This is a genomic window from Streptomyces endocoffeicus (assembly GCF_016741935.1).
Taxonomy (GTDB): Bacteria; Actinomycetota; Actinomycetes; order Streptomycetales; family Streptomycetaceae; genus Streptomyces; species Streptomyces endocoffeicus.
Genome location: NZ_JAERRG010000033.1, coordinates 1 through 56,133 on the forward strand (window position 1 = coordinate 1; position 56,133 = coordinate 56,133).

Genomic DNA, 56,133 nt, shown 5'->3' on the forward strand with positions numbered 1-56,133 from the left:
GGCCATGGCCACGGTGACGGAGGGATCGTGACCACGTACCGCACCGTCCTCCGGTTCACCGCGAACTTACGCGACTGTCCCAGACCGACTAGACCCTCATGGACGGTTCCGCCTACCTGTGCCAGGTGGTGCCCAGCGACGGTCCGAGGACGAGCACGGGCCCGTCCTCGGGGCCGTCGGTCCGGTACTGAAGTGTCTTCGTCTCGCTCACCCGAAAACGGTATCCGACACGGGTGGCGGGGCTTTCGGGCGCGATGCACCCAGGATGTGAAGGCCTTACGGCGTAACCGTGGAGACCACGTAAACCTTCGGATGCGTCGGGTTGTCGAACTTGACCGTGATCCTCAGTTTGGGTTCCGGATCTTTCTGCTTGATGACCATCCCCGACCAGTCGTGACCGGGCGCTCCGACCTGCCAACCGACCTTCCTGGCCTGCTCCTTGGTGATGGTCACCTCGCCCTTGTCCAGGGCGGAGCGGCGGGTGCCGAGCTTGGTCAGGAAGGAGTCGAGGCCATCGCGGGACGTGACGAACTGCACGTACAGCGAGCTGACCTTCCAGGAGTTGGTCTCATAGAAGGCGACCTTCTTGGAGTACGGCGGCACCGGCACGTCGTATATGCGCCGCTGCACCCGGGTGGGGTAGCCCGCGCTGAGGCCCTTGGCCGACGCCGCCTCCGCCTTGTCCTCACCGCCGTTACGGCTCTGGAGGGCGGAGATCACCAGATAGCCCGCCGGGATCGCGATCAGCAGGAAGACGACCACGGCCTTGAGCCAGCGGCGGGGCGGACGGCCGCCACCGGGCACGGGCCCGCCGGACGTGGGGCCGCCAGGTGTGGGACCGCCGGACGTGGGGCCGCCCGGCGTGGGCCCGCCGGACGTAGGACCGCCGGACGTGGGGCCGCCCGGCGTGGGACCGCCGGGGCGCATACCGTCGGCCGGGGGCATCGCGGCGCCGGGCCGCTGGTCGGCGGCGGTCATTCGCGGCCTGCCTGGCTGCTGCGCGGTGCCAGCCGCAGCGGGGAGGAGGACCCGGCGCGCTCGTACCGCTCGACGCGGCGGCGGTTGGCGCGGCGGAAGCGGCGGGCGACCAGCCGGGCGAGGTCGGCGGCGCCGACCATCCCGGCCTCGGGGCCCAGCTGCGCCTTGACGATCCGGGCCTCCGGCCGGTAGCCGCGGCCGGTGAGGGTGCGCCGGAAGGCGTTCCGGGCGGGGTCGATCAGCAGATCGTCGGCGGCGCTGACGCCTCCGCCGATGACGAAGCAGGAGGGGTCGAGGGCGGCGGCGAGATTGGCGATGCCGACGCCGAGCCACTGGCCGATGTCCTGGAGCAGTTCGACGCACATGGCGTCGCCCTGCCGGGCCAGCTCGGTGATCAGCGGCCCGGTGATCTCCTGGATGTTGCCGCCGACCCGGTCGTTGATCCCGTACGCCACCGGCGATTCGGCGGCGGCCAGTTCACGGGCCTCGCGGACCAGGGCGTTGCCGGAGCTGTACTGCTCCCAGCAGCCGCGGTTGCCGCAGGGGCAGCGGTGGCCGGCCGGGACGACCTGCATATGGCCGAACTCCCCGGCGACCCCGTACTTGCCGCGCTTGACCTGGCCGTCCTCCAGGATCGCGCCGCCGATCCCGGTGCCGAGAGTGATCATGACGAGATGGTCCTCGTCGCGTCCGGCGCCGAACCGCCACTCCGCCCACGCGGCGGCGTTGGCGTCGTTGTCGACCAGGACCGGGACGGCGAGCCGCTCGGCGAGCCGGTCGCGCAGCGGTTCATTGCGCCAGGACAGGTGCGGGGCGAACAGCACGCGGTTGCGGTCGGCGTCCACCCAGCCCGCGGCGCCGATGCCCACGGCGTGCACATCGTGCCGGTCGGAGAGGTCCAGCACCAGCTCGGTGATGGTGTCCTCGACGACCTTGGGGCTCTTGGACTTGTCCGGCGTCTCGGTGCGCAGCTTCTCGAGGATGTTGCCGTCGGCGTCGACGACCCCGGCCATCACCTTGGTGCCGCCGATGTCGATGCCGACCGTGGGCACCCGGGGCGCGCTGAGGTGCGAGCGGCGCTCACGGGTGCCGACGGTCCGCAGCACGGTGGCCCGGGCCGAGCCCCGGTGCACTCGTTCGCGGTAGATGCTCATCGGCCGGCCCCCTCGCCGGTGTGGGGGGTGCGGTCGCTGCGGGTACGTGCTCGCAAGAGTTCGTCGTCCCTGCGGGGGTCTCAGGAGGCCGCGGGGGCCTCGGCTGCGTCGGTCGTGGCGGGTGTGGCCCGCCGTGCGATTGTGCCTCACCCGCGCCTCATGCCGCATGGCGAGCCTACGGCGCGTGGCCCCCAGGAAGCACCGGAACACGGCCGACGGCCCGGCCGCTCAGCCCTCGGCGAACCCGCTCAACCTTTGGCGAACCCTCTCAGCCCTTGGCGACCCCGCTCAGCCCTTGGCGACCCCTCCCGACAGATCGGGGGCGGGGGTGCGGGCCAGCTCATGGCTGAGCTGCTCCAGCTCGCTGCCGCCCGCCATCTGCCGGGTGAGCTCCTCCAGGGCGATCTCGTCCTTGGCGTGGCTGCCCGCCATGGCGCCGCGCTTGAGCAGCACGAAGCGGTCGCCGACGAGATACGCGTGGTGCGGGTTGTGGGTGATGAGGACCACGCCGAGGCCCGCGTCCCGGGCGGCCGCGACGTACTTGAGCACGACGCCGGACTGCTTGACGCCCAGCGCCGCCGTGGGCTCGTCCAGGATGAGCACCTTCGCGCCGAAGTGGACGGCGCGGGCGATGGCCACGCACTGGCGCTGGCCGCCGGAGAGGGTGCCGATGGGCTGGTCGACATCGCGCAGGTCGATGCCCATGCGCAGCAGTTCACGGTGGGTCGTGGTGCGCATCGCCTCGACGTCGAGGCGGCGGAGCGGGCCGCGGCCCTTGTGGATCTCCGAGCCCAGGAAGAAGTTCCGCCACACCGGCATCAGCGGGACCACGGCCAGGTCCTGGTAGACCGTGGCGATCCCGCGGTCGAGGGCCTCGCGCGGGGAGCCGAGCCGGGTCTCCTCCCCCTCGATGACGAGGGTGCCGCCGTCGTGCTGGTGCAGCCCGGCGACGATCTTGATGAGGGTGGACTTGCCCGCGCCGTTGTCCCCGAGGACGCAGGTGATCTCCCCGGCGTGCACCTCGAGGGAGACGCCCTCCAGTGCCTTGACGTTGCCGTAGTACTTGCTGATGTCACTGAGCGCGACCAGGGCCGCCCGCGACGCCGGAGATGTCGGGGATTCATCGGATGTCGGGGACGAAATCATTTGCTCTCCTCCGCCCGCTTGCGGACCCACCAGTTGAGCAGCGTGGCGAGCAGCAGCATCGCCCCGAGGAAGAACTTGAACCAGTCGGCGCCCCACTGGGCGTAGACGATGCCCTTGTTGGTCATGCCGAAGATGAACGCGCCGACGGCCGCGCCGGCCGCCGAGCCGTAGCCACCGGTCAGCAGACAGCCGCCGATGACGGCCGCGATGATGTAGAGCAGCTCATTGCCCACGCCCTCGCCGGACTGGACGACGTCGTAGTTGAACAGCAGATGCTGGCCGGAGATCCAGGCGGCCAGCGCGACGCCCAGATAGAGGCCGATCTTGGTGCGCTCCACGGGCACGCCGACCGCGCGGGCCGCCTCCTTGGCGCCGCCCACCGCGAAGATCCAGTTCCCGGCGCGGGTGCGCAGCAGGATCCAGGTGGCGAGCGCGATCAGGGCGAACCACCACAGGACGGTGATCTGCACTTCGACGTCCCCGATGGTCAGATGCGAGGCGAAGACCTTACGGGCGGAGGGGAAGCCCTCCATGTCGGAGATGCTCTTGGTGGAGACGGTGTCGCTGATCAGCTTGGTGAAGCCGAGGTTGCAGCCCTGGAGGATCAGGAAGGTGCCGAGGGTGATGATGAAGCTCGGCAGATTGGTGCGGACCAGCAGATAGCCGTTGAAGAACCCGATCGCGAGGGTGGCCAGCAGGGACACCCCGACCCCGACCCACACGTTCGCCGTCATCTGGTACGAGAACATCGAGGAGATCAGCGCCGAGCTGGTCACCAGGACCCCGGTCGACAGATCGAACTCCCCGCCGATCATCAGCAGCGCCACCGGCACCGCCATGATCCCGATGGTCGAGGAGGCGTACAGCACGGTGCTGAAGCTGGACCACTGGAGGAAGGCGTCGGCGACGGCCGAGAAGAAGACGAAGACGGCGACGGCGCCGACGACCGCGCCCAGCTCCGGCCGGCCCACCAGCCGGCGCGGCAGCGAGCCGCGCACCGGCCGCGGGGACGAGAGCGTCTCCTCGGCGGGCGGGGCCTCCGCGCTCATCGGGTCCCCCGCTTCGTGTACGACGCGAGCTCGGCGGCGTCGTCCTTGGTGATGATCTGCGGACCGGTGAGCACCGGCTTGCCGCCACCGAGCACATCGGCGTTGTAGCGGTTGAGCCACAGCAGATCCACGGCCTCATAGCCCTGGAGATACGGCTGCTGGTCCACGGAGAAGCCGAGCGTGCCGTCCTGGAGCGCGGCGGCGACCTTGGCGTTGAGGTCGAAGGTGTCGATCTCGGCCTTGCTGCCCGCCTGGTCGGCGGCCTTGGCGGCGGTGTCCGCGAAGGGCGCGCCCAGGGTCAGCACGGTGTCGATGCCCTTGTCCGACTGGAGCTTGGCCTCGATCGAGGACTGCACATCGGGCATGTTGGTGCCCTCGACGTAGATCTTCTCCATCTTGCCGTCGAAGGTCTTGGCCGCGCCGTCGCAGCGCTGCTCCAGGCCCACGTTGCCCTGCTCATGGATCACGCACAGCGCCTTCTTACGGCTCCGCTTGTCGAGCTCGTCGCCGACGGCCTCGCCCGCGATGGTCTCGTCCTGGCCGACGTGGGTGAGCGCGCCGAACGCCTTGGACACCTCGGAGCCGGAGTTGACGGTGATCACCGGTATCCCGGCCTTCTGGGCCTTCTTCATCACGGACTTCATGGCGTCGGGCTTGGCGAGGGTGACGATCAGGCCGTCGACCTTCTGATCGAGGTAGGACTGGACCAGCTGGGCCTGCTCCTTGCCCTCCTCGTTGTGGGCGTAGAGGAACTTGATGTTGTCCTTGACCGCGGCCTGCTTGGCGCCGCTCTGCACGATGTCCCAGAAGGTGTCCCCGTCTCCGGAGTGGGTGACCATCGCGAACGTCCACTTCGGGGTGTTGACCGCCGCCCGTCCCCCGGCGGCCGCCTCCCGGGCGGCCCGCTCCTCGGCCCGCTTGCCGCCCGTATCGCTGCAGCCCGCCAACGCCGTACCCAGCACCGCCGCGAGCACGGCGGCGGTCATAGCGCGTGCCCCTCTCCGCACCGTCGCCACGAAGACCCGCCCTTCTCACTGTGTGTTCGTCCCGCTGTCACCTTCGCGGCCGGGCACCGCATGATCGGTCCCGGCCGCCGCCCAAGTATCCGTCACCGTTCATCGCCGGGGCTGCCGGGGTGGGCGGGGGCCCGGCGCCCGTACGGCTTGAGGACTTGTAGCCGGGGACGCGGGACACGTCAAGGACAAATGGCGCGGCACAAGGGGTGCGGCAGCGCTCAGGGGCGTACGAGCAGCTGGAATTCGAAGGCGTAGCGCGAGGCCCGGTAGGTGTGCGAGCCGAACTCCACGGCCCGGCCGGTGTCGTCGAAGGTCGTGCGCTCCATGGTCAGCAGCGGCGCACCAGCCGGCTCCCCGAGCTGCTCCCCCTCCTCGGCGGTGGCCGCGCGGGCGCCGACCGCCTGGCGGGCGCTGTGCAGGGTGATCCCGGCCGAGCGCATCAGCCGGTAGAGCCCGGTGTCCTCCAGCTCGGCGCTGTCCAGCTTGAGCAGGCCCACCGGGAGGTGGTTGCGCAGATGGGCCATGGGCTCGCCGTGCGCCAGCCGCAGCCGCTCGATCAGCACCACCTCTTCGCCCTCGGCGACGCCGAGCGCGGCGGCGACCTGGGCGGTCGCGGGCTCGGTGGTGTTCCGCAGCACCTGGGTGGCGGGGCGCTGACCGGCCGCCTCCAGGTCGTCGTAGAGACTGCTCAGCTCCAGCGGGCGCTTGACCTGGCTGTGCACGACCTGGGTGCCCACGCCCCGGCGGCGCACCAGCAGCCCCTTGTCGACCAGCGACGAGATGGCCTGCCGGACGGTGGGGCGGGACAGCCCGAGCCGCCCGGCCAGCTCGATCTCATTGCCCAGCAGGCTCCCGGGCGCCAGCCGCCCCTGCTCGATCGCCGCCTCGAGCTGCTGGGACAGCTGGAAATACAGCGGGACCGGACTGCTGCGGTCGACGCTGAGCTGGAGCGCCTCCGCCCCGCCCGAAGCGTCTTCTTCCTCCATAGCCACGGGCCGAGGGTATCCGGATGAGCACATGACGGGAAGTCGTGAAGTTCTGTTGTCAGGACAAACTACGCACAGGTGATCAGTCGGAACCGATAACGCTGTCAGCCGTCATGGCCACGGCCGCCCACCGCCGTCAGGACCCAGCCAGCACCGGGAGCCGTGCCCCGGCCCGACCTGGACCTCGGGCGGACGCCGCGTACAGGCGTCCATCGCGAACGGACAGCGCGGCCGGAAGCGGCAGCCGTCCCCGGCCGCCACCTCGCGCCGCTCCGCGTCCCGCCGCGCCCGCGCCGCCAGCCGGGCCGCCCGCGCGGCCCGCGCGGCCCGCGCCCGCTCCCGGCCCGCCCCGGAGCTGGGCGCGGCGGCGGCCAGGAGCTGGGTGTAGGGGTGGCGCGGGGCCAGGATCACCTCGTCGCTGGGGCCGCGCTCGACGATCTCGCCGCGGTACATCACCATCACCTCGGACGAGAAGTGCCGGGCGGTGGCCAGATCGTGGGTGACGTAGAGCAGCGCCAGCCCCCGCTCCTCCTTGAGCCGGTCCAGCAGCCCCAGGATCTCCAGCCGGATCGACACATCCAGCATCGACACCGGCTCGTCGGCCAGCAGCACCTCCGGGCCCGGAGCGAGCGCGCGGGCGATCGCGACCCGCTGCCGCTGGCCGGACGGCGCCGAGATCCTCGCCGTGGACGGGCGCGGCCGCCCGGCGCTGCTGCTGCGCCGGACCGGGGCGGGGTCGGTGGTCTTCTGCGCCTATCCGGTCGAGCACATGGCGGCGGTCACCCCGCGCGTCAACCCCGAGGCCACCAGCGCCCTCTACGACGCGCTCGCCGCCCACGCGGGCGTCCGCCGCCCGGTCACCGTGGAGGACCCCCGGGTCGCGGTGGACCGGCTGGTGCACGAGGACGGCCGGGTCTTCGTCTGGCTGGTCAGCCAGGCGCGGGCGGAACTGACGGTCAAACCGGTGGTCACGGACGGCGCCCGGCTGCTCTCGCTGGACGGCGCGGCGGCGGACACGGTGGTGCTGCCGCCGTACGGGGTGCGGGTGCTGCGGCTCGCGGAGGCTGTCCGCTGAGCGCTCCGCTGAAAGTGTCGCGAGGTGCAGTCGTTCATCTGCGGCTACGTCGTGGCTGGTCGCGCCCACGCGGCGGAGCCGCATATCGACACAGCCCCGCGCCCCTTCGGGGCGCACCCGAACCGCACCGGGCTTCAGCGAGGCCGCTTAGCCGCCGCCCGCCGGCGTCACGCGCCCGCCTGCTCGCGCAGCCGGGCGGCGGACCGGGCCAGCCGTATGGCGCCGACCACGGGCAGGGTGAGCGCTATCAGCAGGGAGGCCACGAACGCGGGGGCGCTGATCCCGTCGAACGCCAGGGAGAGCGCCACCGCCAGCATCGGCACCGTCACCATAGGCGACAGGACGAACAGCGTGGCCTGCCGCTTCTCGCGCCGCGCCCATGGCGCGGACCGCCACAGCCGGACGAGCGCGCCGAGGGCGGCGACCAGCCCCAGGGGTATGCCCACGCCCGGGACCAGGCACAACGGCACGGGCAGCACGGCGATGCCGAGCGTCACCCAGGTGGCACCGGCGTCCTCCGGCTCCGGCGGAATGCTGCCGGACTCCTCGGCCAGCGCGTCCGCCGCGATCTCCTCCGGGGTTCCGATCCAGTCGAGCACCTGCCGCACCCGCTCATCTCCGATCGCGGAATCACCGTCCCCGGGGGCATCCCCGGCGGCATCCTCGGCGCGGTCGTCCGCGAGCGCCGCCGCGATCTCCTCCCTCAGGTCCTCGAGCAGCTCCTCCCGCCACGCGGCGGGAAGCGCCGCGGTCCGCCGCTCGACCGAGGACAGAAAGGTCCGTACGAGGGGGTGGTTGAGGGGGCTGCTCATGTCGTCTCTCCGGGGGCGAGGAAACGGTCACCGGTCCAGGGCATTACAACCGGCATCCGTCAGCGTGTAGCACCCGCACGAGGGCCGCGCCCGGATTCGCGCAAATGCGCATCCTGCTGTGTTCGACAGGTTAGTGGGCCAGGCTAATAGGCCGCCGCTTCCCCCGCGCCACGGGTCATGACCCGGTCCAGTTCGGTCCCGGTGAGCCCGTCGGGCAGCGGGGCGGTGCCGGGGCGGGCGCGCAGGCCGTCCAGGACGAGCACGGCGATACGGCGGGCGGCGCGCCCCCAGGCGTCGAGCGGGAGTTGGGCGTGGGCGAGCATCGCGCCGGTGACGACGAGGTCGGCGGCGGTGGCGTCGGGGCGGATCGAGCCGTCGCCGACACCCCGCTTCAGGACCGCGGCCAGCGACCGGGAGATCCGCGAACCGATGGGGTCGGCCTCGTCCGCCAGGAGCGGGCCGGGCGCGCCGAGCAGCGGCAGGGCCAGATGGTGCCGTTCGGCGAGCAGCCCGCGCAGGAAACCGGCCAGCGCTTCCAGCGGCGGTGCCGCGCTGTCCTCGGCCTCCTGGGCGAGGGCGGCCACGAGTTCGTAGGAGCGGTGCACGACGGCCGCGTACAGCTCCTCGCGGTCGGCGAAGTTCCGGTACAGCGTGGCGATGCCGACCCCGGCCTCGCGCGCCACCACGTCCAGCGGCACGGCGGGCCCGTCGCGGAGCAGGACCCGCTCGGCCGCGTCGAGGAGGGCGGCGCGGTTGGCGACGGCGTCCGAGCGGCGGCGCGCGGGCTGGGCGGGACTCATGAGGCCATCTTCCCGCTCCGGGCCCGGCAGAAGGGTGACGGACGCGAGAGTCGTACGGCGATGCCCAGATTTTCAGCCGCTCTGTCGCTCTCGTGTCCGGCGCCGCGTCACCGCTTCATCTGATCTCCTCCGAGGAAACCCCGCCCTTCAGAGTGGGGAGGAATCGGGCTCCTGCGGAGCAGGGCAAGGAAAGCCGGTTCACCGCCAGGGCGGACCGGCGCCCATCCCCAACTACCCTCAGCAGTTCACAAGCTGATGCACTAGCATGTGAGACATGGGGACCACGCACGTGAAGCGGGCGTTCAAGTACCGCTTCTATCCGACCGATGCGCAGGCGGCCGAGCTGTCGCGCACGTTCGGGTGCGTGCGGAAGGTCTACAACTTGGCCCTGGCAGCCCGCACCCAGGCGTGGGTGCTGCGGCAGGAGCGGGTGAACTACAACGCCACCTCGGCCATGCTCACCGCGTGGAAGAGGACCGAGGAACTCGCTTACCTGAACGACGTTTCCTCGGTCCCGCTGCAGCAGGCTCTGCGCCACCTTCAGACAGCGTTCACCCACTTCTTCGCCAAGCGGGCCCGGTACCCGCGGTTGAAGTCGCGGAAGAAGTCCCGCAAGTCGGCGGAGTACACCACCAGCGCGTTCCGGTTCCGTGATGGGAAGCTGACTCTGGCGAAGATGACGGAGCCGCTGGAGATCGTGTGGTCTCGTCCCCTGCCGGAGGGGGCCACACTGTCCACGGTGACCGTTTCGCAGGACGCGGCCGGACGCTGGTTCGTGTCTCTGCTGTGCGAGGACCCCGGTGTGGAGCCACTCCCCACCACGGACGCGGCGGTCGGCGTGGACGCCGGGCTGGACCACCTGCTGACCCTATCGACCGGGGAAAAGATCACCAACCCCCGGCACGAGCGGCACGACCGCGACCGTCTGGCCAAGGCCCAGCGGAAACTGGCCCGCAAGGCCAAGGGCGGCGGAGCCAACCGGGCCAAGGCCCGCCAGAGGGTCGCTCGCGTTCACGCCCGCATCGCCGACCGGCGGCGCGACACATTGCACAAGATCACTACTCGGCTCGTTCGTGAAAACCAAACGATCGTGATCGAGGATCTCACCGTTCGGAATCTGTTGAAGAACGGCAGGCTGGCCCGCGCCATCTCGGACGCGGCCTGGGCGGAATTCCGCACGATGCTGGAGTACAAGGCCTGGTGGTACGGCCGCGAGGTGATCGCGGTCGACCGCTGGTTCCCCTCCTCCAAGCTGTGCTCGCACTGCGGAACCCTGCAGGACAAGTTGCCGCTCAGCGTCCGCACCTGGACCTGTGGCTGCGGGGTCACCCATGACCGTGACGTGAACGCGGCGCGGAACATTTTGGCCGCCGGGCTGGCGGTGTCGGCCTGTGGAGCCGGTGTAAGACCTCAACGGAGTTCTCCGGGCGGGCGGTCGGCGATGAAGCAGGAACCTCTACGGCGCGAGCCGTAGGAATCCCCCTCCTTCAGGAGGGGGAGGAAGTCAACCACTCGTCCTCGTACTTCTTGTACGTACCGTCGTGGGTGGCCAGATGGACCCACTGGTCGACGTACTCCTTGAACTGGGCGTCGCCGCGCGGCAGTACGTACGCCTTCTCGGAGAAGGAGAACGGCTCGTCCGGGTGGACCGCGCACAGCTCCGGGTGGATCGCGGACTGATAGCGGGTCTCGCTGGCGTCCGTCATCATCACATCGGCGCGGCCCGCGATGATCTCGTCGAAGATCGTGGTGTTGTCCGGATGGACGGTGAGGGTGGCCTGTTTGATATGGGCTCGGGCGAACTGCTCGTTGGTGCCGCCCGGGTTGACCACGACCCGTACGCCGGAGCGGTCGATCTCCTCCAGCGTCCGGTACTTGTCCTTGTCCGCACAGCGCACGATCGGCGTCTTGCCGTCGGTGAGGTACGGCTCGCTGAAGGACGCCTTACGGGCGCGGGCCAGGGTCACCGACACCCCGCCCATGCCCACGTCGCAGCGGTCGGCGACGAGGTCGTCCACCAGGGTGGCCCAGGTGGTGGGCACGTACTTCGGTTTGGCGTCCAGGCTCTTGGCGAGGTCCCCGGCCATCTTGATGTCGATGCCGGTGTAGGCATCGGACTTGGGGTCGCGATGGCTGAAGGGCCGGTAGTCGCCGGTGGTGCACACCCGCAGTACCCCGCGCTCAGGCACCCGGTCCAGCAGGGTGCCGCGCTGCTGCCGGGCGCGCTCGGCGGCGTTCGCCCGCGCCAACTCGGTCTTCTGCTCGGGCTTTGAGGCCGTACCGACGGCCAGCGCCGAACCGGCGGCGGTGGCGGCGAGCACGGCGGCGAGGGCGGACAGCGTGACGGTACGTCTCACGGGGACCTCCTGGGCGCGGGCGGGCGGCCGCTAGGTGTGTTTGGCGGATCTTGACGCCTGCGGCGGGGAGGGGAAAGAACCGCCGGACACCCGGTAGGAGCCGCGTGATCACAGCGCTCAGGGTGGCAGAAGTCCCGGCCCACGGGAAGCCGTTGACCGCCGGGTGGACGGGTCGCGTGCTGCTCTCAGGACGTCAGTACGGCTCGTGCGGCGAGTCCAGCGGGGGCGCCACATCCGCGAGGCGGGCCAGCAGTTCGGCGGCGCGCTTGCCCACGGTGTCCCGGTCGCCCTCGGACAGCGCCGAGCCCATTCCGCACGCGACGGCCCCGGCCGCGATCCAGTCCGGGGCCTCGGCCAGGGTCACCCCGCCGGTGGGGACCACGGCGGCCTGCGGCAGCGCGGCCCGTACATCGCTGACCCATCTGGGCCCGTAGGCGGAGGCGGGGAAGAGCTTCAGGGCGTCCGCGCCCAGCTCCATCGCGCGCACCGCCTCGGTGGGCGTGGCCACGCCGGGGAAGACCGGCAGACCGTAGCGGTGGCCGGTGCGGATGACCTCGGGGTCCAGGCTCGGCGAGACGAGGAAGCGGGCGCCCGCGTCCACCGCCATCCGGGCCGAGGCGCCATCGAGCACCGTGCCCGCGCCGATCACCGCGTCATCGCCGACCTCCCGGATCAGGGTGGTGACCGCCTCCAGGGCGAAGGGCGTGGTCAGCGAGATCTCCAGGCTGGTGATACCGGCGGAGAGCAGGCTGTCCGCCGTGGCGTGGGCGTGGTCGTAGCTGTCGCTACGGACGATGGCGAGGACGCGCTGCGCGAGCGCGGCCCGGGTGATCTCCCAGCGGTACACGGCGGTCGCCGCCTTCCTCTCCCAGGTGCTGCTGGCGATGCCGCCCCGGATTGCCTCCGGGATATGCGGCGGTTTCGGTGTGCGGTGGACGATACGCGGTGCTGTGCTGCGCTTGGTGGATCGGTATCTGATTGTCCGTCTTACCGGTGCTGCTCTGTGTTGTTGTGATGTGCGCGGCCCCGCGCTCTCCGGGCGGGCCGTGGGTGCCGTGGATGCCGTGGTCGGCTCAGCGATATACCGCGTCCCCGCCCTTGGACAGCTCGGCGAGCGCCCGGTCCCGCGCGGCGGCGGTGGGCAGCCCGTCCGTATCGGTGGCGGCCTGGACGACCAGGGCGGCCACACACGCCGCCTCGGCGAGCGCCTGGTCCTCGTGCAGCCCGCGCAGCCGCGCCGACAGATAGCCGGCCGCGAAGCCGTCACCGGCGCCGATCGGGTCGACCACCGGCACCGCGTGGGGCGACTGGTCCCAGCCGCCGTCCGCGGTGAGGACGGTCGAGGAGTGGTCGGCGCGCTTGATCACGACCTCGTCGGCCCCGCCGCGCAGCAGCTCCCGCGCGGCCTCGTCGGCGGGTTGGGCGGTGAGCAGCTCCAACTCCTCCTCCCCCGCGAGGACGATGTCGGCGTCGCGCAGCAACGGGCCCGCCGTCTGGGCCCACTGCGCCGCGCCGCCCAGCTTGTGCCGCACGTTCGGATCGAAGGACACCTTGGCCCCGGCCTCACGGGCCAGCTCCACCAGGCGGCGGCTCGCGGCCGCCGCGGTCGGCGAGAGCATGGGCGTGATCCCGGACAGATGCAGCAGTTGGGTGCCTTCGAGTGCCTCGGGGCGTATCTGCTCGGGCGTCAGGCGGGAGGCGGCCGAGCCCATGCGGTAGTACTGCACATCGATGGCGCGGTACGCGTGACTGTCCCTCATCAGGAGCCCGGTGGGGGCGTGGTCGTCCACGATCGCATGGGCGACGTCCACGCAGTCGGCGCGCAGCTCGCGCAGCACCGCCTCCCCCGCCGGGTCGGCGCCGACCCGGCCGAGCCAGCGCACACCGTGGCCGAGCCGGGCGAGGCCCACGGCCACATTGGATTCGGCTCCCGCCACCGACCTGCGGAAATGCACGGCCCGGTCCAGCGGAACCCCGGGCTCGGCGAGCAGGAGGAGCATTGCCTCCCCGCACGTGACCACTTCCGGACCCTTCGCCACCATGCCTCCCCGCACATCCGCTGCTACCGAGACGGTATCGGGAAGCAACGACAATGGCCCGCGCGGGGTTCCCGGGGCCCGGGACGGGGCGGGGGCAGGCGGGGCGGCCGGACACAGCAACGCGGCCGCTGCCCCACAGCGAGCACAGCACCGCGGCCGCTGCCCCACGGTGGGGGCAGCGGCCGCGGTTGCGGGGGGTGGCGGTCTTCGGTGGGCCGCAATCAGCAGCCGCGGTCCACCAGGTCGAACGAGGCGTAGTGGTCCGCGGTGTAGTAGTCCTCGTCCGTCTGCTTACCGGTGACGATGCGTCGGGCGCCACGGTCGTCGGAGCCCGGGGTGATCACGGTGTACTCGTGGTAGTAACCGGAGGACTGGGACGGAAGGACGCCTTCACGGTTCTGGAAGACGGTGCCGTCCTGCGGGAACGGGTAGGGGCCGCCCTTCTCGATCAGGTCCAGGGTGTCATGGGCCTGGGAGGGCAGATCCGAGTAGCAGATATCGCCAACGGCGGCGATGACCTGCGACGACGCAACGGTCTGCGATACCGCGACGGTCTGCGACGCCGTCGGGGTGACGGCGGTGGCCGCGGTGGCCGCGGTGGCCGCGCCGCCGATGAGCAGCGTCGAGACGAGGGCGCCGAGGGCACCGATGCGGGCGATCCGTGGGGGGATTGTCATAGACATAGCATGACGCGCGTAGACGCTGTCGTGTCAATGCCAAGTGACGGCCGTTCTCCGGGAGTTCACAGGAACTGCGCGAAGCGCCAGAAGAGGTAACGAAAGCGTAACCTCTTGGGCTTTCTTGCCTCTGAGGCAAACTTTTTGCCTCAGAGGTCAAGGCTGGCTATACCGGAGATATGAACCCGCTCCCCCACGGGCCCGCCGACTGGCCCACGGGCGGACCGGCCGACGGTGACCCCGGCGGACCGTCCGCCGAGCTGCCCACCGTCGCTCCCCGCCTGCGTGACCTGCGGCGACGCAGCGGTCTGACGCTCGAGGCCGCCGCCCATCGCGTCGGGCTCTCCCCCGCGCACCTGTCCCGGCTGGAGACGGGCCGCCGCCAGCCCTCGCTGCCGATGCTGCTGGCCCTGGCCCGTACCTACGGAACAACGGTATCCGACCTGCTGGGCGAGGTGCCCGCGGAACGGGACCCGGTCGTACGGGCCGACCGCATGGAGGCGCAGCAGGCGGGCGGCTGGACCTACTGGCAGGCCGGCGGCTCCGGCCGGGCCATGCAGGCGCTGCGGCTGCACGTACCCGAGCGCTCCGCCGCCCAGGAGGACCTGGTGCGGGTCCACCCCGGCGAGGAGTGGCTCTACGTCCTGGGGGGCCGGCTGCGGCTGACGCTCGGCGAGACCGTGCACGCCCTCTCCGCGGGCGACGCGGCCCACTTCGACTCGCTCACCCCGCACCGCATCGCCGCCGCCTCGCCGGGCGGCGTGGATCTGCTCTTCGTCCACACGCTGCTGCAGAGCGGCGCGGCCGAGCTGTGCCTCGGCGACGCCGCTCGCCGAGGAAGGCCCGGTACGCCATGAAGGACGCGAACGACATGAGTGCGACCGCTGCAACCGATGCGACCGATGCGACCGATGCGACCGATGCGACCGATGCCCCGATGAACCCCGCGACGCCGGCCCGGACCGGCCCGAACGAGGAGGACCGGGCACCGATGAGCTTCACGGTCCGGGTCTTCATCTACCTCGTGGGCGTCCACTTCATCGCCGCTTTCCTCTTCTTCCTCTTCTACGTCGCGGGCGGGTAAGAGGCGGTGTCCCGGGGGCGCGGGCCCCTCGTCACCCCGCGTGGGTGGAGAACATCCCGCCCGTCGGCCCCTGCTTGTCGCCGCCCTGCGCCTTCTTCAGGGCGTTCGCCAGGCCCTCGATGGTGAGCGACTGGAGGATCACCCGGCCATTGCCCTCCAGCGTGGCCAGCGACAGCCCCTCACCGCCGAAGACCGCGTTCATCAGCCCCTGGCGGTTGAGCCCGCCGATGCGCTCCACGCCGTACTGGATGCCTTCCTCGAAGGCCACGATGCAGCCCGTGTCGACCTCGATCCGGCCGCCGAAATCGGCCGGGTTGAGATCGATGAAGTTGCCCGCGCCACAGATGATCACGGTGCCGTGCCCGGTGAACTTCTCCAGGATGAACCCCTCACCGCCGCTGCGCCCGGTCTTCCCGCCCTGGAAGGCGATCCCGAACTCCACGGTGGACTCGGCCGCCACGAAGGCGTCCTTCTCCGCGAACCAGGCCCGCGTCCCGTCCAGCTCCAGCGCCCGCATCTCACCGGGCAGCACCCCCGCGAAGCCGACGGTGCCCTCGCCACCGGTGGCGGAGAAGTACTGGAACGCCAGCGACTCCCCCGCCAGCGCCCGCTGCCCCACCTGCATGGCGGTGCCCATGGCCTGGCGCAGCATCCCGCCCATGCCACCGCCGCCCGCGGCGCTCCCGCCATTGCCCCCGGCGGCCTGAGCGCCGCCCCCGCCGGGCCCGGACAGCCGGGTCTCCATCGTCACGTTCGACGTCTTGAACAGGAACTTTCCGGCCTCGCAGTAGACGGTCTGCCCGGGGTGGAGGGTGCAGACCGCCATCTGCATGGCGTTGCCGACGATCTCTTGCCGCAGGGTCACAGCCGCTCTCCTCGAGGGTCACATCAGGTGGTGTCAGGTGGTGTCATAACCAGACATCCGGGTCAACGTTCGACCTGGACCACCAGGTTCCGTGAGCTTGACACAATGCCGGTCGTGATCCGGCCCCGGGTCGTCCCGAAGGTCGGCCCTGAAGGGAGCATGGCGATGAACACAAGCGCCGCGACGACCGCCCGCACGATGTGGGCCCTCTACGAGCCGATACACGCGGTCGCGTACTTCGCCCCGGAGGCCCGTGCCGCGTACGAGAACGCCGGGCTCCGCGGCTTCTGGCGCGGCTACTTCGCGGGCCGTGCCGCGCCTCTCGGGCCGGTCGGGCCGGAGCCCGTCGTGGCGTCCTTCTTCACCTTCGCCCCCGCGATGGTGGCCCGCGCCCTGCCCGGCGTCTGGTCCCTGACCGCCCCCGAGCGGGCCCTGGAGCTCCGCCGCGCGGGCGCCGCGGCCGCCCTCACCCGGCTGCTCGCCGGGCACGAGCGCGAGGTCGAGCGCGCCGCCGAGGCCCTGGTCCCCCGCGCGGCGGGCCTGGACGGCTCCGGCCGGGTGCTGGCCGCCGCGAACGGCGCACTGGACTTTCCCGACAAACCGGTCGAGCGGCTGTGGCACGCGGCGACCCTGCTGCGCGAGCACCGCGGCGACGGCCATGTCGCGGCCCTCGTCACCGCCGGTCTCGACGGCTGCGAAGCCCTCGTCCTCCGTTCCGCCCTGGACGTCCCCCGCACCGAGCTCCAGCCCCACCGCGGCTGGACCGACCAGGAGTGGGACGCCGCCGCCCAACGCCTGACCGACCGCGGCCTCCTCACCCCGGACGGCGCCGTGACGGAGCCCGGACGCGAACTGCTCCGCACGGCCGAGACCGCGACGGACCAAGCGGCGGAACGCCCCTGGCGCCCGCTGACCCCCGAGCAGACGGCAACCCTGGTCCGCCTCCTCACCCCCCTCACCACGGCCTGCGCCACCGCCCTCCCCTTCCCCAACCCGATCGGGCTCCCGAAGCCGACGGGATGAGCGGTCGTACGGAGGCGGCCATACGGACCGGCGGTCGTCCATGAACGGATCAGGGACGTGCTGACGTGGTCAACCCGCGCGCCGGATCGGCGGCGGGGCGCCGATGTCGCCACCCGCCTCGGTGCCATCCCGCAGCAGGTGGCTCTCGCGTGGCTGCCGCAGCGCTCGCCCCCGATGGTGCTGATTCCCGGCACCTCAGCCATCGCCCACTTGCGCGAGAACCGGCAAAGCCGCTGAACCGCGCCTCCGTCACCGCCCCGGCGCCGCGCGCGGGGTGGACGGAACGCCCGTGGTCAGTCCGCGACGCTCTGCATCGGGGCCCAGAACTCCTCGAACGACATCGTGCCGTCGCCGTCCGTGTCGAGTACGTCGATGAACTGCTGCGCCTGTTCGTCGGTGAGGTGCTCGCCGCGCAGCTCGGCGACGACCTGCTGGTATTCCTTGGCGGTTATCTGCCCGTCGGCATCGAGGTCGTATGCGTCAAAGACCTTGCGCGCGGCCGCTTTCATGTCCACCACGTGGGTTCGCCCTTCCTCGTTGGATGTTGTGCGATGCTACTGCGCACTGATCGCCTGCAGCACGCCGCGGCGGGAACAGCGCTTCTCCCGCTGCCGCACAGATGATCCCGCCTGAGCCAAGTGGCGCGCGGCACCCGGGCACACCACTACGAGGCCGCTTGACCCACACCCCTGCGTTCAGCGATTCGCCCCTCGCACGCCCTGGGGCGCGTCTAGCGTAGGGAGACTTGGCCACTCAGGGTTGGGGGTCCCGAATGCCAGTAGGTCCTGAGGCAACAGCCGTCGCCAAGGCAGCCAGCAGCATGCTGCACAAAGTCTCGGACAATGCCAACGGGACGCCCGTATGGCCGAACATGCACGAAGCCCTGATGGAGCTGCACGAGATCCTGTATGAGTGGTGCCAGGCCGCGACCAACACCAGCGAAGCACTCGAGCGCCTCAGATCCCAACACCTGACCAGGCGATCCACGGTTAGCGTCTGTGGCTTCAACAACGCGGGCACGCCAATCCGTGTACCGTTCCTCAAAATTCCCCTTAAGGCCGGGTACGTCGAGGCGGCGCAGCGGGATATCGAAGAAATCATGCGCCCGTCGGCACCTTTGGCTCAGCGCTGGAGCTCCGCGAAGCGACGCCAGGCGGCCCGCCGCACGCTACTTGGCCTTATGCGTCTCTACTGCGCCGATCTACTCGAAGAGTTCGAGGGGGCTGTGGACGCCCGGGCCTCCTGGATGCTGGCCAATCGAGAAGAAGTCAACAAAGCTCTCCAGGAGGGACTTCGTTCCGAACGACTGGAGTACCTGATTCAGGAGGCAGCCGATACGGCGGCCCAACTCGGCAGCGCTCGGGAACACTTGAGCCTGCTGATCCGGGAGAACTACCCCATGGGTCTCACAGGCGGACAGGACGCCTGACGGAACCATCGGCCGCGGTTGGCCCTGGAGCCGGAGTGAGGCGCCCAGAAGGGGGTGTGCGGAGTGAGCGCTGAGGCAGCTGCCATCAATCTCGGGCGGACGGTCGCGACCCGCGTCGTGCGGTTATGGCTCGAACCGCGCCGGCGCGAGCAGGAGAGCCGGATGGAGATGTCCGCCCTGGTCCGGCGGCGGGTGCCGGGGCTGCGGGCGCAGCGGGGCGTGGAGCGGCAGTTCGAGCAGATCGCGGACGCGGTGGCGGCGCGGCTGGAGCCCATGTGCGGGCATGAGTTCCGCGGTCTGGAGGAGGGTGGGCGGCGGGCGGCGCTCGACGCCGTGACGGCGGCCTTCGGCCGCGCGGACCTGTCCGACGAGGCGATCCTCGGGTCCGACGCCAACCCCGCCGAGCTGGCCCGCCGGGTGCGGGCCTCCGCTCCCCCGCCCGCCGGGCTGGGCGAGGCGGCCACCCACTTCTACGAGTTGGTGCTGGCCGAGTGCTGCGACTGCTACGTGCGGATCCTGCAGCGGCTCCCGGTCTTCACCGAGCGCGGGATCGCCGAACTGCTGGGGCGGGTCGGCGAGCTCGGCCCCGAGCTGAGCCGGGTGCTGGAGCGGCTTCCCGTCAGATCGCTGTACGCGCCGCAGGGGGCGGATCAGGACGCCGCCTTCCGCAGGGAGTACCTGGAGTTCCTCAGCCGCACCCTGGACGAGGTGGAGCTGTTCAGCTTCACGGCCGGTCAGGCCCCGCGCACCAAGTTGTCGGTCGCCTACATCAGTCTGCGGGTCAGCACGGACGGGGACGGCCGGGCGGCCCGGCGGTCAGTCGGTGGGCCCGGCCAATTGCTGCGGACGGGCATCAGCTCATGGGACGGTCCCGAGCAGGAGTCGTCGGCGAGCGTACGGGTCGAGGCCGCGCTGAAGGAATCGGCTCGCATTCTGTTGCGCGGGGAGGCAGGTTCCGGCAAGACGACACTGCTCAACTGGCTGGCCGTCACCGCGGCGCGCGGCGCCTTCAGCGGGGATCTGGCCGAGTGGAACGGTCTGGTCCCCGCCCTGGTCAAACTGCGGCGTTACGCCTCCCGCGAGCTGCCACGCCCGGAGGAACTGCTGGACGCCACGGCCGGGCCGCTGACCGGTCACATGCCCCGCGCCTGGGTGGATCGCGCTTTCCAGGCAGGGCGGGTGCTGCTGCTCGTCGACGGGGTGGACGAACTTGTAGCAGGCGAACGGCGCAAGGTCCGGGAGTGGCTGCGGCTGCTGCTCAACGCCTACCCGCAGACCCGTACGGTGGTGACGTCCCGGCCGACCGCCGCGCGCGGCGACTGGCTGCGCGCGGAGGGCTTCGCCCCGGTGGGGCTGGAGCGGATGACGCCCGCGGATCTGCGGGCGTTCGTACGGCAGTGGCATCAGGCGGTGGGTGCACAGGGCGGCGATCTGCCGTGCGCCCTGGAGGAGCTGCCGCACTACGAACGGGCATTGCTGGCGGCGCTCCAAGACCGCGCTCATCTGCGGACGCTCGCAGCGAGCCCCCTGCTGGCCGCGCTGCTGTGCGCGTTACACCTGGGACGGCGTCGGCGGCTGCCGCGCAACCGCATGGAGCTGTACCGCATAGCCCTGGAACTGCTGGTGCAGCGCCGCGCCGCCGAGCGCGGGGTGCCCAGCGCGCTGGACGTACAGCTCAGCCTGACCGACAAGCTGTGCGTGCTGCGAGATCTGGCGTGGCGGCTTTCGGATAACAACCGCAGTGAGATTTCGACGGAGAAGGCACTGGCCCATGTCACCGCCAAGGTGGCGTCGATGCGCCATCTGGACGCCGAGGGCGAGGCGGTGCTGGATCATCTGGTGTCGCGTTCGGGGGTGCTGCGCGTCCCCGCCGAGGACCGCATCGACTTCCTGCACCGCAGCTTCCAGGAGTACCTGGCGGCAGAAGAGACGGCGGCAGAGGACCGCATCGGCAATCTGGTCGAGCGGGCCCATCTGGACACCTGGCGGGAGACCATCATCATGGCCGCAGGACATGCCAATCGCAGTCAGCGGCAGGAACTCGTCACCGGCATCCTCGACCGCGCGGAGGCCGAACGCCGCCATGCACGGGGCCTGCGGCTGCTGGCGGCATCCTGCCTGGAGACGATGGAGTCCGTGCAGGAGGGGCTCGCGGCACGGCTGGACGAGAACCTCCGGGTGCTGGTGCCGCCGAAGCGTCGGAAGGACGCCGTGTCACTCGCGGCGGTGGGGGATCCGGTGCTCCGTCGGCTGCCGCGCTCGCTGGACGGTCTCACGGACGCGGCCGTCAGGGCGGCCGTGCGGACCGCCGCGCTCATCGGTGGCGAGCGTGCGCTCGATGTACTGGGTGCTTACGCGGAGGCAGAACGAGTCGGTGCGCACCAAGAACTCGCCGATGCCTGGGACTATTTCGATCCGGATGAGTACGCCCAGCGCGTGCTCGCCAAGTTTCCCTTGGAACGCGTCACGCTAAGGCTCTCCCACCCCAGCCAGTGGGCCGCGGCCAGGAAGCTGCGGTCGGCGCGGAAGATATTGATCAGCCATCCGCTCACTTCCGGCCTCGCGACGCTCACAGATCTCCCCGGACTCTCCTCGCTGTGGATCTCACGGCTGGTGGGCGACAACGACCTGAGCCCGCTCACCGCCCACCCCCAGCTCAGCACGCTTTGGATCATGGGAGACGCTGCCCTGGAGGACGCCTCACCGTTGAGCGCCCTCACACAGCTTCAGGAATTGAGCCTCACCGGCTGGTCTTCCCTCCCTCCCGTGAGCGAGATCCCCATGCCGGGGACCTTGACGACACTGAACCTGGGAGACCTGCCTCGCGATCCTGACCTGGTGTTTCTTCACGATCTGCCGTCGCTCGACAAGCTCTACCTGGCCGGCTCGGGGACTCCGCGCAACCTCGCCAGCCTTCCAGCGGCGACCATCTTCAAACGACTTTGGCTGGGCGGCTTCGACTTCACCGCATCCCTCCCCGTCTTGTCAGCCTCCCTGCGCATCCCGGACCTGAGCTTCTACGGCTGCGCCCTTCCGGCGGACCTCAGCCCGCTCAACGCTGTCCCCTCCCTCGAAGTCGTGTTCTTCGGCGCATGCCAGGGCCCGGACCCCGGCCCCTTGGACCTCTCGTCCCTGGCCAGGCGTACGGCCCCGACACAGCTCACCGTCGAGGTGGGCAGCACACAGGCCGTCACCGGGACCCAACATCTCGGCCCCGGCCTCCGAGTCCGCTACCGGTGAGGGGAGACAGCGCTCAGGCGCCGCCCAGCTCCGCATGGCGTGCGGCCAGCCGCCGCGCGCCGTGCTCGGTCAGCGAGCCGTGCAGCCGCAGCCGGGCCACGCCGCCGTCCGGGTAGATGTCGATCCGGACGTGGGTCACCGGCGGGGCCGCGTCCAGGAGGAAGCGATGGACCGTGTCGGGCTGGAGGCGGGTGCGGGGCAGGAGTTCGGTCCAGGCCGGGGCCGTGTGGTCGGTCGGGTCCGCGCCGGTTGTCGCGTCGAGGCCGTACAGCGCCGCCCAGCCCGGTGCGTTGCCCTTGTAGCAGCCGGTGTCGATCTCCACGGCGCGGATGGTCCCCTGGGCGGCGAGGCGGTAGCGGACCCAGTCGTGGCCGGTGTCCCGGCGGCGGCGGGTCTCCCAGCCCTCGTCCATCTTCTGGGAGCGGCCCGGCCCGATGGAGTTGGCGGGCGGGGAGTAGAAGCGGTCGGAGGCGTCCTCGGCCGCCCCTCCGTGCTCCAGCGCCACCAGGTCGAAGGTGCCGAGGGCGGTGAGCCACGCCGGGTCGGGGGCGGCCTCGCCGTGGACGCGGAGGCGGGCGATGCCGCCGTCGGGGTGCTGCTTGAGGCGGAGGTGGGTGAAGCGGCGGGAGGCGGGGACGGGGAAGCCGTTGGCCGCGTGGCCGCCGATCTGCGTACGGGGGACGAGCTCGGTCCATACGACGTCGTCGGCGAGGAGTTCCTCGGGGGACGGGGTGCCGTCCACGGCCGTCGCCTCGACGCTCACCGCCCGCGGGTAGTTGCCGCGGAAGTGAGCGGTGTCGACGACGATGCCGTGGATGGCCCCGGGCGCGCCGAGGCGGATCAGGGCCCAGTCGTGGTCGTCCTCGGCCGGATGCGGGGTGTCGGCCGAGGCCCCGCGCCGCCGCCGGGTCTCCCAGCCGTCCATGACCTTGCCCTTGTGGCCGAAGGACTCGGGGTCGAAGCGCGGCGCTTCGGGCTTCAGCAGGTTCTCGCGCTCGGCGAAGAACTCGTCGTTGGCCGCGATCACGCTTCCGCCGAGCCGTCGGTCGGCCAGGTCCACGAGGTGGGTGAAGGAGAGGTCGGCGGTCCGGTAGTCGGCGTACGGGTCGCCACCGCCGTACGGGGCGGCGTCGCCGGTGAAGCGGGGGATCGGCGCGGTCATGTGCGGGCCTGCCTTTCCATCGGCGTGGTCAATGTGCGGGGCTGCCTCTCCGTCGGCGCGGTCATGGGCGGGGCTGCCTTCCATCGGCGTGATCACGGGCGAGGCTGCCTCTCCGTCGGCGGGGTCAATGTGCGGGGCTGCCTTTCCAGGAGTCGGCCGGTGGGTTCCGTCGGCGTGCCATGGTCGGCGATCTTCCGGCCGCGCAGCCAGGTGGACCGTACGACGCCGTACAGCGTTCTGCCCGCGTAGGCGGTGACCTGGTTGCGGTGGTGGAGGGCGGCGGGGTCGACGGTGAAGGTCTCGTCGGGAGCGAGGACCGCGAAGTCGGCGTCGTGCCCGGCCTCGATGGCGCCCTTACGGTCGAGACCGACGAGCGCGGCGGGGCCGGTGGACATCCAGCGGGCCACGTCGTGGAGGGTGTGGCCGCGCCGCCGGGCGGCGGTCCAGACCGCGGGGAGCCCGAGCTGGAGCGAGGAGATGCCGCCCCAGGCCCGCCCGAAGTCGCCGACCTTGAGGTCGGCCGTACAGGGCGAGTGGTCGGAGACGACGCAGTCGATCTCCCCGGCCGCCAACCCCGCCCACAGTGCGTCCTGGTTGGCGGCCTCCCTGATGGGCGGACAGCATTTGAACTCCGTGGCGCCGTCGGGGACCTCCTCGGCGGTGAGGGTCAGGAAGTGCGGGCAGGTCTCCGCGGTGATCCGGACGCCCTTACGGCGGGCGTCGGCGATCAGCGGCAGGGCGTCGGCGGACGAGAGGTGCAGGACGTGGACGCGGGCGTCGAGCTCGTGGGCGAGGGCGATGAGGCCCGCGATGGCCTCGTTCTCGGCGGCGCGCGGGCGGGAGGCGAGGAAGTCGGCGTAGCGCGGGCCGGTGGGCGGCGGGGCGCCGTCGATGAGGCGGGCGTCCTCGGCGTGGACGATCAGCAGTCCGCCGAAGCCCGCGATCTCGCGGAGTGCGGTCCGGAGCTGGTCGGGGGCGAGCGGCGGGAATTCGTCCACGCCGGAGGGGAGCAGAAACGCCTTGAAGCCGAGGACGCCCGCGTCGTGCAGCGGCCGCAGTTCCGGGGCGTTCCCGGGCACGGCGCCGCCCCAGAACCCGATGTCGACATGGGCCGACCGCCGGGCGACGGCCCGTTTGATCTCCAGGGCCGGGACGGTGGTGGTCGGCGGGACGCTGTTGAGCGGCATGTCGACGAGGGTGGTGACACCGCCGGCCGCGGCGGCGCGGGTGGCGGAGCCGAACCCCTCCCATGCGGTGCGGCCGGGGTCGTTGACATGGACGTGGGTGTCGACGAGGCCGGGGAGCAGGACGTCGTCCCCGAGGTCTTCGAGGCGCGCCCCGGGCGGTACGGCGGTGTCGTACGGCAGGACGGCGGTGATCCTCCCCTCGGCGACGGACACGGCGACGGATGCCGCGCGCGGGCCGTCCGGGGTCATGACGCGGCGTGAGCGCAGCACCAGCTCGGGCCGTGAGCGCGGCACCAGCTCCGGTTCCCGCTCCGAACGCGCTTCCGGATCCAGGTCGAACACCGTCACCAACCTTTCGCTATGACGAATGCGTATTCCATTGAGTGCGGTAAGTCTTCCGAGTGCGGTAAGTCTTCACTTCGTCGCCGGGCGGGCCAAGACCCCACCCGTCGTGACCTGCGATGTGATCAGCGTCTGGGCCATCGCGCCGCCGACCCTGGCCTTCGCGGACCTCAGACCGTAGATACCCCCGGCGATGGCCAGTCCGAAGCACCAGGAGAACGGGGCGACGTCCGCGAAGAACTTGACCAGCGCGAGCACCGCGGAGACCGCGGCCGCGGGCACGAAGGCGATGACGGCCTCGGGGTTGAAGCCCCGGCGGTAGTAGTACGCCCCCGCCTCGTCCGCGCTGAACAGGGCGTCGACATCGATCCGGCCGCGCCGCACGAGGTAGTAGTCGACCAGCAGGATCGCGACGAGCGGGCCGAGGAAGGCGCCGAGGCCGCCCAGGAAGTACTGGATGACGACCGGGCTGGAGTACAGCTTCCACGGCATCACGACGATCGCGAGCACCGCCGTGACCATGCCGCCGCGCCGGAAGTCCAGGTGCTTGGGTGCGAGGTTGGCGAAGTCGTACGCCGGTGAGACGAAGTTCGCCACGACGTTGATCCCGATTGTGGCGATCATGAAGGACAGCGCGCCGGCCACCGTGACCACCGGGTTGTCGATCCGCGCGATGACATGGACCGGATCGGCGATCGCGGTGCCGAAGACCGAGATCGTGCCCGCCGTCATCAGCACGGAGACGACGGCGAAGGCGGTGAAGTTCACCGGCAGCCCCAGCAGATTGCCGCGTCGGTACGAGCGGTGATCCGGGGTGAAGCGGGCGAAGTCGGCGTAGTTGAGCACCAGGGTGAGGAAGGTGGCCACGGTCAGACTGACCGCGATCACGCTCTGGTGGAGCTGTTCGCCGCCGCTCAGCCCGGTCAGGCTGCGGGTGAGCGAGATGTCGCCGCCCGCCTTGACCACCAGCCATACGGCGAGCACGAGCATGACCAGCCAGACCACCGGGCCGGTGGCGAAGTCCTGCACCTTGCGGATGAACTCCATGCCCCGGGTCAGCAGCACCGCTTGGAGCAGCCACATCACCAGGAACGCGATCCAGCCCAGGGTCGACAGGCCCAGGATGGAGTTGTGGTCGTACGCCGCGAGCCCCGGCGCCAGCTGGACGCCGAGCAGGATGAGCGCCTCGGAGGCCAGCCAGGTCTGGATGCCGTACCAGGCGACCGCCATCACGGCTCGGATCAGCGCCGGGATATTGGCGCCGTACACCCCCCAGCTGGCCCGCGCCAGAACCGGGAAGGGCACTCCGGTGCGGTGGCCCGCGTGGCCCATGCGGTTCATGAGCCAGTGGACGATGGTGATGCCGGCGAGCAGGGACAGGAACACCTCCCAGGTGGGCAGCCCGAGGACGAACAGGCTCGCCGCGAAGGCGTAGTTGCTGATCGCGTGGGTGTCCGACATCCACAGGGCGAAGATGCTGTACGTCCCCCAGGTGCGTTCCTTCGCGGGCGCGAGGTCCTCGTTGTACAGACGGGGGTCGGGCGAACGGGGTGCTGTCATGGTGCCCTCCGAGGGGGTGGTGCGGTGCTGCCGTTGATGCCGTTGGAGCCCTTGGAGCCCTTGGAGCCGCCGATTCACCGGCTGTCGGGCCGGCGCCCGCTCAGGGGCCAGCCGGTGATGGTCTTGGGCCGGGGCGCGGCGAAGGCCCGCGCCTTGCTGGTGGAGAGGCCGAGTCCGACGAGCGCCTCGGCGAACTTCACGGCGGCGGCGACCCCGTCGACGACGGGCAGACCGCCCAGCGCCTTCGAGACCCGCTCCCGCAGCCCGGCCATGCCCCCGCAGCCCAGGCAGATCACCTCGGCACCGTCCCGCTCGACCGCCTCCCGCGCGGTCGCCACGATGACCTCGACGGTCCGCTCCCGGTCCGCCTCCAGCTCCAGTACACCCAGGCCGGTGCCGCGTACACCCGCGCAGCGTGCCAGCAGGCCCGCCGTGAGCAGCCGGTCCCGGATCTGCGGCACGGCCCGGTCGAGGGTGGTGACGACGCCGTAGGAATGGCCGAGCATCATGGCCATCTGGGCGGCGGACTCGGCGATGTCGAGGACCGGGACGTCGAGCAGCTCCTGCGCCCCCTCCCGCCCCGGCTCGCCGAACCCGGCCATGACCAGCGCGTCAAAGGGTTCGTCGAACGTCGTCAGCCGGTCCAGTACGGCGGCGGCGCTGAGATACCCCTCGAAGTGACCCTCGATCGATTCGGGGCCCCACAGCGGCTCGGCGGCCATGATGGTGGTGCCGGGGCTCGCACTGGCTTCGGCGAGGTCCCGGATGGCGGCGGTCATGGCGACTGTGGTGTTCGGATTCAGCACAAGGATGCGCATAGCACTCCCGCGACGACTCTCTGTTTCCATAGAATGGAATTTCCTTTTCGGGATGCAGAAATTAGTCAGGGTGGTCATCCTCGTCAATGGATCGGACAGAGATCGTTGACAAGCGGCTACTGGGAGGTCGCCGCGGACGGGTAGGCTGCCCGTGGCCGGTCGGCCGCGGCGTCCGACGCGTGTGCGAGGCCGGCGCCGCCCACTGTGAGCCGCCCACTGTGAAGGGAAAACGCCGACGTGCCGTCCGCCGAGTCCAAGACCAACACCACCACCGGTGGTGTCCAGTCCCTGGAGCGCGCCTTCGATCTGCTGGAGCGGATGGCCGACGCCGGGGGCGAGGTCGGACTGAGCGAGCTCTCCACCAGCAGCGGGCTGCCGCTGCCCACCATCCACCGCTTGATGCGCACCCTGGTGGCCTGCGGCTACGTCCGCCAGCAGCCCAACCGCCGCTACGCCCTGGGGCCCCGGCTGATCCGGCTCGGCGAGAGCTCGTCCCGGCTGCTGGGCACCTGGGCGCGGCCCTATCTGGCACGGCTGGTGGAGGAGACCGGCGAGACCGCGAACATGGCGCTGCTGGACGGCGATGAGGTGGTGTACGTCGCGCAGGTGCCCTCGCGCCACTCGATGCGGATGTTCACCGAGGTCGGGCGGCGGGTGCTGCCCCACACCACGGGCGTCGGCAAGGCACTGCTGGCGGACACGCCCCCCGAGGAGGTGCGCGCCCTCCTGGCCCGGACCGGCATGCCCGCGGCCACCGAGAAGACCATCACCACGCCGGACGGGTTCCTCGACGCGCTGCGGCAGGTCCACGAGCACGGCTACGCGGTGGACGACAACGAGCAGGAGATGGGCGTGCGCTGCCTCGCCGTCGCGGTGCCCGACTCCCCCGCCCCGGCGGCCATCTCCATCTCGGGCCCGGCGGGCCGGGTGACGGACGAGGCCACGGAACGGATCGTGCCGATCCTCAAGGAGGTCGCGGCCGAACTGTCGGGGGCGCTGGCCAGCACGGGGTCCGCCTGACGGCGGAGGGGCCGACGACGGCGCGCCACGCGAGCGGGCGGGGGCCCGCTGAGCCGCAGGCCGGGCGGGCGTGAGGTGGGCGCGGCTGGGCCACCACCGGGTGCGCCTGACGGCGGACGGGGCCGGGGGGCCGGACCGCCGCGGGGTGTCCGGGGGACCACGCGGCGGAGCCGCACAGCGATGCTTTCCCCTCCCCGCCCCTTCCCGTAACCAAGGGCTCCGCCCCTGGACCCCGAGGCCTGGGGCGGAGCCCCACCACGCGGCGGAGCCACATACCGACACCGCAGGGAGGGGGGAAGCCCCGATCCGGGACCTCGGGCGAACCCCCAGTCCGGGATCTGGGGCGGAGCCCCGGCCCGGGGCCTGGGACGGGAGCCCCCTGGGGTCCTGGGGCAAACCCCCGGCCCGAGATCTGGAGCGGACCCCCAGTCCGGGATCTGGGGCGGCCCCCGAGGTCTGGGGCGGAGCCCCGGCCCGGGGCCTGGGACGGGAGCCCCCCGGTCCTGGGGCGGAGCCCCGGGCCGGGATCTGGGGCTCCGCCCCAGTTTCGGGGTCTGGGGCGGAGCCCCAGTTTCGGGAAGGGGCGGGGAGGGGAGCAGCCCGCCGCAGGCGTCGCGATCTGCGGCGCACGCGGGGCCGCCGGGCCGGCCGGATCAGCCTCGCCCGTTGCCCGTTATCCGGTCGATCAGTCTCTCCCTATGCCCGTCCGGGGCACACTGCCGAATTGGTCGATCGCCGCGCGCACGCCCGTCAGGGCGGGGCCCAGCGCGCTGACCGAGCCCAGGGCGCCCGCGATGAGGAGCAGCGAGCGGCGCAGCCGGTGCAGCTCCGGGGCGCCGGTGCGGGCCATGGCGTCGAGCGCGGCCAGCTCGTCGTCCGCGATCGCCCGGTCGGGTAATTCCGCCGGGTGGGCGGCCAGATCGCGCCTGAGCCGGGCCACGGCACGGCGCAGTTCGGCCGCCCTCGGATCGTCCTCGGTGCCCGCCACTCGTCTGACTTCCACGACTGCGGCGCCCTCCACTGACAAGGCGCCGGGTTCACCCCAGAGCCTCGCGCCTTCGTTGGCCAATGGCCAACACTGCCCTTCTCCCCCTCGCGCCCTCTCGCACGAGCCTGCCCCCTCTCCCGCATGACCGCCCCAACCCTCCACCTCGCGTGGATTCGGACACAAGGGGCCGCGGATCAGTTAACGCCACTCAGCGCACGACGCGCTATACGGAGAGCGAAAATCAGACCGGCTGGGATGAAGCCCCCGCACCGGCCCGATGTGCGGTAAGCAGGGCCCATGGAACGTACGACGGAGGACTCCGCGCAGGTCGCCGGGATCGTACTGGCGGCCGGGGGCGGCCGGCGGCTGGGCGGGCACCCCAAGGCCCTTTTGACGCATCGGGGGCGGCCGCTGGTGGAGCACGCCGCGCACGCGCTGCGGGAGGGCGGCTGCGCCCCGGTGCACATCGTGCTGGGCGCCGCTGCGGGGACCGTACGGGCGCGGGCGCGGCTGGACGGGTACGTCCTGGTGGACAACCCCGACTGGGAGCAGGGCATGGGCTCCTCACTGCGGGCCGGGCTCGCCTCACTTGCCGGTACGGGCGCGAAAGCGGCGCTGGTCGCGCTGGTGGACCAGCCGGGGATCGGCGCCGAGGCGGTGGCGCGGGTGGTGGCCGCGTACCGCTCGCCCTCCTCCCTGGCGGCCGCCTCGTACGGCGCGGAGCGGGGGCATCCGGTGCTGTTCGGCGCGGACCGGTGGGCGGATGTCACGGCGAGTGCGGTGGGCGACCGGGGGGCACGCGCCTATCTGCGGGCGCACCAGTCCGCGATCACGCTCGTCGACTGCTCGGATATCGCCCGTACGGACGACATCGACACCCCCGAGGACTTGACACTGCTGGAATGAGGGGCGCCGACGGGCAGGGCAGCGGTTCAGACGAGTAAGGCAGCGGTTCAACAGAAGATTGAACTTCCACCATGAGAAAATTAGTATCCACAAAGCAGAGGTACCGCGAGGGTCCAGCCGAGACTCGCCCAAGGAGTGACAGCCCATGTCCGCACCAGCACCGTCCCCGCTGGCCATCGTCGACGCCGAACCGGTGGAGCGTCAGGGAGAGGTGCTGACCGACGCGGCCCTGGCCTTCCTGGCCGAGCTCCACCACCGCTTCACCCCGCGCCGGGACGAGCTGCTCGCGCGCCGCGCCGAGCGCCGCGCCGAGATCGCCCGCACCAGCACCCTGGACTTCCTCCCGGAGACCGCCCACATCCGGGACGACCCGGACTGGCGGGTCGCCCCGGCCCCGCCCGCGCTCGAGGACCGCCGGGTGGAGATCACCGGCCCCACCGACCGCAAGATGACCATCAACGCCCTCAACTCCGGCGCCAAGGTCTGGCTCGCGGACTTCGAGGACGCCTCCGCCCCGACGTGGGCGAATGTGATCGGCGGCCAACTGAATCTGATCGACGCCTATGAGCGCCGGATCGACTTCACCTCCCCCGAGGGCAAGAGCTACGCGCTGCGGCCCGACGACGCGCTGGCCACCGTCGTCACCCGGCCGCGCGGCTGGCACCTCGACGAGCGCCATCTGCGCTCCGCCGACGGCCGCCCCGTCCCCGGCGCCCTCGTGGACTTCGGGCTGTACTTCTTCCACAACGCCCGCCGTCTGCTCACGATGGGCAAGGGACCGTACTTCTACCTCCCCAAGACCGAGTCCCACCTCGAGGCCCGCCTCTGGAACGACGTCTTCGTCTTCGCGCAGGACCACCTCTCCGTTCCGCAAGGGACGATCCGCGCCACCGTTCTGATCGAGACGATCACGGCGGCGTACGAGATGGACGAGATCCTCTACGAGCTCCGCGACCACGCCTCCGGGCTCAACGCGGGCCGCTGGGACTACCTCTTCTCGATCGTGAAGAACTTCCGCGACGGCGGCCCCGGTTTCGTCCTGCCGGACCGCAACGCGGTCACGATGACCGCCCCGTTCATGCGCGCCTACACCGAACTGCTCGTCCGCACCTGCCACAAGCGCGGCGCGCACGCGATCGGCGGCATGGCGGCCTTCATCCCCTCGCGGCGCGACCCCGAGGTCAACGCCGTCGCGTTCGACAAGGTCAAGGCCGACAAGGACCGTGAGGCGGGCGACGGCTTCGACGGCTCCTGGGTCGCCCACCCCGATCTGGTCCCGGTGGCCCGCGCCTCCTTCGACGCGGTCCTCGGCGACCGGCCGCACCAGAAGGAGCGGCTGCGCGAGGACGTCCATGTCACCGCGGCCGAGCTGATCGACATCGCCTCGCTCGACGCCGCCCCCACCCACCAGGGCCTGCGCAACGCCGTCCAGGTCGGCATCCGCTACATCGAGGCGTGGCTGCGCGGCCTCGGCGCCGTCGCGATCTTCAATCTGATGGAGGACGCGGCCACCGCCGAGATCTCCCGCTCCCAGATCTGGCAGTGGGTCAACGCGGGGATCGTCTTCGAGAACGGCGAGAAGGCCACCGCCGATCGTGTCCGTAAGGTCGCCGCGGAGGAGCTGGCGGCGATCCGCGAGGAGGTCGGCGAGGACGCCTTCGCCGCGGGCAGGTGGAGCCAGGCGCACGATCTGCTGCTGAAGGTCGCGCTGGACGAGGACTACGCCGAGTTCCTGACGCTGCCCGCGTACGAACTGCTGGACTGACGCGGTCCGTTCAGACGGAGGAAGGGCCCCGGACCGCCACCGACGCGGTCCGGGGCCCTGGCCGTCGCTACGGCGTGTAGAGCTGGGCGCGCGGCACGATCTGCTGGGGCACGCTGGGGCTGGACCACAGCAGCTTCATATGGGCCTCACCGGTCTGCTCGGTGTACTCGATCCGGATGGCGTGCTTCGTACCGGCGCGCAGCGCGACGGTCGCCTTGTCGACCTGTGGACCGTGCGGGGTGGTGGCGTCGATGACCAGACGGCCGTCGATCCACACCCGCGCGGTGTCGTCGGAGACGGCCGAGAGCGTGTAGGTCTCGCTGTGCCGGGGCTGGAGATAGCCGGTCCAGCGGACGCCGAAGTGGTCGGCGGCGACGTCGGCGGCCGGGGAGCCGGCGAACCGCCAGGTGTGGTTGACGGTCGGGTCGGTCCGGGTGACGGCCGGCGGCCCGGTGAAGGTCTCATTGGCGAAGACCTCCTCCCGGAGCCCCTGGCCCTGCCCCTGAGGTGCGGCCGGGACCGGTTTCACCGTCAGCTCGATCACCGAGGCGATGTCGTCGGCCGGTCCGCCGGAGGGGGTGAGGTCGAAACCGTCGCCCGCCTTCGCCACCTCGACCCGCTGTCCGCTGCCCAGCACCCGGGCGCCCGTCACCGTGAACGGCGCCTTCGCGGTGAGGTGGAGCGGCTGACCGGCGGCGGGCCAGGAGGTGACGGACGCGTACAGCCGGTCGCCCGACCGGCTGACCGCGCCCCAGGACGGCTCGTCCACCAGCCCGGTGGCCCCGGCCCCGTACACCGCGCGGCCCTGGCCGGAGGTCCGCAGCCAGGAGCCGATCTCGCGCAGCCGGTCGACGGAGGGCTGGGGCACTCGGCCCAGTTTGTCGGGGCCGACGTTCAGCAGGTAGTTGCCGCCGCGGCCGGCGATGTCGAGGAGATTGCGGGTGAGGGTGGTGGGCGACTTCCAGTCCTGGTCGTACTTGGCGAAGCCCCAGTGGCCATTGAGGGTCATACAGCTCTCCCACAGCTGCCCGTCCACGGGCGCGTCCGGGATCTCCTGCTCGGGCGTTCCGTAGTCGCCGTCGACCACGCGCCGCTTGCCGACCCGGTTGTTGGTGATCAGATCGGGGTCGAGCCCGTGGAGATAGGACTGGAGCCGCTCACCGTCCTGGGCGGACCAGCGGTTGGTGGGGTTGTCCGCGTCCCATTCCCCGTCGAACCAGAGCAGCGCCGGATGGTAGCTGTCGACCAGCTCCTTGAGCTGGGCGTACATCCGCTTCTCATAGCGCGGGAAGGTGGCGGGGTCGGCGAAGTCGGGGTCGTGCCAGTCCCAGATCGAGTAGTAGAAGCCGAGTTTGATCCCGGCGGCGTCCGCGGCGGACTTCAACTCGGCCAGGATGTCGCGCCGTTGGTCGAAGGAGGAGTGGTCGCGCAGATTCCAGGTGTTCTGCTTGGTCGGCCACATCGCATAGCCGTCGTGGTGCTTGGAGGTGATGACGATATAGCGCTGTCCGGCGTCCTTGGCCGCCTTGACGACGGCCTTGGCGTCGAAGGACGAGGGGTTGAAGTCCTGGGCGGCGTCCTCGTACTCGCTCATCGGGATCTGACAGTTCCGCTTGATCCACTCCGCGTCGCGGCAGACGGTCCCGTCCGCCCGCCGGTATTCGCCCTCCAGCTGGGAGTAGGCGCCGAAGTGGATGAACATCCCGAAGCGGTCCTGCCGCCACCAGTCGGTGCGGGCGGAGGTGAAGGGATCGTCGGTCGCGTAGTCGGTCCCGGGTCCGGGTTCCCGTGCCGTGGGGGGTGCAGTGGGGGGCGCCGCGGTGGCGGCGGAAGGGCCGCTGAGGATCGTCGCCAGCACCATGCCGAGCAGAAGGCTGAGCGCTCGGAGGGGGATGACGGCCCGTCGTCTGGACGTACGCATGGCGGCTCCTGTGCTCGTGGATGGTCGGACAGGAGGGCTGGCCAGCCGCGTACGGGAACCTAGAACCGGAAAGATGGGATGTCAACGGGGCCCGAGCGGCCTGACGGGCCGCCGGTGACGGCCGTAAGGCGGGCATCCCAGCGACCCATCCGATGTATCGGCTGCGGCGTTCAGCCTTCTTCCGCGATACGGGCCAGGCGCCGCGCCTCGGTGCGCGCCTCCCGCGCGATCTCGTCCTCGTCCACGGTGAGCAGCCGGCCCGACTCCACCACCGGAGCGCCGTTCACCAGGGACAGGGTCACCGGGGCCGGGGCGCCGAGGACGAGGGCCGCGACCGGGTCGGCGATGGACGAGTGGCCGAGGCCGTCCAGCTTCCACAGCACCAGGTCGGCCAGTTTGCCCGGCTCCAGCGAGCCGATCTCCTCCTGGCGGCCGAGCACCCGAGCACCGCCATGGGTGCCCAGGCGCAGCGCCTGACGCACGTTCAGCGCCTTCTCACGGTGGCCGCCGAGCCGGTTGATCAGCAGCGCGTTGCGCAGTTCGGTGTGGAGCTCACCGGATTCGTTGGAGGCGGTGCCGTCCACGCCGAGGCCGACCGGTACGCCCGCGGCGAGCAGATCGGGTACGCGGGCGATCCCGGCGGCGAGCCGGGCGTTGGACGACGGGCAGTGGGCCACCCCGGTGCCGGTGCGGGCGAACGCCCGGATGTCGGTGTCGTTCATATGGACGCAGTGGGCCATCCACACGTCCTCGCCCAGCCAGCCGGTGGATTCGAAGTAGTCGGTCGGCCCCATCCCGAACCGCTCATGGCAGAACTTCTCCTCCTCCACCGTCTCCGAGCCGTGGGTGTGCAGCCGTACGCCCTTGCGGCGGGCGAGCGTCGCGGACTCGCGGAGCAGTTCGGTGGAGACGGAGAAGGGCGAGCAGGGCGCGGCCGCGATCCGCAGCATGGCGTCGAACGCCGGGTCGTGGTGGGTGTCGATGGCCTCCTCGGTGGCGGCCAGCGCGTCCTCCGTGGACTCCACGGCGAAGTCCGGCGGCAGTCCGCCGTCGGAGGTGCCGAGGTCCATGGAGCCGCGGGCGGCGGTGAACCGCACCCCCAGCTCGCGGGCCGCGCGGATCTCGGCGCCCAGCAGATCGCCGCCGCCGCGCGGAAAGACATAGTGGTGGTCCATGGCGGTGGTGACCCCGCCGCGCACCATCATCGCGAGCGAGCCGCGGGCCGCCGCGTGGACCATCGGCTCGTCGATCCGCGCCCAGACGGGGTAGAGCGCGACCAGCCAGTCGAAGAGGTTGCTGTCCTGGGCCAGGCCGCGGGTGAGCCACTGGTAGAAGTGATGATGGGTGTTGACCAGGCCCGGGGTCACCAGATGCCCCGTGCCGTCGACCCGGCGGACGACGTCCGCCAGCCCCTCCGGCGCGCGCCCCTCGCCCACCGACTCGATGCGGTGGCCCGCCACGACGACATGGCCGGAGGCGTACTCGGTGTCGTGGGCGTCCACGGTGGCGACGGCGCAGTTCTCGATGACGACGCGGTTCACGGAGCGTGGCCCTTCCGTCAGATGGTCAAGGGGGATCCGGTCAGTCGGTGGGGATCCGGGGCTCGGCGCCGTCCCGCAGCACGGTGGCCTCGATGAGCCCGTACGGCCGGTCGGCGGCGAAGTAGACCTCGTTGTCGTTGGTGAGGCCGAAGGGTTCCAGATCGACCAGGAAGTGATGCTTGTTGGGCAGTGAGAGGCGTATCTCGTCGATCTCGGGGCGGTGCTCGATCACCCGCGCGCCCATCTGATAGAGCGTCTGCTGGAGCGAGTACGAGTAGGTTCCGGCGAACGCGCTCAGCAGATGGCCGCGCGCCTCGGTGTGGCCGTGGTCCCAGTCCGGCATCGGCCGGGCGTCCTCGCTCCAGCCGTAGCGCCAGCGGGCGCGCACATCGGTGGCGAGGATCCGGTCGCGCGCCTCCGGGAGCGTGGTGTACCGGTCCTTCACATAGCCCCAGAACTCGGAGTCCGTGGTGTTCAGGACGGTGAGGCCGGTGAGCCCGGAGACCACCTCCCAGCGCTCGCCGTCGAAGGTGATCTGGGCGGTGCGGACCTCCTGGCCACGGCGGACGAAGGAGTGCTCGGCGCTCCCGGCCGTCCCGATCCGCTCCCAGGCGTACTCCTCCACGCGGACGCGGGCGCGGTGGATCGGCTCCTGGCTGGTGACGAAGTGGCGGGCCAGCCGGATGCCGAACTCCTCGGCCGTGTCGATGCCGTGTTCCTTGGCGAAGGCGTACACGGTGTTCTTGGCGGTGTCGGTCGGCAGGACGTTGGCGTTGCCGCCGGAGAGGTGGACCTCCTCCATCTCTCCGGAGAGCGCCACCGAGACGTTGAGGTCCTTCAGGTGGTGCACGGCGCCGTCGCGCACCACCCGGACGACACGGGTTTCGGCTTTGCCGTAACTGTTCGGGCCGAGCGTGGGCATCGGTGCTAGCTCCCTCGGTAGACGGAGTAGCCGAACGGGGTGAGCAGCAGCGGTACGTGGTAGTGCTCACCCGGCTCGACGGCGAAGGCGACCGCGACCTCCGGGAAGAAGGCGTGGGTCAGATACGGCCCGGTCTCGAAGCGCAGCCGTGCGTGGGTGGTGCCCTCGGGGAGGGCGGGCAGGTCCCCGCAGCGCCCGTCGGCGTCGGTGAGCGAGTCGGCGTGCGCCGTCCACTCCGTGCCGGGCCCGGAGCGGACGGACAGTTCGACGACCACGCCCACGGCGGGGCGGCCGATACTGGTGTCCAGGATGTGGGTGGACACCGAGGTGGCACCGCTCGTCATCACCGCTCTCCTTCCGCCGGGGCCCGCGGGGCCTCCAGGGTTTCCGCCCGGGGTTCCGCCCGGGATTCCGCCCGGGATTCCGCCCGGGATTCCGCCCGGGATTCCGTCAGCCGGGTCAGCCGGATGCGGTTGATCTTTCCCAGTTCGGTGCGGACGATGTCGCGCTCGGTGTCGGCGTCGTGGTGGATCCGCTCGCGCAGCGCGGCCAGCATCTCCTCGCCGGTGCGGCCGGTGGCGCAGATCAGGAAGACATGGCCGTGGCGCTCCTGGTACGCGAGGTTCAGCTCCAGCAGCTCCGCGCGCTCCGCGTCCCGTACCCCGCTCTGCTCCCGCGCCGACGCGGCGTCGCCCGGTGCCGGGCGTCCGATGGGCGGATGCGCGGCCATCGCCTCGGCCAGGTCGGCGGCGGTCAGCCCGGCCGTGGCCGCGTCCGAGGCGTCGAGCAGCTCCCCGACCGTCGCGTACGGCCGCCCGGCCGCCACCGCCGCGCCCCAGGCCCGGCCGGCGCACACCGCGCGCAGCAGCGCGGCGGCGTCCCGGTCGGCCACCGCGTTGAACCGGGCCAGCCCCGGCGGTGCACTGGAAGTCACTCTCGCAAGCTAGGAGGCTCCCGCGCCGGGCGTCAACACTTTGTTGAAAAATCCGCGTAACGACGAGGAATGATCAATCCCCGCCCTTCTCCCGGTTGAGGTAGTTGTAGACGGTGAAGCGGCTGACCCCGAGGGCCCCGGCGACCGTCTCGACCCCATGGCGCACCGAGAACGCGCCGCGCTGCTCGAGCTGGCGGACCACGGACTGCTTGGTCTTGCGGTCCAGGGCCGAGAGCGGTACGCCGTAGCGGCGCTGGAGGTCGGCGAGGATGCGGTCGAGTGAGTCCGACAGATGCGGCAGCCTTACGGCGACCACCGGACGGCCCTCCCAGGAGAGCACCACATCGTCGCCCCGGGCCCGGTCGGGGGCGATCATCTCGCCGCCCATGGCGTCGACGAGCGGCTTCACCGCGGCGGCGAAGGGGTGGTCGGCCGGTACGCTCACGCCTCGGCCTCCCCGAGGACGCTGACCTGGAGCGAGATGCGGGTGGCACCGGCCTCGAGGGAGCTGCGCAGCAGCCGGTCGACGGCCTCGAGCACCGCCTCGGCCCCGCCCTCGGCCGTGTTGCCGAAGGGGCCGACGTCCACGGCGTCCAGCGGGGCGGCCTGGACGGTCTCGCGGGCGGTCACGGCGTGCGGCGGCACCTCGTCGAGGTCGAACGGTTCGGTGGTGAACTCAACCCTCAATCTCACGCCGCCAACCTACTGCGTCCCGCCCTAACACGGCGCCCCCGCCGCGGGGGACAGAACGCCCAAGTCCCTCCCCGCGGCCGCCCGCTTCGGGGAGCATGGACCGATACCGCGTCCGCCTTCCGCCCACGGAGCGTCCCGATGACAGACAACGTGCCGGTGCGGTGTCCCGCGTGCCGTCGCGAGCAGTCGTTCGCGCCGCCCGCCTTCCCCTGTGCGTGCGGCGCCCCGGTCACCCTCCCCGTCCTCCGCGACGGCAGCCCGGAGGAGCTCTCCCACCGCACCTGGGAGAACCTCTGGGTGGCGGTGAACTGCCCGTCCTGCGGCCGCCAGGGCCACTGGCCGCAGCCGGAGCTCGGCTGCGACTGCGGTGCGGTGGTCCGCGTGCCCGTCGCCGCCGCGCCGCCCCCGGTGGGCCCGGGGGTGACGGCCGGGCCCGGCGGCCCGGCGGTGCGGCGCCCGGCCTTCCGGCCGGTCACGATCCGTACCGCGCGGGACGCGGTCACCGCCGCCGCGCAGTATCTGAAGTGGCTCGGCTTCCACAGCCTGCGGCCCTCGGAGGACCGGGCCGTCTCCGGGGTGGACCTCTGCGGGACGGGCGTGGTCGCCCAGGTCGATCCGACCACCCGCCCCACCGGGCTGCGGGACATCGAGTGCCTGTGGCTGAACGGGCTCCACAGGTCGGCCATGAGCGTCTTCTTCTCGCTCGCGGGCTACGCGCGGGAGGCGCGGGCGCGCGCCGACGCGCTGCATCTGCCGCTGTTCATCATGGATCTCACCGGCACCCCGCAGCCCGTCAACGACCCGGCGGACGCACTGATCCGGATGGGCCCGCCCGACGGCTGACCCGGTCGGCCCTTGTGCTCATGACCGGGGGAACGCTTCCTTTGGGGGACCACCCTCCACCGTTCACCCGTCCCATTCGCTCGACCGGCCGGAGGCCGAACGATGGCTGTTCCGTGGTACCCGAGGTCATGGGCCGCTCTCGCCGCCGCCCTGACCCTCTTCCTGGTGACCGGATGCGGGGGCGGCGATGTGCCCCCGCCCGCGGTGGAGAGCTCCTCGCCCGCACCCGGGCCGCCGTCCAGCACTCCCGGACCGTCGACCACCGGCACCGGACCCGGCGGTGGGGGGAGCGTGGAGGAGGACATCCAGGCCGCGGTCTCCGTCACCAACACCTACTGGCGGACTCACTGGTCCCAGCTGTTCACCGGCGGCTACGGCCCGCCCCGGGTCGCGGGGGCCTACGACGGCGGCACCCCCGGCGCTCCGGTGTGCGGCGACGCGCCCCTACCGGACGACAACGCCGTGTACTGCCCGGACGGCGACTACATAGCGTGGGACATGGATCTGATGCGCTGGGGTCATGCGCGGGGCGACGCGTGGGTCTATCTGGTGATCGCCCATGAGTGGGGCCACGCGGTCCAGAACCGGCTGGACGCGGGGCTGGTGGATCTGGCCCGTGAGCTCCAGGCCGACTGCCTGGCCGGGGCGGTCCTCTTCGGCGCCGCGCAGGACGGGACGCTCACCTTCGAGGACGGCGACACCGAGGAACTGGCGGACGCCCTGACCGCGCTCGCCGACAGGACCCCGTGGACCGATGTCTCCGACCACGGCGACGCCTCCCAGCGGGTCTCCTACTTCAGCCGCGGCGCGCGATCCGGGGTGAAGTCCTGTCTGCCGAACGGCATTCAGTGACGGGAGGCCGGTGACGCATGGCGTTCCCGGCGCGGGGGGGGTGTGGGCCCCTGCGGGGGTGTGGACCCCTGCGGGGGTGTGGGCCCCTGCTGTGGTAGAGGGGCCCGCATCTCATCAGCTGGGCGCGGCCTGGGGCTCGGCCCGCTCGGCAAGCGTTTCCGAAGGCGTCTCCGAAGGCGTTTCCGAAGGCGTTTCCGATCTGGCCGGATCGGCCTCGGACCGGGTCTCGGGCAGCAGCTCCCGGGCGGCCGCCTCACGCAGCTCGACCTTGCGGACCTTGCCGCTGACCGTCATCGGGAAGGCGTCCATGAGCCGCAGATAGCGGGGGACCTTGTAGTGGGCGAGGCGGCCCCGGCAGAAGCGGACGAGTTCGTCGCGGGTGAGGGTCCTGGCACCCTCGCGCAGGATGACGCAGGCCAGGATCTCCTCGCCGTACTTCTCGTCCGGTACGCCGACGACCTGCACATCCGCGACCTTGGGGTGGGTGTGCAGAAACTCCTCGATCTCCCGCGGATAGACGTTCTCCCCACCGCGGACGATCATGTCCTTGATCCGGCCCACGATCTGGACGTAGCCCTCGTCGTCCATCACCGCGAGGTCGCCGGTGTGCATCCAGCGCGCCGAGTCGATCGCCTCGGCGGTCCGCTCGGGCTCCTGCCAGTAGCCGAGCATCACCGAGTAGCCGCGGGTGCACAGCTCACCGCGGGTGCCGTGGGGCACGGTCGCGCCGGTCACCGGGTCTACGATCTTGACCTCGACGTGCGGCAGCACCCGGCCGACCGTCGAGGTGCGGCGCATGAGGTCGTCATCGGGCCGGGTCTGGGTGGAGACCGGTGAGGTCTCGGTCATGCCGTAGCAGATGGACACCTCCGCCATGTGCATCTCGCCGACCACCCGCCGCATCACCTCCACCGGGCACGGCGATCCGGCCATGATCCCGGTGCGCAGCGAGCTGAGGTCGAAGGTGGCGAAGTCCGGCAGGGCCAGCTCGGCGATGAACATGGTGGGCACGCCGTACAGCGAGGTGCAGCGCTCCCGTTCGACGGCGGAGAGGGTGGCGACGGCGTCGAAGGTGGGGGCGGGGATGACCACGCAGGCGCCGTGGGTGGTGGCCGCGAGGTTGCCCATCACCATGCCGAAGCAGTGGTAGAAGGGCACCGGCACACAGATCCGGTCCTGGGCGGTGTAGCGGACCGTCTCCCCCACGAAGTAGCCGTTGTTGAGGATGCTGTGGTGGGAGAGGGTGGCGCCCTTGGGGAAGCCGGTGGTGCCGGAGGTGTACTGGATGTTGACCGCGTCGTCGCAGCCGATCCGGGCCTCGCGCTCGGCCAGCCGCCCGGGGGCGACATCGGCGCCCGCGCGCACCAGCATGTCCCAGGTCCGGTCGCCGATGTAGATGACATCGCGCAGGGCGGAGCAGGCCGAGCGCACCTGCTCGACCATCCGGCGGTAGTCGCTGGTCTTGTGCTCGGTGGAGGCGACCAGCACCGAGATGCCCGCCTGCTGGAGCACATACCGCAGTTCGTGGACGCGGTACGCGGGGTTGATATTGACCATGATGGCGCCGATGCGGGCGGTCGCGTACTGCAACAGCACCCATTCGGGGCAGTTGACGGCCCAGATGCCGACCCGGTCGCCCTTGGCGACCCCCTTGGCGATCAGCCCGAGCGCGACCTCCTCCACCGACCGGCCGAACTCGGCGTAGGTCCAGCGGCGGCCGGAGGGGATGTCGACGAGCGCGTCGCGCTCGCCGTACAGCTCGACGGCGCGGGCCAGATTGGCGCCGATGGTGTCGCCGAGCAGCGGGAGGTCACCGACTCCACTGGCGTAGGAGAGCCCGGATGGGCTTGGTGGGTCGGACGTCAGGTCGGTCATGGCAGCTCCTTGGTGTCACGGTCGCGGACGCTTTCACGTTCGTGAGGGTGGGTCATCATATGAGCGTCAGTCATCAGATCTCCTCATGAAACTCGATACCGCCGCCCTGTGCCGTGCGTTCACGTAGCTCGATCCGGCGAATCTTCCCGGAAACCGTCTTGGGGAGGTCGGCGAACTCCAGCCGGCGGATCCGCTTGTACGGTGCGAGCACCGCCCGCGAGTGCGCGAACAGCGCCTTTGCCGTGTCCGGGCCGGGCTCCCAGCCCTCCGCGAGGACGATGTACGCCTTCGGCACGGCGAGCCGCACCGGGTCGGGGGCCGGGACGACGGCCGCCTCGGCCACCGCCTCGTGCTCCAGCAGCGCGCTCTCCAGCTCGAACGGGGAGATCTTGTAGTCGGATGCCTTGAAGACGTCGTCGGCGCGGCCGATGTAGGTGATGTAGCCGTCGGCGTCACGCGAGCCGATGTCCCCGGTGCGGTAGTAGCCGCCCGCGGTGGCCTCGGCGGTGCGCTCCTCATCGCCCTCGTAGCCGGTCATCAGGCCGACCGGGCGGCCCTCGGAGCCGGTGAGGTCGAGGCAGATCTCGCCCTCCTCACCGGGCCGGCCGGTGACCGGATCGAGCAGGACGACCCGGAACCCGGGGGTGGGCCGCCCCATCGAACCCGGCTTGAGCGGCTGTCCGGGGGTGTTGGCCACCTGGACGGCGGTCTCGGTCTGGCCGAAACCGTCCCGGATGGTCACCCCCCAGGCGCGCCGCACATGCTCGATGACCTCGGGGTTCAGCGGCTCCCCCGCGGCGACGGCCTCCCGGGGCGGGGTGCGCAGCTGGGTGAGATCGGCCTGGATGAGCATCCGCCAGACGGTGGGCGGGGCGCAGAAGGTGGTGATGCCGCAGCGGTCCATCTCCGCCATCAGCCGGGTGGCGTCGAACCGCGTGTAGTTGTGGACGAAGACGGTGGCCTCGGCGTTCCAGGGGGCGAAGAGATTGGACCAGGCGTGCTTGGCCCATCCGGGGGAGGAGATGTTGAGGTGGACATCGCCCGGCTCGACCCCGATCCAGTACATCGTCGACAGATGTCCGATGGGGTACGAGATGTGGGTGTGCTCGACCAGCTTGGGGCGGGCGGTGGTGCCGGAGGTGAAGTACAGCATCAGGGGGTCGGTGGCGAGGGTCGGCCCGTCGGGGGTGAAGGGCTCATCGCCCCCGGCGCCGTCGGCCGTGGCGCCCGCCGCGCCGTCCGCCGTGATAGCGGCGGTCCCGGCGTCCTCGTAGGCGAGCCAGCCCTCGGACGCGCCGCCGACCGCGATCCGGGTGTAGTCCCCGGCCACGTCCGCGAACTTGCCGGTGTCCCCGGCCCGCACGATCACATGCCGCGCCCGGCCGCGCTCGATGCGGTCGGCGAGGTCGAGCGGCCCGAGCAGCGGGGTGGCGGGGATGACCACGGCGCGCAGCTTCATCGCGGCCAGCGCGGTCTCCCACAGCTCGACCTGGTTGCCGAGCATGACGACGATGCGGTCACCGGCCCGCACACCCCGCTCGCGCAGCCAGTTCGCGGCCCGGTCCGAGCGGCGGCGCAGCTCCTCGAAGGTCAGGCGGATCTCGCCGCCGTCCTCCTCGACGATGTGCAGGGCGGTACGGTCGCCGGTGCGTCCGGCGATCCCGTCGAACCAGTCCAGCGCCCAGTTGAACCGCTCCGGGCGGGGCCAGCGGAACCCCTCGTACGCCGCCGCGTAGTCCTCCCGGTGACCGAGCAGGAAGTCCCGTGCCGCGCGGAAGTCCTGGGCCGGATTCATTGCTGTCACTTGTCCTCCTGAAGGGCGTACCGCTCGCTAGCATCGTGCGACGGGTGATCTGAGTCTCACTACCCCCGGACGGGGGTGGCGCTGGATGTGGGAGGTGGCCGTGGCGGGAACGGACGGGGGCGGGACGGGCTCGGGCAGGGCCGTCGACATGCAGAGCGCGCTCCAGCGGATGCGCCGGCGCGGTGGACTGCCCGTCGCGTTCGGCGGGCTCTTCTCGGGCGCGCGGCAGTTCCGGATCTCGGAACTCACCGGCACCACGACCAACTCCCTGCGGGGACTGGCCATCACACCCGGCAACGGCCTGGGCGGCAAGGTCCTCACCATGTCCCGGCCGATCTCGGTGGCGGACTACCCCACCTCGCGGGCGATCAGCCATGAATACGACGCGGCGGTGGGCGCGGAGGGGCTGCGCTCGATGCTCGCGGTGCCGGTGGTGGTGCGCGGGCAGGTGCGCGGGGTGCTGTACGGCGCGCTGCGCCAGCCGCTGGTGCTCGGCGACCGGGCGCTGAGCTCGGCCGTGGAGGCGGCCCGCGAACTGGAACGGGCGCTGGAGCACGAACTGGCGCAGGAGCTGGCGGCGCGGGACGAGGCGCAGCGGCTGCTGGCCGAGGCGCGCCGGCGGCGGCTGCGGGGGCAGCCGCGGTGGGCGCCGCCGACGGAGGAGACCGATCCGGCGGTGTGGGAGGAGGTGCGCGAGGCCCATGGCGATCTGCGGGCCCTGGCGCACCGGGTGCCCGACCCCCAGCTGCGGGCGGAGATACTCACCGCCTGTGGCCGGCTGGCCAGGGCCTCGTCCGGGCACCACGGCCGCGAGCGGGAGCGCCCGAGCGGGGTGGAGCTGTCGCCGCGCGAGGTGGATGTGCTGGCGTGTGTGGCGTCGGGGGCGACGAATTCGGCGGCGGCGGAGCGGCTGGGGTTGCGGCCGGAGACGGTCAAGAGCTATCTGCGGTCCTCGATGCGGAAGTTGGGGGCCCACACCCGTCTCCACGCGGTGGTCGAGGCCCGCCGGGCGGGGCTTCTGCCGTAGCGCGCGGGGCGCCGAGGTTCTCCGGTCGGCTGGGTCTTCGCCCGTCGGCTGGGTGCGGCTTTCGTCTCGCGCCTTCGGCGCTCTTGAGCAGCGGGGCAGGAGGCGGGAGCGCGGCCCCGTCGCCGGGCGCCGGGTCGGCGGGGGTGAGCGCCGGTGGCGGCTTCGGTGCCCCGGCGGTCAAGGGCCCCTCCGGACCGCGGACCGGTGGATCCCAGGGCGGCCCTCCGGGTACCCCTCGAAAAAACGCTTGACCTGAAGCAACTATCACGTCAAGCAGCCCGCCGCTCCCCCAGGGCGCACCACGGTCATATAGGGCGATATCCTGCACTGAGGTCAGTGCTCGCGACAGGAAGGTGAGGACCCTCTATGTCCGAGCGCCGTCGCGGCCCGCGTCCCACGAAACGGTGGCTGCGCCCCGCCGGGGCGAACCGGGCCGATGGCACACCCCGCCCCGCCCCTGGCCCGCCGCGCGGCGAGCCGCCCGCCGCGGCGGCCGACGGGGCCCCGCCCGAGGTCGACGAGCGCAGTGTGGTGGACGCCGCGGTGTACCGGGACGGCCGCCGGGTCGGCACCCCCGGCTCCCTCGCCGCCACCTACCGGCGGCTGCGCCAGGAGACGGGCGCCATGGCGTGGATCGGGCTGTACCGGCCGAGCGAGACGGAGCTGCTCTCGCTCGCCGAGGAGTTCGATCTGCACAAGCTGGCCATCGAGGACGCGCTGGAGGCCCATCAGCGCCCCAAGCTGGAGCGCTACGGCGAGACCCTCTTCGTGGTGCTGCGCGCCGCCCGCTATCTCGACGCGCTCGAGGAGGTGGACTTCGGCGAGCTGCACGTCTTCGTGGGCCCCGACTTCGTCGTCACCGTCCGGCACGGCGCCGCCCCGGACCTGTCGGCGGTGCGGGCCCGGATGGAGTCCACCCCCGAGCTGCTGGCGCTGGGCCCCGAGGCCGTGCTGTACGCGATCCTCGACGCGGCCGTGGACGGCTACGCCCCGGTCGTCGCGGGGGTGCAGAACGACATCGACGAGATCGAGACCGAGGTCTTCCGCGGCGATCCCGAGGTGTCGCGGCGCATCTATGAGCTCTCCCGCGAAATGGTGGAGTTCCAGCGCGCCACCCGGCCCCTGGTCGGGATGTTGCACGGGCTGATGGCGGGCTTCGACAAGTACGGCACCGATGAGGAGCTCCAGCGCTATCTGCGGGACGTGGCCGACCACGTCACCCACACCAGCGAGCGCGTGGACGGCTTCCGCTCCGCCCTCACCGACATCCTCGCGGTCAACGCCACCCTGGTGACCCAGCAGCAGAACGCCGAGATGCGGGCGCTGGCCGAGGCGGGCTTCGAGCAGAACGAGGAGGTCAAGAAGATCTCCGCCTGGGCGGCCATCCTGTTCGCCCCCACCCTGGTCGGCACCATCTACGGGATGAACTTCACCCATATGCCCGAGCTGCACTGGGTGCTGGGCTACCCGTTCGCGATCCTGCTGATGGCGGTGGTCTGCGTCAGCCTGTACCTCATCTTCAAGCGCCGCGACTGGCTCTGACGGCGTCACACCTCTCCGGGTCACATCTCTCCGGCCGGACCGGCGGTTCTAGGGAATCCCCCGACGAACCGCCGATTCAGCCGTTTTCCGTAGCCCCTCCATGCCGTTTGTGCTTCGATGCCGTGCGGCACGGCACCGGCGGGCGAGCTACGGGAGTGTGCGTATGGACCGGCGAGGGTTCCTCAGGGGCGCGGCCGCACTGTCCACCGCGGGGCTGGTCACCGCCGTCGGCGGCACCGCGACGGCCACCGCCGCGCCGCCCCGGCCGACCGCCGCCCAGGACTGGCTGTCTGCCATCGCCGACGCCACTCCGGTCCAGCGGCTGACCCTGCCCGGAACCCACGACTCCGGCGCCCGCTTCGGCGGTCCGTGGACGGAGTGTCAGAACACCACCATCGCCGACCAGCTCGCCAGTGGCATCCGCTTCCTGGACATCCGCTGCCGCGCCTTCGAGAACGCCTTCCCGATCCACCACGGCGCCTTCTACCAGAACCTCAACTTCGACGACGTGCTCGGCGCCTGCCGCTCCTTCCTCTCCGCGCATCCGTCGGAGACCGTGCTGATGCGGGTCAAGCAGGAGTACTCGGAGGAGAGCGCCGCGGAGTTCCGCCGGATCTTCGACATCTATCTGGACGACAAGGGCTGGCGCTCGCTGTTCCGCCTGGACAGCACCCTCCCCGCCCTGGGCCAGGCCCGGGGCAGGGTGGTGCTGCTCGCCGACTCGGACAACATGCCGGGGGTGCGGTACGGCGACGGCGCGCTCTTCGACATCCAGGACGACTACATGGCGGAGCCGATCGGCAAGTACCCGAAGATCGAGGCGCAGTTCCGCAAGGCGGCGGCCCAGCCCGGCAAGCTCTTCATGAACTATGTCTCCACCGCCGCCCTGCTGCCGCCCCGCTCCAACGCGGACCGGCTCAACCCGCGGGTGAAATCGTTCCTGGAGGGCGCCGAGGCACAGGGCTGGACCGGGCTCGGGATCGTTCCGATGGACTTCCCGAACACCGCGTCCGGCCTGGTCGACGCCCTCGTCCGGCACAATCCGGCGAGCTGACCGCGGGGCGTCAGCGGCCGCGGGGCCGGCGGAAGACGTTGACCGCCGGGTCCGCGTAGCGCACCAGCTCCAGCGCCTGCTCCGGGAACCACTCCCCCGCCTCGGGGTTGACGGTCCCGCGCACCGGGTCCAGGGGCCCGTCGGTGCCGCGCAGGCACCGCCCGTCCGACTGGCCCGGCGTCTTCACCCACAGCGCGGCGTCCAGCAGCGCCTCGCCGGTACGGGTGGTGGGGCGGCGGCCCAGGCCCCGGCCCGGCGGGTTGCACCATGACTGGACGTCGTTGTACTGGTGGGACGCGGCCCTCGGGGTCCAGGCGCCCTGGCCGTTGCGGCTGGTGTCGGTGACGTAGTGCTTCATGAGGGACAGGTCGTCCGGTACGTGGTGGCGCAGCCAGCGGCGGGCGTGCCGCCGCGACCAGCTCTGCTCGGCGCAGTCCTCGGGGTCCCCGCCCTCGTCGGCGTAGGCGAGGCAGGAGGAGACCAGCCGGCCGTACCAGGCGCTGTCCTGGTCGGTCTGGTAGTGGGAGACATTGAGGGCGAAGCCGGTGGCGCGGTCGATCCCGGCCTTGAGCAGCCGGGGCACGATGCTGCTGACGGAGTGCCAGCCGGAGTGGCCCGCGTCCAGGTACACCGACGCGTTGCCGAGCGCGCTGAGGGCGTCGACCGCGTAGTTGATCCCGGAGTAGCGGGCGGCGGTCTCCGGGTCCTCGACCACCGGGGTGTCCAGGTCTTCGGCGTCGCTCACGTCCTCGGGGTCGGGCGTCACGGGGTCGGGGGTCACCGGGTCGGGGGTCACGGGGTCGGGCGTGGGCAGCGGGGGCAGCTCGGGCAGGGTGGTGGGCTGTTCGGCGGAGGGCTCGGGGTCGGGGCTCTGGGACGCGGAGGGCTCGGGGTCGGCGGGCTTCTGTACCCCCGGGAACATGGGCCCCAGGAGCCCGGAGGCGTCGGGGCCCGAGTCGGCGGACTGCGGGTCCGTGGACTGCGGGTCGGCGGACTGCGGGTCGGCGGACTGCGCGGCCTCCTGACCGGTGCCGGAGTCGGCCGATGCGGCGGGCGGGGCCGTGGAGGCGTCGGGGTCGGGCAGCGGCGGCAGCTCGGTGGGCGATGCCTCGACGGCGGGCCGCTCCTCGGCGACCGGCCGCTCCTCGGCGGTGGGCTGCTCGGACTGCGAAGCGAGCGCGGACTCTTCGACGTTCGAGGCATCCGCGCAGTCGGAGGGCAGCAGCGCCAGCGAATCGGGTTCGAGGATGATCAGCACCTTACGGTCGCCGATGGCCTCGGCGACGGCGTCGATCCACGCCTGGTACGCGGCGAGGCCGTCGGCGCCCCCGCTCGAGTAGCTGCCGCAGTCACGGCCCGGGATGTTGTAGAGGGCGAGGACCGGCAGCCTCTCCTGCCAGCCCGCGCTCCGCGTCGTCCGGCGGATCAGTCGGCTGACCTGCATCGGGGTCTCGTCGCCGTACCAGACCGCGTGCGGCGTCCGCACCATGGAGAGGAGCCCCGCGGAGTCACGGAAGTCGCCCCGCCAGGCGAGCCGGGCGACCTGGCGGTAGGAGTCCCGGTCGGGGGGCGGGGCGTAGAGGCGGGTCACGCGCGAGGACTCGTCGTCGTCCTCCGACACGGCCGCGCTCACCACGGGGCTGATCAACAGGGGCAGGGTGGCCGCGGCCACGACGGCCGTCGACACAGTGAGGATCTTGCGTCTCTTACGCACGTGCGCACTCCAGGGGGGCGGCAGGACCATGGTCGGTTTCTGACTCTCACTCAGAAACCGGCACCCGGCAAATGAATCCTCCGCCAGATGGCGGAGGGTTTTTCCCGCTCAGGAGTGGCCTTATGTCAGACGATCCTTCTGTGATCTGATGCGATTTCAGGTACGCGAAATGTCGGGCGACGGCGTTCGACGGTGTTTCAGGCGACCGAGCCGATCCGGTCCGAGGGGGCCCGGGTGTCGTGGTGGATCGGGGTCCGGGCACCCGTCAGCGGCGTTCCGCTGCCGCCCCGCCGGTTCGCGACGATCTCGCCCGCGATGGACAGCGCGGTCTCCTCGGGCGTACGGGCGCCGAGGTCCAGCCCGATCGGAGAGCGCAGCCGGGCCAGCTCCGGCTCGCCCACACCGGCCTCGCGCAGCCGCCGCAGCCGGTCCCGGTGGGTGCGGGCGGAGCCCATGGCGCCGACGTACGCCACGGGCAGCCGCAGCGCCCGCTCCAGCAGCGGGACGTCGAACTTCGGATCGTGGGTGAGCACGCACAGCACCGTGCGGCCGTCCGCCTCGGTCCGGTCCAGATAGCGGTGCGGCCAGTCGACGACCACCTCGTCGGCGTCCGGGAAGCGCAGCTCGGTCGCGAAGACCGGACGGGCGTCGCAGACCGTGACGTGGTAGTTCAGGAACTTCCCGATCCGCACCAGCGCGCTCGCGAAGTCCACCGCCCCGAAGACGATCATGCGCGGCGGCTTCACGCTGGACTCGGCGAGCAGCGTGACGGGACGCCCGCAGCGGCTCCCCTCGGCGCCGATCTCCACGGTCGCGGTGCGCCCGGCGTCCAGCAGGGCGCGGGCCTCCGCGGCGGCCGTGCCGTCCAGCTCGGGGTGGCCGCCCAGGGTGCCGTCCCAGCCGCCGTCCGGGCGGACGAGCAGGGCGCGGCCCAGCAGCTCGGGCGGGCCGTCCACGATCCGGGCCAGCGCGGTCGTCCCTCCCCCGGCGGCGGCGGACGCGGCGGCGGCGAACACCGGACGCAGCTCGCGGTCGGCCGCCCGAACCGGGCTGACCAGGACATCGATGACCCCGCCGCAGGTCAGACCCACCGCGAAGGCGTCCTCGTCGGAGTAGCCGAAGGTCTCCCGCACGCTCTCACCGGTGCGCAGCGCCTCCTGGCACAGCTCGTACACGGCGCCCTCGACACAGCCGCCGGACACACTGCCGACCGCCGTGCCCTCGGCGTCCACGGCGAGCGCGGCCCCGGGCAGGCGGGGTGCGCTGCCGCCCACGGAGACCACGGTGGCGACGGCGAAGTCCCGGCCCTCCTCGCACCACCGGTGCAGCTCGGCGGCGATGTCCAGCATGATGATCAGCTCCTCGGACGGCCATGTACGGGCCACCTATATTCGCCTCAACGCGCCGGGCCCGCGAAATCTGCCCTCAGCCGCCGGTCAGATGCTCCGGGCGGACGGGCACGCGCCTCAGGGGCAGGCCCGTGGCGGCGCGGATGGCGGCGACGACGGCCGGGGTGGAGGAGAGCGTGGGCGCCTCGCCGACGCCGCGCAGCCCGTACGGGGCGTTGTCGTCCGCCAGCTCCAGCACCTCCACCGGCATGGCCGGGGTGTCCAGGATGGTGGGGATCAGATAGTCCGTGAACGACGGGTTGCGCACCCTCGCCCCGTCCGGCGAGACGACGATCTCCTCCATCACGGCGAGCCCGAGCCCCTGCGTCGAACCGCCGTGGATCTGCCCGACGACCGACAGCGGATTGATCGCCTTGCCCACGTCCTGCGCGGCCGCCAGCTCGACCACCTTGACCAGGCCCAGCTCGGTGTCGACCTCGACGACCGCGCGATGGGCGCAGAAGGAGTACTGCACATGGCCGAAGCCCTGTCCGGTGCGCCGATCGAACGGCTCGGTCGGCCGGTGCCGGAACTCCCGCTCCAGGTCGACCGCCCCGTCGCCGAGGATCCCGGCGAGGTCGCCGATCACCTCGCCGCCGTCGGTGACCACCTTGCCGTCCTCCAGCCGCAGACGTTCGGGCTCCGCCCACGCGGGGTGGGAGGCGCCGAACCGCTCGCGGCCGCGCCGCAGCACCTCCGCCCGGACCGCCTCGCAGGCGTGCTTGACGGCGCCGCCCGTCATATACGTCTGGCGGGAGGCGGAGGTGGAGCCCGCCGAGCCGACCCGGGTGTCGGCCGGGTGGAGAGTGACCCGGTCGACGCCCAGCTCGGTGCGGGCGATCTGGGCGTGCACGGTGACACCGCCCTGGCCGACCTCGGCCATCGCGGTGTGCACCAGGGCGACCGGCTCGCCACCGATCACTTCCAGCCGGATCCGGGCGGTGGAGTAGTCGTCGAAGCCCTCGGAGAAGCCGACGTTCTTGATGCCGACCGCATAGCCCACCCCGCGCACCACGGCCTCGCCGTGGGTGGTGTTGGACAGCCCGCCCGGCAGGGCCCGTACGTCCACCGGGCCGCCCGCCGCCTCCCAGGCGCGCTCGGGCGGCATCGGCAGCGCCTTGACGCGGCGCAGCAGCTCGGCGACCGGGGCCGGGGAGTCGACCAGCTGCCCGGTGGGCATGGTGGCGCCCTGGGACATGGCGTTGCGCCGCCGGAACTCCACCGGGTCCAGGCCGAGTTCGGCCGCCACCGCGTCCATCTGCGCCTCGTAGGCGAAGCACGCCTGGACGGCGCCGAAGCCGCGCATCGCACCACAGGGCGGGTTGTTGGAGTAGAGGGCGATCGCCTCGACGTCCACGTTCTCGACGACGTAGGGGCCGATGGACAGGGAGGCGGCGTTGCCGACCACCGCCGGGGAGGAGGAGGCGTACGCGCCACCGTCCAGGACGATGCGGCACTGGACGTAGAGCAGCGTGCCGTCGCGGGTCGCGCCGTGTTCGTAGGTGAGCTTGGCGGGGTGGCGGTGGACATGGCCGAAGAAGGACTCGTACCGGTTGTAGACGATCTTGACGGGCCGTCCGGTGCTCAGCGCCAGCAGACAGGCGTGGGCCTGCATGGACAGGTCCTCGCGGGCGCCGAACGCCCCGCCGACGCCGGACAGCGTCAGCCGCACCTTGTCGGCGGGCAGCCCGAGGACCGGGGCGAGCTGGTCGCGGTCGACGTGCAGCCACTGGGTGGCGATGTAGAGGTCCACCCCGCCGTCCTCGGCGGGCACCGCGAGCCCCGACTCCGGGCCGAGGAACGCCTGGTCCTGCATGCCCACCTCGTAGTCCCGGCGGACCACCACATCGGCGCGGGCGCGGGCGGCGGCGACATCGCCGCGCCGGATGGGCTGGCGGTGCACGATGTTCGGATGCGGGACATGGGACGCGTGGTGGTCCCGGCGGCCGGGGTGGAGCAGCGGGGCGTCCGGCGCGGTGGCGGTGGCCTCGTCCACGACCAGCGGCAGCTCCTCGTACTCCACGGCGATCCGGGCGGCGGCGCGGCGGGCGGTCTCGGGGTGGTCGGCGGCGACGATCGCGACGGGCTCACCGTGGTAGCGGACCCGGTCCCCGGCGAGCACGGGCTGATCGCGGATCTCCAGGCCGTAGTGGGTCCCGGCGGGCAGGTCGGCATGCGTCATGACGGCGTACACCCCGGGCAGGGCGAGCGCCCCGGCGGTGTCGATGGACCGGATCGCGGCGTGGGCGTAGGGGCTGCGGAGGGTGAAGCCCCACAGCATGTCCTCGTGCCACAGATCCGAGGAGTACGCGAACTCGCCGGTCACCTTGAGGGTGCCGTCCGGGCGCAGGGTGGACTCGCCGACGGTACCCCGGATGGCGCCGGTGGCCTGGGTGACGGTCGTGGGGGCACTGGCGGTGCGGTCGGCTGCCATGGTCAGACCGCCTCCCCGGTGCGGGCGGCCGCGAGCCGGACCGCGTCGAGGATCTTCTCGTAGCCGGTGCAGCGGCAGAGGTTGCCGGAGAGCGCCTCGCGGATGTCGGCGTCGGAGGGGTCGGGATCGCGCTCCAGCAACTCATCGGCCGCCACCAGCAGTCCCGGGGTGCAGAAGCCGCACTGGACGGCACCCGCGTCGATGAACGCCTGCTGGACCGGGGCCAGCGGGGCGACCTGCCCGGGGCGGGATGGCTCGGATGGCCGGGCGTGGTCCGCGAGTCCCTCGACGGTGACCACCTCGCGGCCCTCGGCCTGCCCCGCCGCCACCAGGCAGGCGCACACCGGCACCCCGTCCAGACGGACCGTGCAGGAACCGCATTCGCCCTGCTCACAGGCGTTCTTCGAACCGGGAAGCCCCAGCCGCTCGCGCAGCACATACAGCAGGGACTCGCCCTCCCAGACGTCATCGGCCTCGTACGGCCGCCCGTTGACCCTCATGTTCACGCGCATTGTGCGGTCCTCCCCTCTCCCCCGCGATAGGCCTCCCAGGTCCAGCCGAGCGTGCGGCGCGCCATGACCCCCACCGCGTGGCGGCGGTAGGCGGCGGTGCCGCGTACGTCGTCGATCGGGCGGCAGGCCCCGGCGCACAGCTCGGCGAAGCGCCGGACGGCCGACGGGTCGAGGGGCGCGCCGCTGTCCCAGAAGCCGCCCTCCTCGAGCGCCGCGCCCAGGAACTCCTCGGCCTCCCAGGCCCGTACGGGCGTGGGCGCGGCCGATCCGATGCCGGTGCGGACGGTGCGGGTGCGCGGATGGAGCGCGACGGCGAAGGCGCAGACCGCGATCACCATGGCGTTGCGGGTGCCGACCTTGGAGAACTGCTGCGGTCCGTCCGCTCGTCGGATGTGCACCGCCCGGATCAGCTCATCGGGCTCCAGGGCGTGGCGCTTGACCCCGGTGAAGAACTCCTCGACCGGGATCCGCCGGGTGCCGCGCACCGACGCCGCCTCCACCTCGGCCCCGGCCGCCAGCAGCGCCGGATGGGCGTCCCCGGCGGGCGAGGCGGCGCCGAGGTTGCCGCCGACGGTGCCGCGGTTGCGGATCTGCGGTGAGCCGACGGTGTGCGCGGCGAGCGCAAGGCCCGGCAGCTCGGTCCGGAGCTCCTCCATGATCCGGGTGTACGGGACGCCCGCGCCCAGCCGGACCGTACGGTCGGTGGCCTCCCACTCGGCCAGTTCGGCGACACGGGTCAGATCGAGCAGATACTCGGGCCGCCGGTGATCGAAGTTGATCTCGACCATCACATCGGTGCCGCCCGCGATGGGCACGGCGGTGGGGTGCTCGGCCTTCGCGGCGAGCGCCTCCTCCCAGCCGGCGGGGCGCAGGAAGTCCATGGGCCTCTCTTCTCGAATCGTCGGCGTCGGCGTCGGTATCGGTGTCGGTATCGGTATCGGTGTCGGTGTCGGTGTCGGTGTCGTGGGGAGGGGGCTTCCCGCCCGTGGGCCCATACGCGGCTCCCCGCGCGGGGGCGTCCTCCAGGAACTCTGCACACGGCTCAACGCCAGTAGACCGAGGTGTGGGCCACATGGTGCAGTCACCGAAGACATGAAGCAATTGGCTGGCCAGGGGGCAGGTCTTGTAGATTCGAACGAACGACGGGGACCGGAAACCTCGCGGTATTCGACCGGCAACACGGAACAAGATCGGCTGGCATCACATGCGGCTGCGCGCACTGCTGGAGAACGACACCCTGGGGCTGCGTCTGCTCGGCGGCGAGGATGAGCTGGACCGTACCGTGCGCGGCGTGATGACCACCGATCTGCGCGACCCCAGCCGCTATCTCTCCGGTGGCGAGCTGGTGCTGACCGGGCTCGCCTGGCGGCGTGAGCCGGAGGACTCCGAGCGGTTCGTCCGCATCCTCGCGGCGGCCGGGGTGGCGGGTCTCGCGGCGGGCGAGGCGGAGCTGGGCGCCGTGCCCGAGGATCTGGTGCTGGCCTGTGGCCGCCATCGGCTGCCGCTGTTCTCCGTGGTCGAGGACGTCGCGTTCGCCACGATCACCGAGCATGTGGTGCGCCAGGTCTCCGGTGAGCGGGCCGGGGATCTGGCCGCGGTCGTCGACCGGCACCGCCGGATGATGACGTCCGGGCCCGCGGGCGGCGGCCCCGAGGTGGTCTTGGACCTGCTCCGCTCGGACCTGGACCTGACCGCGTGGGTGCTCTCCCCCACCGGCCGCCGGATCGCGGGCCCGACCGCCGCCGGTGCGGCCGCGGAGCCGCCCGCGGCGGTCCGCGCCCAGCTGGCGGGCGAGCAACTGGCCGCCCGCCGCGACGGGCGGCGCGGCCCGCACCGGCTGACCGCCGCGGACGGCATGACGTACTCCCTCTTCCCCGTCCGCAGCGGTGACCCCGGCGACGACGTGCGCGAGACCGTGCTGTCCGACTGGGTGCTGGCGGTCGGCGCGGACGCCGACGAATGGCCGGAGGAGCGGCTGGATCTGCTCTACGGGGTCACCCAGCTGATCGCGGTCGAGCGCGACCGGCGGAACGCCTCCCGCACGGTGCGGCGCAGGCTCGCCCAGGAGGTACTGGAGCTGGTCCAGTCGGGCGCGCCGCCCGCCGAGATCGCGGCCCGGCTGCGGGTGGCCGCCCCGGTGCTGCTGCCGGGTCTCGGCACGGCGCCGCACTGGCAGGTGGTGGTGGCCCGGGTGGAGTGGGGCGTCACGGCGGAGCGGGAGCGCGGCGGGGACGGCGGGACGCAGCCGGGCGGCGCGGGGAAGGGCGCATACGGCGGGACGCGGGGAGGCCCGTACGGCGGGGCGCGGGGCGGCGGGGACGCCGGCGCGCAGCCGGGCAGCGCACGGAAGGGCGCGGGCGGCGGGGCGGGCGAGGGTGCCACGCGAGACGGCGCGGCGTGGGACGGGAGCGCGCGGGACCGGGACGGACGGGACCGGGGCGCGCGGGAGGGCTCCTCGCCGGACGGCAGGGGCGTCCACGGCGGCATTCCCGGCGGCATTCCTGGTGGCGTTCCCGGCGGCGTTCCCGGCGGCGTTCCCGGCGGCGTTCCCGGCGGCAGGGTGGCCCAGTCGCTGCTGGAGGAGATCCTGGTCGACCCGTACGCGACCGGGCCGGAGCCCTCGGACCGGATCGCCGTGGCGCACACCGGTGACGAGGCGGTGGCGCTCGTACCCCTCCCGGCGCTCTCCAACGGCACGTCGGACGGCGCCACGGACGCTCCGGAGTCGGCGGAAGTACAGGCCGACGCGCTGCTCGCCGCCGTCCGGGAGCCGCTCTCCCGGGGTCTGGACGGCGACGGCCGGCTGACCCTCGGCGTCAGCGCCGCCGTGCACTCCGCCGACGGGCTGCGCGGCGCCCTGGAGGAGGCCCGGCACGCCCGACGCGTGGCCGCCGCGCGCCCCGGGCGGGTGTGCGCGGCCGGACATCAGGAGCTGGCGTCGCACGTACTGCTGCTCCCGTTCGTTCCGGACGATGTGCGGCGGGCCTTCACCGCCCGGCTGCTGGATCCGCTGCGCGAGTACGACCGGCGCCACCGGGCCGAGCTGATCCCGACCCTGGAGGCGTTCCTGGACTGCGACGGCTCCTGGACGCGCTGCGCCGCCCGGCTCCACCTGCACGTCAACACGCTGCGCTACCGGGTCGGCCGGATCGAGCAGCTGACCGGACGCGAGCTGTCGCGCCTGGAGGACAAGCTGGACTTCTTCCTCGCGCTGCGCATGAGCTGAGGCGGCGCGGAAGCGATCGCGGAGGCGCCTGCGGAGGCGCGCGGAAGCGCCTGTGGAAGCGGTCGCGGAGGCGTTTGCGGAAGCGCCCGGAGCGCGCCTCCGTGCCCCACCGCGACATCACCCTTGCCAGGGGTTTGTGAATTCATTCACACCAACCTCTTGGCCGGGCGCGCGCATTCGTGCTGAGATTCGCCCACAGCTTCCGGCTCGATGGCGCGCTTGGGGAGGGCAATGTGGCGGACACCGCCATGTCACCACCTGGATCGTCAGGTTCCCATTCCGAGGTAGGAACGGGGCGCGGGCTCGACCCGCTTGTGGACGACCCACTCGACACGGCGGTATGGCGGCTGCGCTCGCGCGGCTGCTGGAAGGA

General features: G+C 71.8%; 50 protein-coding genes and 3 pseudogenes (1 of these 53 only partly in view). 18 read left to right on the forward strand and 35 right to left on the reverse strand.

Annotated elements, in window-relative coordinates; all coding sequences use genetic code 11:
- Positions 1–276 precede the first annotated feature (276 nt).
- The 8 genes and pseudogenes from JK364_RS45415 to JK364_RS58235 form a co-directional block, all read right to left on the reverse strand.
- Positions 277–978 (reverse strand): hypothetical protein, encoded by a 702-nt coding sequence (locus JK364_RS45415; RefSeq protein ID WP_201857312.1) that lies wholly within the window; start codon positions 976–978, stop codon positions 277–279.
- Positions 975–2,132: an ROK family glucokinase gene (locus JK364_RS45420; RefSeq protein ID WP_201857313.1), complete on the reverse strand. Its 1,158-nt coding sequence runs from the start codon at positions 2,130–2,132 to the stop codon at positions 975–977. Before JK364_RS45420 ends, JK364_RS45415 begins: the two co-directional genes overlap by 4 nt.
- Positions 2,133–2,420: 288 nt before the next feature.
- Positions 2,421–3,278, reverse strand: a complete 858-nt coding sequence (locus tag JK364_RS45425) for an ATP-binding cassette domain-containing protein (protein WP_201857314.1) — start codon at positions 3,276–3,278, stop codon at positions 2,421–2,423.
- Positions 3,275–4,327, reverse strand: coding sequence for an ABC transporter permease (locus tag JK364_RS45430; RefSeq protein ID WP_201857315.1), 1,053 nt, complete (start codon positions 4,325–4,327; stop codon positions 3,275–3,277). Before JK364_RS45430 ends, JK364_RS45425 begins: the two co-directional genes overlap by 4 nt.
- On the reverse strand, positions 4,324–5,313 hold the full coding sequence (locus JK364_RS45435; protein ID WP_201857316.1) for a sugar ABC transporter substrate-binding protein: 990 nt from the start codon (positions 5,311–5,313) through the stop codon (positions 4,324–4,326). Before JK364_RS45435 ends, JK364_RS45430 begins: the two co-directional genes overlap by 4 nt.
- A gap of 248 nt (positions 5,314–5,561) precedes the next feature.
- Positions 5,562–6,329 carry a GntR family transcriptional regulator gene (locus JK364_RS45440; protein WP_164436044.1) on the reverse strand — a complete coding sequence of 256 codons (768 nt, stop codon included), beginning with the start codon at positions 6,327–6,329 and terminating at the stop codon, positions 5,562–5,564.
- Between the two features lie 111 nt (positions 6,330–6,440).
- Positions 6,441–6,941 (reverse strand): oligopeptide/dipeptide ABC transporter ATP-binding protein, encoded by a 501-nt coding sequence (locus JK364_RS45445; protein ID WP_372462075.1) that lies wholly within the window; start codon positions 6,939–6,941, stop codon positions 6,441–6,443.
- Positions 6,942–6,953: 12 nt separating this feature from the next.
- Positions 6,954–7,007 (reverse strand): annotated as a pseudogene (locus tag JK364_RS58235) (hypothetical protein); the annotation flags it as partial.
- 7 nt (positions 7,008–7,014) lie between these two features.
- Here JK364_RS58235 and JK364_RS45450 point away from each other — a divergent pair.
- Positions 7,015–7,404 (forward strand): hypothetical protein, encoded by a 390-nt coding sequence (locus JK364_RS45450; RefSeq protein WP_230993513.1) that lies wholly within the window; start codon positions 7,015–7,017, stop codon positions 7,402–7,404.
- A gap of 167 nt (positions 7,405–7,571) precedes the next feature.
- Here JK364_RS45450 and JK364_RS45455 read toward each other — a convergent pair whose 3' ends face one another.
- Together JK364_RS45455 and JK364_RS45460 are read right to left on the reverse strand one after the other, a co-directional pair.
- Positions 7,572–8,216 (reverse strand): HAAS signaling domain-containing protein, encoded by a 645-nt coding sequence (locus tag JK364_RS45455; RefSeq protein WP_201857317.1) that lies wholly within the window; start codon positions 8,214–8,216, stop codon positions 7,572–7,574.
- Positions 8,217–8,359: 143 nt separating this feature from the next.
- A complete protein-coding gene (locus tag JK364_RS45460) occupies positions 8,360–9,016 on the reverse strand; it encodes a TetR/AcrR family transcriptional regulator (RefSeq protein ID WP_201857318.1) in 657 nt (218 codons plus the stop codon).
- A gap of 274 nt (positions 9,017–9,290) precedes the next feature.
- On the opposite strand from JK364_RS45460, the gene JK364_RS45465 reads away from it, so the two are divergent.
- The gene (locus JK364_RS45465; RefSeq protein ID WP_201857319.1) at positions 9,291–10,490 is read left to right on the forward strand and encodes an RNA-guided endonuclease InsQ/TnpB family protein; all 1,200 of its coding nucleotides are present in this window, start codon (positions 9,291–9,293) and stop codon (positions 10,488–10,490) included.
- Positions 10,491–10,503: 13 nt separating this feature from the next.
- Here JK364_RS45465 and JK364_RS45470 read toward each other — a convergent pair whose 3' ends face one another.
- The 4 genes from JK364_RS45470 to JK364_RS45485 all read right to left on the reverse strand — a co-directional run bounded on the left by JK364_RS45470 (position 10,504) and on the right by JK364_RS45485 (position 14,089).
- Positions 10,504–11,373 (reverse strand): transporter substrate-binding domain-containing protein, encoded by an 870-nt coding sequence (locus tag JK364_RS45470; protein WP_201857320.1) that lies wholly within the window; start codon positions 11,371–11,373, stop codon positions 10,504–10,506.
- 193 nt (positions 11,374–11,566) lie between these two features.
- Positions 11,567–12,220 (reverse strand): bifunctional 4-hydroxy-2-oxoglutarate aldolase/2-dehydro-3-deoxy-phosphogluconate aldolase, encoded by a 654-nt coding sequence (locus JK364_RS45475; protein WP_201857321.1) that lies wholly within the window; start codon positions 12,218–12,220, stop codon positions 11,567–11,569.
- 226 nt (positions 12,221–12,446) lie between these two features.
- Complete coding sequence (locus JK364_RS45480; protein WP_201857322.1) at positions 12,447–13,415, reverse strand: sugar kinase; 969 nt, start codon at positions 13,413–13,415, stop codon at positions 12,447–12,449.
- Positions 13,416–13,633: 218 nt separating this feature from the next.
- Positions 13,634–14,089, reverse strand: a complete 456-nt coding sequence (locus JK364_RS45485; RefSeq protein WP_201857323.1) for a ribonuclease — start codon at positions 14,087–14,089, stop codon at positions 13,634–13,636.
- A gap of 179 nt (positions 14,090–14,268) precedes the next feature.
- Here JK364_RS45485 and JK364_RS45490 point away from each other — a divergent pair, with 179 nt between their 5' ends.
- Both JK364_RS45490 and JK364_RS45495 read left to right on the forward strand, forming a co-directional pair.
- Entirely contained in the window at positions 14,269–14,946 is a 678-nt protein-coding gene (locus tag JK364_RS45490; RefSeq protein WP_230993515.1) for a helix-turn-helix domain-containing protein, read from the forward strand.
- Positions 14,943–15,173, forward strand: coding sequence for a DUF6126 family protein (locus tag JK364_RS45495; RefSeq protein ID WP_201857377.1), 231 nt, complete (start codon positions 14,943–14,945; stop codon positions 15,171–15,173). Before JK364_RS45490 ends, JK364_RS45495 begins: the two co-directional genes overlap by 4 nt.
- 31 nt (positions 15,174–15,204) lie before the next feature.
- Here JK364_RS45495 and JK364_RS45500 read toward each other — a convergent pair whose 3' ends face one another.
- Positions 15,205–16,038 (reverse strand): AIM24 family protein, encoded by an 834-nt coding sequence (locus JK364_RS45500; RefSeq protein ID WP_201857324.1) that lies wholly within the window; start codon positions 16,036–16,038, stop codon positions 15,205–15,207.
- A 165-nt stretch (positions 16,039–16,203) separates the two neighbouring features.
- Between JK364_RS45500 and JK364_RS45505 the strand changes: the two genes are divergently transcribed.
- Both JK364_RS45505 and JK364_RS45510 read left to right on the forward strand, forming a co-directional pair.
- Positions 16,204–17,061: an SCO6745 family protein gene (locus tag JK364_RS45505; protein ID WP_201857325.1), complete on the forward strand. Its 858-nt coding sequence runs from the start codon at positions 16,204–16,206 to the stop codon at positions 17,059–17,061.
- A 105-nt stretch (positions 17,062–17,166) separates the two neighbouring features.
- Positions 17,167–17,283, forward strand: a pseudogene (locus tag JK364_RS45510) (oxidoreductase); the annotation flags it as partial.
- Between the two features lie 71 nt (positions 17,284–17,354).
- Here JK364_RS45510 and JK364_RS45515 read toward each other — a convergent pair.
- Positions 17,355–17,570: an EF-hand domain-containing protein gene (locus JK364_RS45515; RefSeq protein WP_230993521.1), complete on the reverse strand. Its 216-nt coding sequence runs from the start codon at positions 17,568–17,570 to the stop codon at positions 17,355–17,357.
- A 311-nt stretch (positions 17,571–17,881) separates the two neighbouring features.
- On the opposite strand from JK364_RS45515, the gene JK364_RS45520 reads away from it, so the two are divergent.
- Together JK364_RS45520 and JK364_RS45525 are read left to right on the forward strand one after the other, a co-directional pair.
- A complete protein-coding gene (locus JK364_RS45520; RefSeq protein ID WP_201857327.1) occupies positions 17,882–18,490 on the forward strand; it encodes a hypothetical protein in 609 nt (202 codons plus the stop codon).
- 63 nt (positions 18,491–18,553) lie between these two features.
- Entirely contained in the window at positions 18,554–21,730 is a 3,177-nt protein-coding gene (locus JK364_RS45525) for an NACHT domain-containing protein (RefSeq protein ID WP_201857328.1), read from the forward strand.
- A 13-nt stretch (positions 21,731–21,743) separates the two neighbouring features.
- Here the strand turns inward: JK364_RS45525 and alc are convergent, their stop codons facing one another.
- The 4 genes from alc to JK364_RS45545 form a co-directional block, all read right to left on the reverse strand.
- Positions 21,744–22,892, reverse strand: coding sequence for an allantoicase (alc, locus tag JK364_RS45530; RefSeq protein ID WP_201857329.1), 1,149 nt, complete (start codon positions 22,890–22,892; stop codon positions 21,744–21,746).
- Positions 22,893–22,984: 92 nt separating this feature from the next.
- Positions 22,985–24,373 carry an allantoinase AllB gene (allB, locus tag JK364_RS45535; protein WP_201857370.1) on the reverse strand — a complete coding sequence of 463 codons (1,389 nt, stop codon included), beginning with the start codon at positions 24,371–24,373 and terminating at the stop codon, positions 22,985–22,987.
- A 120-nt stretch (positions 24,374–24,493) separates the two neighbouring features.
- On the reverse strand, positions 24,494–25,981 hold the full coding sequence (locus JK364_RS45540; protein WP_201857330.1) for an NCS1 family nucleobase:cation symporter-1: 1,488 nt from the start codon (positions 25,979–25,981) through the stop codon (positions 24,494–24,496).
- A gap of 74 nt (positions 25,982–26,055) precedes the next feature.
- Positions 26,056–26,799, reverse strand: a complete 744-nt coding sequence (locus JK364_RS45545) for an aspartate/glutamate racemase family protein (RefSeq protein WP_201857331.1) — start codon at positions 26,797–26,799, stop codon at positions 26,056–26,058.
- A 237-nt stretch (positions 26,800–27,036) separates the two neighbouring features.
- Here JK364_RS45545 and JK364_RS45550 point away from each other — a divergent pair, with 237 nt between their 5' ends.
- Entirely contained in the window at positions 27,037–27,819 is a 783-nt protein-coding gene (locus tag JK364_RS45550; protein WP_201857332.1) for an IclR family transcriptional regulator, read from the forward strand.
- A gap of 685 nt (positions 27,820–28,504) precedes the next feature.
- Here JK364_RS45550 and JK364_RS45555 read toward each other — a convergent pair.
- On the reverse strand, positions 28,505–28,822 hold the full coding sequence (locus JK364_RS45555; protein ID WP_037949307.1) for a DUF5955 family protein: 318 nt from the start codon (positions 28,820–28,822) through the stop codon (positions 28,505–28,507).
- A 282-nt stretch (positions 28,823–29,104) separates the two neighbouring features.
- On the opposite strand from JK364_RS45555, the gene JK364_RS45560 reads away from it, so the two are divergent.
- A complete protein-coding gene (locus tag JK364_RS45560; protein WP_201857333.1) occupies positions 29,105–29,713 on the forward strand; it encodes a nucleotidyltransferase family protein in 609 nt (202 codons plus the stop codon).
- Between the two features lie 145 nt (positions 29,714–29,858).
- On the forward strand, positions 29,859–31,478 hold the full coding sequence (aceB, locus tag JK364_RS45565) for a malate synthase A (protein WP_201857334.1): 1,620 nt from the start codon (positions 29,859–29,861) through the stop codon (positions 31,476–31,478).
- Between the two features lie 67 nt (positions 31,479–31,545).
- On the opposite strand, the gene JK364_RS45570 is transcribed toward aceB, so the two are convergent.
- The 7 genes and pseudogenes from JK364_RS45570 to JK364_RS45600 form a co-directional block, all read right to left on the reverse strand.
- Positions 31,546–33,399 (reverse strand): alpha-L-fucosidase, encoded by a 1,854-nt coding sequence (locus JK364_RS45570; RefSeq protein WP_201857335.1) that lies wholly within the window; start codon positions 33,397–33,399, stop codon positions 31,546–31,548.
- A 170-nt stretch (positions 33,400–33,569) separates the two neighbouring features.
- Entirely contained in the window at positions 33,570–34,940 is a 1,371-nt protein-coding gene (locus tag JK364_RS45575; RefSeq protein ID WP_201857336.1) for an 8-oxoguanine deaminase, read from the reverse strand.
- Positions 34,941–34,980: 40 nt separating this feature from the next.
- Positions 34,981–35,862, reverse strand: coding sequence for a factor-independent urate hydroxylase (gene pucL / locus JK364_RS45580; RefSeq protein ID WP_201857337.1), 882 nt, complete (start codon positions 35,860–35,862; stop codon positions 34,981–34,983).
- Positions 35,863–35,867: 5 nt separating this feature from the next.
- Positions 35,868–36,206 (reverse strand): hydroxyisourate hydrolase, encoded by a 339-nt coding sequence (gene uraH, locus JK364_RS45585; RefSeq protein WP_201857338.1) that lies wholly within the window; start codon positions 36,204–36,206, stop codon positions 35,868–35,870.
- 92 nt (positions 36,207–36,298) lie between these two features.
- Positions 36,299–36,796, reverse strand: a pseudogene (gene uraD, locus JK364_RS45590) (2-oxo-4-hydroxy-4-carboxy-5-ureidoimidazoline decarboxylase); the annotation flags it as partial.
- 73 nt (positions 36,797–36,869) lie between these two features.
- On the reverse strand, positions 36,870–37,241 hold the full coding sequence (locus JK364_RS45595) for a helix-turn-helix domain-containing protein (RefSeq protein WP_201857340.1): 372 nt from the start codon (positions 37,239–37,241) through the stop codon (positions 36,870–36,872).
- Positions 37,238–37,489, reverse strand: coding sequence for a hypothetical protein (locus JK364_RS45600; RefSeq protein WP_201857341.1), 252 nt, complete (start codon positions 37,487–37,489; stop codon positions 37,238–37,240). Before JK364_RS45600 ends, JK364_RS45595 begins: the two co-directional genes overlap by 4 nt.
- Positions 37,490–37,627: 138 nt before the next feature.
- On the opposite strand from JK364_RS45600, the gene JK364_RS45605 reads away from it, so the two are divergent.
- Together JK364_RS45605 and JK364_RS45610 are read left to right on the forward strand one after the other, a co-directional pair.
- Positions 37,628–38,332, forward strand: a complete 705-nt coding sequence (locus JK364_RS45605; RefSeq protein ID WP_201857342.1) for a hypothetical protein — start codon at positions 37,628–37,630, stop codon at positions 38,330–38,332.
- 102 nt (positions 38,333–38,434) lie between these two features.
- On the forward strand, positions 38,435–39,184 hold the full coding sequence (locus JK364_RS45610; protein ID WP_201857343.1) for a neutral zinc metallopeptidase: 750 nt from the start codon (positions 38,435–38,437) through the stop codon (positions 39,182–39,184).
- A 114-nt stretch (positions 39,185–39,298) separates the two neighbouring features.
- Here the strand turns inward: JK364_RS45610 and JK364_RS45615 are convergent, their stop codons facing one another.
- Together JK364_RS45615 and JK364_RS45620 are read right to left on the reverse strand one after the other, a co-directional pair.
- Positions 39,299–41,059: an AMP-binding protein gene (locus JK364_RS45615; RefSeq protein ID WP_230993516.1), complete on the reverse strand. Its 1,761-nt coding sequence runs from the start codon at positions 41,057–41,059 to the stop codon at positions 39,299–39,301.
- A gap of 73 nt (positions 41,060–41,132) precedes the next feature.
- A complete protein-coding gene (locus JK364_RS45620) occupies positions 41,133–42,854 on the reverse strand; it encodes an AMP-binding protein (protein WP_201857372.1) in 1,722 nt (573 codons plus the stop codon).
- 94 nt (positions 42,855–42,948) lie between these two features.
- Between JK364_RS45620 and JK364_RS45625 the strand changes: the two genes are divergently transcribed.
- From JK364_RS45625 to JK364_RS45635, 3 genes are all read left to right on the forward strand, one after another.
- Positions 42,949–43,890, forward strand: a complete 942-nt coding sequence (locus JK364_RS45625) for a helix-turn-helix transcriptional regulator (protein WP_201857344.1) — start codon at positions 42,949–42,951, stop codon at positions 43,888–43,890.
- A gap of 366 nt (positions 43,891–44,256) precedes the next feature.
- Positions 44,257–45,432 (forward strand): magnesium and cobalt transport protein CorA, encoded by a 1,176-nt coding sequence (locus JK364_RS45630; RefSeq protein WP_201857345.1) that lies wholly within the window; start codon positions 44,257–44,259, stop codon positions 45,430–45,432.
- 163 nt (positions 45,433–45,595) lie between these two features.
- Positions 45,596–46,486 carry a phosphatidylinositol-specific phospholipase C gene (locus tag JK364_RS45635; RefSeq protein ID WP_201857346.1) on the forward strand — a complete coding sequence of 297 codons (891 nt, stop codon included), beginning with the start codon at positions 45,596–45,598 and terminating at the stop codon, positions 46,484–46,486.
- A 10-nt stretch (positions 46,487–46,496) separates the two neighbouring features.
- Here the strand turns inward: JK364_RS45635 and JK364_RS56130 are convergent, their stop codons facing one another.
- The 5 genes from JK364_RS56130 to JK364_RS45665 form a co-directional block, all read right to left on the reverse strand.
- The gene (locus JK364_RS56130) at positions 46,497–48,200 is read right to left on the reverse strand and encodes a glycoside hydrolase family 6 protein (RefSeq protein WP_307841600.1); all 1,704 of its coding nucleotides are present in this window, start codon (positions 48,198–48,200) and stop codon (positions 46,497–46,499) included.
- A 197-nt stretch (positions 48,201–48,397) separates the two neighbouring features.
- Positions 48,398–49,549: an XdhC family protein gene (locus JK364_RS45650; protein ID WP_201857374.1), complete on the reverse strand. Its 1,152-nt coding sequence runs from the start codon at positions 49,547–49,549 to the stop codon at positions 48,398–48,400.
- 76 nt (positions 49,550–49,625) lie between these two features.
- The gene (pucD, locus tag JK364_RS45655) at positions 49,626–52,022 is read right to left on the reverse strand and encodes a xanthine dehydrogenase subunit D (RefSeq protein WP_201857347.1); all 2,397 of its coding nucleotides are present in this window, start codon (positions 52,020–52,022) and stop codon (positions 49,626–49,628) included.
- A gap of 2 nt (positions 52,023–52,024) precedes the next feature.
- On the reverse strand, positions 52,025–52,534 hold the full coding sequence (locus JK364_RS45660) for a (2Fe-2S)-binding protein (protein WP_201857348.1): 510 nt from the start codon (positions 52,532–52,534) through the stop codon (positions 52,025–52,027).
- Positions 52,525–53,415: an FAD binding domain-containing protein gene (locus JK364_RS45665; RefSeq protein ID WP_201857349.1), complete on the reverse strand. Its 891-nt coding sequence runs from the start codon at positions 53,413–53,415 to the stop codon at positions 52,525–52,527. The genes JK364_RS45660 and JK364_RS45665 overlap by 10 nt, the downstream gene beginning before the upstream one ends.
- Positions 53,416–53,738: 323 nt before the next feature.
- Between JK364_RS45665 and JK364_RS45670 the strand changes: the two genes are divergently transcribed.
- Together JK364_RS45670 and JK364_RS45675 are read left to right on the forward strand one after the other, a co-directional pair.
- Positions 53,739–55,760, forward strand: coding sequence for a PucR family transcriptional regulator ligand-binding domain-containing protein (locus JK364_RS45670; RefSeq protein WP_201857350.1), 2,022 nt, complete (start codon positions 53,739–53,741; stop codon positions 55,758–55,760).
- A 248-nt stretch (positions 55,761–56,008) separates the two neighbouring features.
- Positions 56,009–56,133, forward strand: partial view of a hypothetical protein gene (locus JK364_RS45675; RefSeq protein WP_230993530.1) — the beginning only. Its footprint extends 688 nt past the window's final position; only the first 125 of its 813 coding nucleotides appear in the window; the start codon lies at positions 56,009–56,011; the stop codon falls past the right edge of the window.

What these genes read in the sequence shown, in the direction of transcription:
- JK364_RS45480 (WP_201857322.1), bottom strand. Translation starts at nt 13,415, where the DNA reads ATGGTGGCGAAGGGTCCGGAAGTGGTCACGTGCGGGGAGGCAATGCTC.
- JK364_RS45670 (WP_201857350.1), top strand. Translation starts at nt 53,739, where the DNA reads ATGCGGCTGCGCGCACTGCTGGAGAACGACACCCTGGGGCTGCGTCTG.
- JK364_RS45490 (WP_230993515.1), top strand. Translation starts at nt 14,269, where the DNA reads ATGAACCCGCTCCCCCACGGGCCCGCCGACTGGCCCACGGGCGGACCG.
- JK364_RS45615 (WP_230993516.1), bottom strand. Translation starts at nt 41,059, where the DNA reads ATGACCGACCTGACGTCCGACCCACCAAGCCCATCCGGGCTCTCCTAC.
- JK364_RS45425 (WP_201857314.1), bottom strand. Translation starts at nt 3,278, where the DNA reads ATGATTTCGTCCCCGACATCCGATGAATCCCCGACATCTCCGGCGTCG.
- JK364_RS45610 (WP_201857343.1), top strand. Translation starts at nt 38,435, where the DNA reads ATGGCTGTTCCGTGGTACCCGAGGTCATGGGCCGCTCTCGCCGCCGCC.
- JK364_RS45520 (WP_201857327.1), top strand. Translation starts at nt 17,882, where the DNA reads ATGCTGCACAAAGTCTCGGACAATGCCAACGGGACGCCCGTATGGCCG.
- JK364_RS45435 (WP_201857316.1), bottom strand. Translation starts at nt 5,313, where the DNA reads ATGACCGCCGCCGTGCTCGCGGCGGTGCTGGGTACGGCGTTGGCGGGC.
- aceB (WP_201857334.1), top strand. Translation starts at nt 29,859, where the DNA reads ATGTCCGCACCAGCACCGTCCCCGCTGGCCATCGTCGACGCCGAACCG.
- JK364_RS45430 (WP_201857315.1), bottom strand. Translation starts at nt 4,327, where the DNA reads ATGAGCGCGGAGGCCCCGCCCGCCGAGGAGACGCTCTCGTCCCCGCGG.
- JK364_RS45620 (WP_201857372.1), bottom strand. Translation starts at nt 42,854, where the DNA reads ATGAATCCGGCCCAGGACTTCCGCGCGGCACGGGACTTCCTGCTCGGT.
- JK364_RS45440 (WP_164436044.1), bottom strand. Translation starts at nt 6,329, where the DNA reads ATGGAGGAAGAAGACGCTTCGGGCGGGGCGGAGGCGCTCCAGCTCAGC.
- JK364_RS45570 (WP_201857335.1), bottom strand. Translation starts at nt 33,399, where the DNA reads ATGCGTACGTCCAGACGACGGGCCGTCATCCCCCTCCGAGCGCTCAGC.
- JK364_RS45605 (WP_201857342.1), top strand. Translation starts at nt 37,628, where the DNA reads ATGACAGACAACGTGCCGGTGCGGTGTCCCGCGTGCCGTCGCGAGCAG.
- JK364_RS45505 (WP_201857325.1), top strand. Translation starts at nt 16,204, where the DNA reads ATGAACACAAGCGCCGCGACGACCGCCCGCACGATGTGGGCCCTCTAC.
- JK364_RS45485 (WP_201857323.1), bottom strand. Translation starts at nt 14,089, where the DNA reads ATGACAATCCCCCCACGGATCGCCCGCATCGGTGCCCTCGGCGCCCTC.
- JK364_RS45420 (WP_201857313.1), bottom strand. Translation starts at nt 2,132, where the DNA reads ATGAGCATCTACCGCGAACGAGTGCACCGGGGCTCGGCCCGGGCCACC.
- JK364_RS45635 (WP_201857346.1), top strand. Translation starts at nt 45,596, where the DNA reads ATGGACCGGCGAGGGTTCCTCAGGGGCGCGGCCGCACTGTCCACCGCG.
- JK364_RS45460 (WP_201857318.1), bottom strand. Translation starts at nt 9,016, where the DNA reads ATGAGTCCCGCCCAGCCCGCGCGCCGCCGCTCGGACGCCGTCGCCAAC.
- JK364_RS45545 (WP_201857331.1), bottom strand. Translation starts at nt 26,799, where the DNA reads ATGCGCATCCTTGTGCTGAATCCGAACACCACAGTCGCCATGACCGCC.
- JK364_RS45495 (WP_201857377.1), top strand. Translation starts at nt 14,943, where the DNA reads ATGAAGGACGCGAACGACATGAGTGCGACCGCTGCAACCGATGCGACC.
- JK364_RS45515 (WP_230993521.1), bottom strand. Translation starts at nt 17,570, where the DNA reads ATGAAAGCGGCCGCGCGCAAGGTCTTTGACGCATACGACCTCGATGCC.
- JK364_RS45650 (WP_201857374.1), bottom strand. Translation starts at nt 49,549, where the DNA reads ATGCTGGACATCGCCGCCGAGCTGCACCGGTGGTGCGAGGAGGGCCGG.
- JK364_RS45560 (WP_201857333.1), top strand. Translation starts at nt 29,105, where the DNA reads ATGGAACGTACGACGGAGGACTCCGCGCAGGTCGCCGGGATCGTACTG.
- JK364_RS45630 (WP_201857345.1), top strand. Translation starts at nt 44,257, where the DNA reads ATGTCCGAGCGCCGTCGCGGCCCGCGTCCCACGAAACGGTGGCTGCGC.
- JK364_RS45465 (WP_201857319.1), top strand. Translation starts at nt 9,291, where the DNA reads ATGGGGACCACGCACGTGAAGCGGGCGTTCAAGTACCGCTTCTATCCG.
- JK364_RS45660 (WP_201857348.1), bottom strand. Translation starts at nt 52,534, where the DNA reads ATGCGCGTGAACATGAGGGTCAACGGGCGGCCGTACGAGGCCGATGAC.
- pucL (WP_201857337.1), bottom strand. Translation starts at nt 35,862, where the DNA reads ATGCCCACGCTCGGCCCGAACAGTTACGGCAAAGCCGAAACCCGTGTC.
- uraH (WP_201857338.1), bottom strand. Translation starts at nt 36,206, where the DNA reads ATGACGAGCGGTGCCACCTCGGTGTCCACCCACATCCTGGACACCAGT.
- JK364_RS45455 (WP_201857317.1), bottom strand. Translation starts at nt 8,216, where the DNA reads ATGAGCAGCCCCCTCAACCACCCCCTCGTACGGACCTTTCTGTCCTCG.
- alc (WP_201857329.1), bottom strand. Translation starts at nt 22,892, where the DNA reads ATGACCGCGCCGATCCCCCGCTTCACCGGCGACGCCGCCCCGTACGGC.
- JK364_RS45415 (WP_201857312.1), bottom strand. Translation starts at nt 978, where the DNA reads ATGACCGCCGCCGACCAGCGGCCCGGCGCCGCGATGCCCCCGGCCGAC.
- pucD (WP_201857347.1), bottom strand. Translation starts at nt 52,022, where the DNA reads ATGGCAGCCGACCGCACCGCCAGTGCCCCCACGACCGTCACCCAGGCC.
- JK364_RS45540 (WP_201857330.1), bottom strand. Translation starts at nt 25,981, where the DNA reads ATGACAGCACCCCGTTCGCCCGACCCCCGTCTGTACAACGAGGACCTC.
- JK364_RS45625 (WP_201857344.1), top strand. Translation starts at nt 42,949, where the DNA reads ATGTGGGAGGTGGCCGTGGCGGGAACGGACGGGGGCGGGACGGGCTCG.
- JK364_RS45665 (WP_201857349.1), bottom strand. Translation starts at nt 53,415, where the DNA reads ATGGACTTCCTGCGCCCCGCCGGCTGGGAGGAGGCGCTCGCCGCGAAG.